The organism is Petralouisia sp., from assembly GCF_056822245.1.
The window spans coordinates 1-55,437 of record NZ_JBQIOP010000027.1; the positions used below are offsets into that span (position 1 = coordinate 1).

The 55,437-nt window shown below is 46.0% G+C and carries 45 protein-coding genes, 1 other RNA gene and 2 pseudogenes; 39 read left to right on the top strand and 9 right to left on the bottom strand.

Annotated elements, in window-relative coordinates; genetic code table 11:
• The 5 genes from ACTO17_RS11775 to ilvC form a co-directional block, all read left to right on the top strand.
• The coding region (locus ACTO17_RS11775; RefSeq protein ID WP_482558073.1) for a hypothetical protein at positions 1–218 on the top strand (218 nt) is incomplete at its 5' end.
• Between the two features lie 96 nt (positions 219–314).
• On the top strand, positions 315–692 hold the full coding sequence (locus tag ACTO17_RS11780) for a PadR family transcriptional regulator (protein ID WP_482558074.1): 378 nt from the start codon (positions 315–317) through the stop codon (positions 690–692).
• Positions 679–1,710 carry an HAAS signaling domain-containing protein gene (locus ACTO17_RS11785; RefSeq protein WP_482558075.1) on the top strand — a complete coding sequence of 344 codons (1,032 nt, stop codon included), beginning with the start codon at positions 679–681 and terminating at the stop codon, positions 1,708–1,710. The genes ACTO17_RS11780 and ACTO17_RS11785 overlap by 14 nt, the downstream gene beginning before the upstream one ends.
• A 274-nt stretch (positions 1,711–1,984) precedes the next feature.
• Positions 1,985–2,485, top strand: a complete 501-nt coding sequence (ilvN, locus tag ACTO17_RS11790) for an acetolactate synthase small subunit (RefSeq protein ID WP_135988903.1) — start codon at positions 1,985–1,987, stop codon at positions 2,483–2,485.
• Between the two features lie 97 nt (positions 2,486–2,582).
• Positions 2,583–3,602, top strand: coding sequence for a ketol-acid reductoisomerase (gene ilvC / locus ACTO17_RS11795; protein ID WP_172538297.1), 1,020 nt, complete (start codon positions 2,583–2,585; stop codon positions 3,600–3,602).
• Between the two features lie 143 nt (positions 3,603–3,745).
• Here ilvC and ACTO17_RS11800 read toward each other — a convergent pair whose 3' ends face one another.
• Positions 3,746–4,642, bottom strand: a complete 897-nt coding sequence (locus tag ACTO17_RS11800; protein WP_172538298.1) for a LysR family transcriptional regulator — start codon at positions 4,640–4,642, stop codon at positions 3,746–3,748.
• Between the two features lie 135 nt (positions 4,643–4,777).
• On the opposite strand from ACTO17_RS11800, the gene leuC reads away from it, so the two are divergent.
• A complete protein-coding gene (gene leuC / locus ACTO17_RS11805; protein ID WP_482558076.1) occupies positions 4,778–6,049 on the top strand; it encodes a 3-isopropylmalate dehydratase large subunit in 1,272 nt (423 codons plus the stop codon).
• Position 6,050: 1 nt separating this feature from the next.
• Positions 6,051–6,539, top strand: coding sequence for a 3-isopropylmalate dehydratase small subunit (gene leuD, locus ACTO17_RS11810; protein WP_172538300.1), 489 nt, complete (start codon positions 6,051–6,053; stop codon positions 6,537–6,539).
• A 3-nt stretch (positions 6,540–6,542) separates the two neighbouring features.
• Here the strand turns inward: leuD and ACTO17_RS11815 are convergent, their stop codons facing one another.
• Complete coding sequence (locus tag ACTO17_RS11815; protein WP_482558077.1) at positions 6,543–7,361, bottom strand: AP2/ERF family transcription factor; 819 nt, start codon at positions 7,359–7,361, stop codon at positions 6,543–6,545.
• A 149-nt stretch (positions 7,362–7,510) separates the two neighbouring features.
• Between ACTO17_RS11815 and ACTO17_RS11820 the strand changes: the two genes are divergently transcribed.
• Together ACTO17_RS11820 and thrC are read left to right on the top strand one after the other, a co-directional pair.
• A complete protein-coding gene (locus ACTO17_RS11820) occupies positions 7,511–8,311 on the top strand; it encodes a cell wall hydrolase (protein ID WP_172538302.1) in 801 nt (266 codons plus the stop codon).
• Positions 8,312–8,439: 128 nt separating this feature from the next.
• A complete protein-coding gene (gene thrC / locus ACTO17_RS11825; protein WP_482558078.1) occupies positions 8,440–9,921 on the top strand; it encodes a threonine synthase in 1,482 nt (493 codons plus the stop codon).
• A gap of 108 nt (positions 9,922–10,029) precedes the next feature.
• Here the strand turns inward: thrC and ACTO17_RS11830 are convergent, their stop codons facing one another.
• The 3 genes from ACTO17_RS11830 to ACTO17_RS11840 form a co-directional block, all read right to left on the bottom strand.
• The gene (locus ACTO17_RS11830; protein ID WP_172538304.1) at positions 10,030–10,920 is read right to left on the bottom strand and encodes a cyclic di-GMP-binding domain-containing protein, MshE-related; all 891 of its coding nucleotides are present in this window, start codon (positions 10,918–10,920) and stop codon (positions 10,030–10,032) included.
• A gap of 5 nt (positions 10,921–10,925) precedes the next feature.
• Positions 10,926–11,297 (bottom strand): response regulator, encoded by a 372-nt coding sequence (locus ACTO17_RS11835; protein ID WP_172538305.1) that lies wholly within the window; start codon positions 11,295–11,297, stop codon positions 10,926–10,928.
• Between the two features lie 165 nt (positions 11,298–11,462).
• Positions 11,463–12,827 carry a citrate/2-methylcitrate synthase gene (locus ACTO17_RS11840; protein WP_172538314.1) on the bottom strand — a complete coding sequence of 455 codons (1,365 nt, stop codon included), beginning with the start codon at positions 12,825–12,827 and terminating at the stop codon, positions 11,463–11,465.
• Positions 12,828–13,236: 409 nt separating this feature from the next.
• Between ACTO17_RS11840 and ACTO17_RS11845 the strand changes: the two genes are divergently transcribed.
• The 14 genes from ACTO17_RS11845 to ACTO17_RS11910 all read left to right on the top strand — a co-directional run bounded on the left by ACTO17_RS11845 (position 13,237) and on the right by ACTO17_RS11910 (position 34,914).
• Positions 13,237–14,916, top strand: coding sequence for a phosphoenolpyruvate carboxykinase (ATP) (locus ACTO17_RS11845; RefSeq protein ID WP_172538306.1), 1,680 nt, complete (start codon positions 13,237–13,239; stop codon positions 14,914–14,916).
• A 136-nt stretch (positions 14,917–15,052) separates the two neighbouring features.
• Positions 15,053–17,284, top strand: a complete 2,232-nt coding sequence (locus ACTO17_RS11850) for a L,D-transpeptidase family protein (RefSeq protein ID WP_482558079.1) — start codon at positions 15,053–15,055, stop codon at positions 17,282–17,284.
• A 94-nt stretch (positions 17,285–17,378) separates the two neighbouring features.
• Positions 17,379–17,559: non-coding RNA, 6S RNA (ssrS, locus tag ACTO17_RS11855), on the top strand.
• Between the two features lie 218 nt (positions 17,560–17,777).
• Positions 17,778–20,039, top strand: a complete 2,262-nt coding sequence (locus ACTO17_RS11860; RefSeq protein ID WP_482558080.1) for a SpoIID/LytB domain-containing protein — start codon at positions 17,778–17,780, stop codon at positions 20,037–20,039.
• A gap of 2 nt (positions 20,040–20,041) precedes the next feature.
• Positions 20,042–20,866: a YihY/virulence factor BrkB family protein gene (locus tag ACTO17_RS11865; protein ID WP_482558081.1), complete on the top strand. Its 825-nt coding sequence runs from the start codon at positions 20,042–20,044 to the stop codon at positions 20,864–20,866.
• A 149-nt stretch (positions 20,867–21,015) separates the two neighbouring features.
• Complete coding sequence (locus ACTO17_RS11870) at positions 21,016–24,033, top strand: FtsK/SpoIIIE family DNA translocase (RefSeq protein WP_482558082.1); 3,018 nt, start codon at positions 21,016–21,018, stop codon at positions 24,031–24,033.
• Between the two features lie 79 nt (positions 24,034–24,112).
• Entirely contained in the window at positions 24,113–25,783 is a 1,671-nt protein-coding gene (locus ACTO17_RS11875) for a formate--tetrahydrofolate ligase (RefSeq protein ID WP_482558083.1), read from the top strand.
• A gap of 63 nt (positions 25,784–25,846) precedes the next feature.
• Positions 25,847–26,692: a bifunctional methylenetetrahydrofolate dehydrogenase/methenyltetrahydrofolate cyclohydrolase FolD gene (folD, locus tag ACTO17_RS11880; protein ID WP_482558084.1), complete on the top strand. Its 846-nt coding sequence runs from the start codon at positions 25,847–25,849 to the stop codon at positions 26,690–26,692.
• A 2-nt stretch (positions 26,693–26,694) separates the two neighbouring features.
• Positions 26,695–27,852, top strand: a complete 1,158-nt coding sequence (locus ACTO17_RS11885) for a chitobiase/beta-hexosaminidase C-terminal domain-containing protein (RefSeq protein WP_172539479.1) — start codon at positions 26,695–26,697, stop codon at positions 27,850–27,852.
• 57 nt (positions 27,853–27,909) lie between these two features.
• Positions 27,910–29,040 carry a prephenate dehydratase gene (pheA, locus tag ACTO17_RS11890; RefSeq protein ID WP_172539480.1) on the top strand — a complete coding sequence of 377 codons (1,131 nt, stop codon included), beginning with the start codon at positions 27,910–27,912 and terminating at the stop codon, positions 29,038–29,040.
• 17 nt (positions 29,041–29,057) lie between these two features.
• Positions 29,058–30,356 (top strand): ATP-binding protein, encoded by a 1,299-nt coding sequence (locus tag ACTO17_RS11895; protein WP_482558085.1) that lies wholly within the window; start codon positions 29,058–29,060, stop codon positions 30,354–30,356.
• A gap of 40 nt (positions 30,357–30,396) precedes the next feature.
• Complete coding sequence (locus ACTO17_RS11900; protein ID WP_172535436.1) at positions 30,397–31,929, top strand: Ppx/GppA phosphatase family protein; 1,533 nt, start codon at positions 30,397–30,399, stop codon at positions 31,927–31,929.
• Positions 31,930–31,943: 14 nt separating this feature from the next.
• Positions 31,944–34,076, top strand: coding sequence for an RNA degradosome polyphosphate kinase (locus ACTO17_RS11905; protein WP_482558086.1), 2,133 nt, complete (start codon positions 31,944–31,946; stop codon positions 34,074–34,076).
• 16 nt (positions 34,077–34,092) lie between these two features.
• Positions 34,093–34,914 (top strand): HAD family hydrolase, encoded by an 822-nt coding sequence (locus ACTO17_RS11910; RefSeq protein WP_482558087.1) that lies wholly within the window; start codon positions 34,093–34,095, stop codon positions 34,912–34,914.
• Positions 34,915–35,322: 408 nt separating this feature from the next.
• Here ACTO17_RS11910 and ACTO17_RS11915 read toward each other — a convergent pair whose 3' ends face one another.
• Positions 35,323–36,189 carry a PHP domain-containing protein gene (locus ACTO17_RS11915; RefSeq protein ID WP_482558088.1) on the bottom strand — a complete coding sequence of 289 codons (867 nt, stop codon included), beginning with the start codon at positions 36,187–36,189 and terminating at the stop codon, positions 35,323–35,325.
• Positions 36,190–36,545: 356 nt separating this feature from the next.
• Between ACTO17_RS11915 and infC the strand changes: the two genes are divergently transcribed.
• The 11 genes from infC (at position 36,546) to ACTO17_RS11970 (ending at position 46,831) form a co-directional block, all read left to right on the top strand.
• Complete coding sequence (gene infC, locus ACTO17_RS11920) at positions 36,546–37,040, top strand: translation initiation factor IF-3 (protein WP_135988873.1); 495 nt, start codon at positions 36,546–36,548, stop codon at positions 37,038–37,040.
• 24 nt (positions 37,041–37,064) lie between these two features.
• Positions 37,065–37,262 carry a 50S ribosomal protein L35 gene (rpmI, locus tag ACTO17_RS11925; protein WP_135988872.1) on the top strand — a complete coding sequence of 66 codons (198 nt, stop codon included), beginning with the start codon at positions 37,065–37,067 and terminating at the stop codon, positions 37,260–37,262.
• 24 nt (positions 37,263–37,286) lie between these two features.
• On the top strand, positions 37,287–37,643 hold the full coding sequence (rplT, locus tag ACTO17_RS11930; RefSeq protein ID WP_172536183.1) for a 50S ribosomal protein L20: 357 nt from the start codon (positions 37,287–37,289) through the stop codon (positions 37,641–37,643).
• 161 nt (positions 37,644–37,804) lie between these two features.
• Positions 37,805–38,071 carry a 30S ribosomal protein S15 gene (gene rpsO / locus ACTO17_RS11935; RefSeq protein WP_482558089.1) on the top strand — a complete coding sequence of 89 codons (267 nt, stop codon included), beginning with the start codon at positions 37,805–37,807 and terminating at the stop codon, positions 38,069–38,071.
• A 263-nt stretch (positions 38,072–38,334) separates the two neighbouring features.
• Complete coding sequence (locus ACTO17_RS11940; protein WP_482558090.1) at positions 38,335–40,425, top strand: polyribonucleotide nucleotidyltransferase; 2,091 nt, start codon at positions 38,335–38,337, stop codon at positions 40,423–40,425.
• A 196-nt stretch (positions 40,426–40,621) separates the two neighbouring features.
• Complete coding sequence (locus ACTO17_RS11945; RefSeq protein WP_482558091.1) at positions 40,622–41,290, top strand: response regulator transcription factor; 669 nt, start codon at positions 40,622–40,624, stop codon at positions 41,288–41,290.
• Between the two features lie 104 nt (positions 41,291–41,394).
• Positions 41,395–42,309 carry an ABC transporter ATP-binding protein gene (locus tag ACTO17_RS11950; protein ID WP_482558092.1) on the top strand — a complete coding sequence of 305 codons (915 nt, stop codon included), beginning with the start codon at positions 41,395–41,397 and terminating at the stop codon, positions 42,307–42,309.
• Positions 42,302–43,159, top strand: a complete 858-nt coding sequence (locus ACTO17_RS11955; protein ID WP_482558093.1) for an ABC transporter permease — start codon at positions 42,302–42,304, stop codon at positions 43,157–43,159. The genes ACTO17_RS11950 and ACTO17_RS11955 overlap by 8 nt, the downstream gene beginning before the upstream one ends.
• Before the next feature lie 59 nt (positions 43,160–43,218).
• Positions 43,219–44,121, top strand: coding sequence for a sensor histidine kinase (locus ACTO17_RS11960; RefSeq protein ID WP_482558094.1), 903 nt, complete (start codon positions 43,219–43,221; stop codon positions 44,119–44,121).
• A gap of 158 nt (positions 44,122–44,279) precedes the next feature.
• Positions 44,280–46,196, top strand: a complete 1,917-nt coding sequence (locus ACTO17_RS11965; RefSeq protein WP_482558095.1) for a BMP family ABC transporter substrate-binding protein — start codon at positions 44,280–44,282, stop codon at positions 46,194–46,196.
• An 8-nt stretch (positions 46,197–46,204) separates the two neighbouring features.
• Positions 46,205–46,831, top strand: a complete 627-nt coding sequence (locus tag ACTO17_RS11970; RefSeq protein WP_172538594.1) for a metallophosphoesterase family protein — start codon at positions 46,205–46,207, stop codon at positions 46,829–46,831.
• Between the two features lie 211 nt (positions 46,832–47,042).
• Here the strand turns inward: ACTO17_RS11970 and ACTO17_RS11975 are convergent, their stop codons facing one another.
• Complete coding sequence (locus ACTO17_RS11975) at positions 47,043–47,636, bottom strand: hypothetical protein (protein ID WP_172538593.1); 594 nt, start codon at positions 47,634–47,636, stop codon at positions 47,043–47,045.
• Positions 47,637–47,661: 25 nt separating this feature from the next.
• Entirely contained in the window at positions 47,662–48,663 is a 1,002-nt protein-coding gene (locus ACTO17_RS11980) for a LacI family DNA-binding transcriptional regulator (protein WP_482558096.1), read from the bottom strand.
• Positions 48,664–49,020: 357 nt separating this feature from the next.
• Between ACTO17_RS11980 and ACTO17_RS11985 the strand changes: the two genes are divergently transcribed.
• From ACTO17_RS11985 to ACTO17_RS12005, 5 genes and pseudogenes are all read left to right on the top strand, one after another.
• The gene (locus ACTO17_RS11985; protein ID WP_482558097.1) at positions 49,021–49,965 is read left to right on the top strand and encodes an ABC transporter permease; all 945 of its coding nucleotides are present in this window, start codon (positions 49,021–49,023) and stop codon (positions 49,963–49,965) included.
• A 10-nt stretch (positions 49,966–49,975) separates the two neighbouring features.
• The gene (locus ACTO17_RS11990; RefSeq protein ID WP_482558098.1) at positions 49,976–50,884 is read left to right on the top strand and encodes a carbohydrate ABC transporter permease; all 909 of its coding nucleotides are present in this window, start codon (positions 49,976–49,978) and stop codon (positions 50,882–50,884) included.
• A gap of 117 nt (positions 50,885–51,001) precedes the next feature.
• Entirely contained in the window at positions 51,002–52,675 is a 1,674-nt protein-coding gene (locus ACTO17_RS11995) for a type 2 periplasmic-binding domain-containing protein (protein WP_482558099.1), read from the top strand.
• Between the two features lie 23 nt (positions 52,676–52,698).
• A complete protein-coding gene (locus ACTO17_RS12000) occupies positions 52,699–54,195 on the top strand; it encodes a glycoside hydrolase family 32 protein (RefSeq protein WP_482558100.1) in 1,497 nt (498 codons plus the stop codon).
• Positions 54,192–55,045: pseudogene (locus ACTO17_RS12005) on the top strand (carbohydrate kinase family protein). The gene ACTO17_RS12000 and the pseudogene ACTO17_RS12005 overlap by 4 nt, the downstream one beginning before the upstream one ends.
• A 212-nt stretch (positions 55,046–55,257) precedes the next feature.
• Here the strand turns inward: ACTO17_RS12005 and ACTO17_RS12010 are convergent.
• Positions 55,258–55,437, bottom strand: a pseudogene (locus tag ACTO17_RS12010) (hypothetical protein); the annotation flags it as partial.

The following is a 55,437-nucleotide window of genomic DNA, read 5'->3' on the forward strand; positions in this document are numbered from 1 at the left end:
ACTTAATATTCGCTGTACTAGAGCATTTTTCAAACACGTTCCAGGTAAAAATCCGTATAAATTTTATAAAGGGACTGTTGCAAAACAAGGAATGTCTACAACATGATACAAGTTTTGGTTTAGTTGTAGAATTACTGTATTTTGCGGCAGTCCCTTATCATATTACTCCTTCCGTTAAATATCACAGCATTCTGCCTGCCCAAACCTGCGGTATTTAACGGAAGGAGTAATAATATATTATTTTAAAATAAATTATAATTTTATGTTGACAATAGTGTGTGACATACACTATAATCATAGGAAGAGGTGATTATTTGAGTGAGAAAAAAGAAATTATGGAGAATCTTTTGTTGGAACTAAGGCGCGGGACACTGATTTTAAGCGTATTGAGTCAGCTTCATCTGCCCAAATACGGATATGCGCTGGTGCAGAGTCTGGAAGAAAAGGGGGTGGGGATTGAAACCAATACCCTGTATCCCCTGCTGCGGCGGCTGGAGAAGCAGGGACTTCTGGTCAGCGAATGGGAGACAGGAGGCTCTAAGCCCAGGAAGTATTACAGAAGGACAGAAGCAGGCGATGAAGTGTATGAGAAGCTGAAGGAGCAGTGGAAGGGCATTTCCCAAAACATGGAGAAGCTGTTGGAAGAAAATGAAAAATTGCAGAAGGGAGCAGATGACAATGGAAAAAAATGACATGATGGAACGTTATATTTATGAGGTAATCCGGCGGGTTCCCAAGAAGCAGAGGGAAGAAATCCGGTTGGAACTGGAGGAGCTGATTTCTGATATGATGGAGCAGGAAGAGGCAGGAATGGAAGCAGTTTTAACAAAATTAGGAAATCCCAGGGATTTTGCCCAGAAATACAGTGGAAGGCATAATTATCTGATTGGGCCGGAGTATTACGGGGATTATTGCTGGGTGATGAAAGTGTTCCTGCTGTCTACACTGGCATTTCATATGATTTCTGTCATATTTCAGGCAGTTTTTTCTCCCGGCCTGCTGCTGGAGATGTCCTTTTATGTGAAAACGGTGTTTACCGACGCCTTGATCAGCCTGATTGGGGGATTCGGAATGCTGACGCTGCTGTTTGCTGTTTTTGAGCATTATAATATCAGAGTGCAGATTACAAAGGAAAAAAACTGGTCGGTGGAGCAGCTGAAAACCTGGACGCCTTCAAAGCTGCCTCCGGTTCCCAATGAGAAGGCTCGGATCAGCAGAGGGGACTGTATTGTCGGGATTGTATTCAGCCTGATGTTTGGACTGCTTTTGATTTTTGCGCCAGAATGGTTCACCGGCGTAAATATAGGGGGCAAAGGGTGGAAACTTGTGTCGCCTTTTAACCATGAGGCATGGAATGTGATTCTTCCGATTCTGGTGATTGATTTGGCAGTAGAACTGGCAAACGAAATCATGAAGCTGCTGGCCGGCCGCTATTGCAGAAAGGTAATGATCAGCGAGATTCTGTCAGGCGTTACAGAAATCATTTTGTCTGTGATTCTGCTGAAAGTTCTGCCTTTCTGGAATCCGAATTTTGTCCGGGAACTGGAGGAAGCATTTGAAATACAGATTACCTCCCATCAGGATTTGCTCTTGTACTGGAACGATGGGCTGATTTCCAATATATTTCTGGCGGGAATTGTAATTATTACGGCGGCAGAAATCGCCGTAACTGTCTACAGAACCTGTCGGTATGGAAATGAAAAAGAATAGAAAATCCGGCCTTGAGACTGCGGCGGTATAAAAGAATAGATAATCCGGCTCTGGGATCGGGCCGATATAACTCCAAAGAATGGATATCAAAAATAATTTGTATGGGCCCGGGCAAAACAAAGCCCGGAACCTATTGACAAACCCATTGAATGTGCTAAACTTATTAGAGCGTGTTTGAAAATATATATTGCCCTGTGAACAGAGAGCAATTTTCAGACAGGCTCTAAAGAGCGGCAAAAGGCAGTTACAACAGGAAAAGGCAGGTTTACCATACATGGAAAGACAGGCATTATCAATTCTGGTTGAGAATACGCCCAATGTACTCAGCCATGTGTCCGGTTTATTCAGCCGGAGAGGGTATAATATTGACAGTATTTCCGCCGGTGTGACGGCAGACCCCAGATTTACCAGAATTACCATCGTTTCAAGCGGCGATGAGCTGATTTTGGAGCAGATTGAAAAGCAGCTTGCCAAGCTGGAGGACGTTGTAGATATCAAAAAACTGGAAAACGGCAGTTCTGTGTGCAGGGAGCTGATTTTAATTAAAATCCGTGTAAAGAACACAGAGCGTCAGGCAGTGATTTCCCTGGCGGAGATTTTCAAGACCAAGATTGTGGACGTAACCAACGATTCTATGATGATTGAACTGATTGGAAGCCAGAGCAAGCTGGACGCATTTTTGGAACTGCTGGAGGGCTACGAGATACTGGAACTGGCAAGAACAGGCATTACAGGGCTTACCAGAGGCTCTTCGGATGTGAAAATGTTCGACTGAACGCGGGCACTGGGACGGAAAAACAGGTAAGAACCGCATCTGCGCTGCAGTTTATAGTGCAGATGCGATATTATAAATATTTTAGGAGGATAAAAAAATGGCAAAAATATTTTACCAGGAAGACTGTAACCTTTCTTTATTAGATGGAAAGACAATTGCGATTATCGGCTATGGCAGTCAGGGACATGCTCATGCATTGAATTTAAAGGAATCCGGATGTCATGTGATTATCGGACTGTATCAGGGCAGCAAGTCCTGGGCGAAGGCTGAGGCTCAGGGATTTGAGGTATTTACAGCAGACGAAGCTGCAAAAAAGGCAGATATTATCATGATCCTTATCAACGATGAGCTGCAGGCAGATATGTACAGGAACGATATTGAGCCGAATCTGGAAGCAGGCAATATGCTGATGTTTGCCCATGGATTCAATATCCATTTCGGAGCAATTGTTCCGCCTAAGGATGTGGATGTTACCATGGTTGCGCCCAAGGGACCAGGCCATACCGTAAGAAGCGAATATCAGGAAGGCAAAGGAGTTCCCTGTCTGGTGGCAGTGGAGCAGGATGCCACCGGCAAGGCTCAGGACATTGCACTGGCTTATGCATTGGGAATCGGCGGCGCTAGAGCAGGGGTTCTGGAAACCACATTCCGCACAGAAACAGAGACAGACCTTTTCGGCGAGCAGGCAGTTCTTTGCGGCGGTGTGTGCGCATTGATGCAGGCAGGGTTTGAGACACTGACAGAAGCAGGATATGACGCAAGAAACGCATATTTTGAATGCATTCATGAGATGAAGCTGATTGTAGACCTGATTTATCAGTCCGGATTTGAGGGCATGAGATATTCCATCTCCAATACTGCAGAGTACGGTGATTATATTACCGGTCCGAAGATCATCACAGAGGACACCAAGAAAGCGATGAAGAAGATCCTTTCCGATATTCAGGACGGAACCTTCGCAAAAGACTTCTTACTGGATATGTCACCGGCAGGACGTCAGGTTCACTTCCGTGCAATGAGAAAACTTGCAGCAGAGCATCCGGCAGAAGAGGTGGGCAAAGAAGTGCGTAAACTCTATAGCTGGAACAATGAGGAAGATAAGCTGATTAATAATTAATAGAAAACAAGGGGCTGTCGGATAAGCCTTTCACACACAAACCGGGGCAGTGTTTTGGCGGTTGGTTCGCCAGGATGCTGCCCCGGTTTGCGTGTGAAAGAGAGTGTCTGCGCAGTTTTGTCTGTTTATAATATCTCCCCTGATTATCCCCCGCAGGACTCATAAAAATCAATAAAGTGCCTGAGAGAACTGGAAACCTTAACGTCCTTATTATAGGCAAAGCCTACCACCCGTGGGTCCATGGGAAACTCCAGGGGGATTTCCAGCAAAGCGCCTGTTTTCAGTTCATTCTGAACGAAATTTTTAATGACGCATCCTGTTCCCAGGCTGATTTTGGACATTTCAATCAGAAGATCCATATTGGAAACCTCTATAATGTCCTGGGCGATGATATGGCTGTTGTGAAGATATTCATCAATGTACTGGCGGGTCATATTTTCCCGGTCTAAAAGCAGAAGGGTGGAATGCTTTAGAATCTGCTGTTTTTCCACGCCCCGGATTTTCAGATTATGGAGATAATCCCTGGTGGCCACAAAAATATCTTCGATTTCCTGGATGGGATAAAAATCAATGTTTTTTAAAATTTCCGGCTGTCCAATCAGCCCGATATCCAGTTTGCCTTCCTCCAACAGCTTTAACGTCTGGTTGGTGGAATGACAGGCAATGGAAATGTTGATATGGGGAAATTTTTTAATAAAATTCCGCAGGTATGGGAGCAGAATATATTTGCACAGGGTAGCGCTGACTCCGATTGTCAGGTTTCCCATGCCGAGAGCGATGGAGCGGCGCAGCTTGTCCTCTCCTAGGGTCAGCGTCTCGAAGGCGGACTTGACATGGGTATAGAGCAATTGGCCTTCCGGGGTCAGGCTGACGCCCCTGGAACTGCGGTCAAAGAGCTTTACGCCGACATTTTCCTCCAGTTTTTGGATGGATTTGCTGATGGCCGGCTGGCTGATATACAGCTCTTTGGCAGCTTTGGAAATATTTCCGGTATTGGCGACTGCATAAAAAATCCGGTATGAAGAAAGCGTTTGTTCCATGACAGTGTTCTCCCTGTATACCCGTGAACTTTCGAGTATAACTCTAATTCATAATAATTATATTTAATATGTATTTCTATTATATCATGACATGTGCTAGAATAGCAAGCAGAAAGGAACAAGGAGGATTGAAATATGGGAATGACAATGACACAGAAGATTCTGGCGGCGGCAGCGGGACTTCCGGAAGTAAAAGCCGGACAGCTCATTGAAGCGGATTTGGATCTGGTGCTTGGAAATGATATTACGGCGCCGGTAGCCATCCATGAGATGGATAAGTTTACGGCAGAGGGAGTGTTCCACAAAGACAAAATTGCACTGGTTATGGATCACTTTGTGCCAAATAAAGACATCAAGTCTGCTCAGCACTGCAAATGTGTCCGGGAATTTGCCTGCAAACACGAAATCAGCAATTATTTTGACGTGGGGGAAATGGGAATTGAACATGCCCTTCTGCCAGAGAAAGGCCTTACCGTGGCAGGAGACGTGATTATCGGCGCGGACTCCCATACCTGTACGTACGGCGCCCTGGGGGCGTTTTCCACCGGTGTGGGAAGCACAGATATGGCGGCGGGAATGGCTACCGGAAAAGCATGGTTTAAGGTGCCTTCTGCCATTAAGTTCAACCTGACTGGCAAACTTTCCAAATGGGTCAGCGGAAAAGACGTGATTTTGCATATTATCGGCATGATCGGGGTAGACGGGGCTTTGTACAAATCTATGGAATTTACCGGAGACGGCATCAGCAGCCTGTCCATGGACGACCGGTTTACCATTGCGAATATGGCCATTGAAGCAGGCGGAAAAAATGGAATTTTTCCGGTGGATGAAGCGGCTGTTTCTTATATGAAGGAGCATTCCAAACGGGAATTTAAGGTATATGAAGCGGATGAGGACGCTGTGTATGATCAGGAATATACCATTGATTTAAGCGCCCTGAAGCCTACCGTGGCATTTCCTCATCTGCCTGAAAATACAAAGACCATTGACGAGGTGGGAGAGATTGAGATTCAGCAGGTGGTGATTGGCTCCTGTACCAACGGCCGTCTGGAGGATCTGCGCACGGCAGCAAAAGTGTTAGAGGGAAAGAAAGTGAAAAAGGGCGTCCGCTGCATTATTATTCCGGCCACCCAGAGGATTTATTTAGAGGCAATGGAAGAGGGGCTTCTGAGAACCTTTATAGAAGCGGGAGCCATTGTGAGCACGCCTACCTGCGGGCCCTGCCTGGGCGGATACATGGGAATCCTGGCAGAAGGAGAGAGGTGCGTGTCCACCACCAACCGCAACTTTGTAGGGCGCATGGGACATGTGGAATCTGAGATATACCTTGCAAGTCCGGCAGTGGCAGCGGCCAGCGCAGTTACCGGCAGAATCTCAGCGCCAAAAGAACAGGAGGGAACGAGATAAGATGAAAGCCAGCGGAACAGTTTTTAAATATGGAGACAATGTGGATACAGACGTAATTATACCGGCAAGATACCTGAATTCTTCCGATCCCAGGGAACTGGCGGGCCATTGTATGGAAGATATTGACAAAGAGTTTGTCCATAACGTGAAGCAGGGGGATTTGATTGTGGCGGATAAGAATTTTGGCTGCGGTTCTTCCAGGGAACACGCGCCCATCGCCATCAAAGCCTCCGGAGTAAGCTGCGTGATTGCAGAGACCTTTGCCCGGATTTTTTACCGGAACGCCATCAATATCGGCCTGCCGATTATTGAATGTCCGGAGGCGGCCCGGGGCATTGAAAACGGAGATGAAGTGGAAGTGGATTTTGACAGCGGAGTGATTACCAACAAGACGAAGGGAACCTCCTTCCAGGGACAGGCATTTCCGGAGTTCATGCAGAAAATCATCAGGGCGGAGGGCCTTGTGAACTATATTAATCAGAAAGAATAAGATTCAGTCAGAAGCGCCGGAGCTTCCGGAAAGTTTTTTTAAGTAACTGATATATTTTTCTGAAATTTTAATCTGGCTGTAGATTTCGGCATATTCCCGGGGAGAGTAAGGCTCCAGATAATTGGTCTGAAAATTTTTGGAGATCCCGTGTTTTTTTGCCAAATCTACAGCCTTATTGTAAGCAATTGCAGCTTTTTCTTCTGAATGGTAGGTTCCTACCGTATATTTTCCATTAATATGTATTTGTACCTTATACCGATTTTCATTGGATGAAGCGGTTCTGGTCACGCCGTAATAGGGGTTAATTATAACGATATTTGAATACCGGAAATCTGTGGGATCTTCATTGGCAAAATAGTAGTCCCGGCCGGCCACCGCGTAATTTTTTATGCCGTAACGAGAAAGAATATTAATCTGCATGCCGTAATCGCTGACAAAAAGATGGCCCTGGCGGCGCATAATTTTATGGCTGGAATAATAAAATAGATCGTCAATGTCGAATTTCAGCTCGTCTGATTTGGAAATATAGTAAATGAAATAATTATTCCTCAAATAGATGGGATTTTTAAAATAAATAAGATTATCCCGAAAATTCAACAAAGAAATCACTTTACTAAAACTTAAAATAGTTGGCAGAGAGAAGGCGTCATCGAAGGTATAAGTGAAGTCCTGCAGCAGCCGGGCAGCTTCCTGATAAGCGAGATGCGCGTTCTCTTCGGTATCGAAGCTGCCCAGAGAGATATGCTTACTGCGAAACGTAATACTGGCGCGATAATAGGCAGTTTTGTTTTTTTTGTAGGCAATGTAAACACCTGGCAGCATAGTACCCTCCATAAATTATATTTCCATGTATTTTTTTATGAAAAAAATACAAAATAAGTATATCACAAAACGAGAGAAACGCAAGTTTTTGATATGCTGAAAATGGAATGGTAAATTATGGGAAAGTCAAATGGAAAAGAGGAACGAATATGTTGACAATTCAAAACTTACTAAAGAGTGTATATTGCTTTATTAAAAATATATCCAAAAAATCCTATCGGAATTGCGCAGTTCTTGTTTCCGGTTTTTCGGTATTTGCGATGGTTTCCTTAAATGCCCATGGATTTGGCGGTGCAGGAAAAAACAGAAGCGTGGCTTGCAGCAGCATGAAAGGAACGGAAGGGGAAGCTCCGGCAGAGAATCAGGAGCAGGAGAGCGTGGCGGCTTTGGGAGATTTTGCATCCTCCTGCAAACAGGCAATTGAATCAGAACAGAGCAGAATCAAAGAGGCAAGAGAAGCTGAGATCAAGAAGCGGGAGGTCACAGCCGTCTGTGCCAGCGTGGAGCCGGTGCACAATGAGGTGCAAAAGCCTCCGGTAAATCCCTACGGAGATATTTCCATTTCTGAGGAGGATTACGAAGCGCTTCTTCGAATTGTACAGGCAGAGGCAGGCGGGGAAGACGAGCAGGGCAAAATCCTGGTGGCGGAGGTGATTTTAAACCGGGTGCTGGCAGAAGAATTTGCGTCCACGGTTTCAGATGTGATTTTTGAAAAAAGCGGAGGAAGCCCCCAGTTTGCGCCTACGGCAGACGGCAGGTATTACTCAGTGGAAGTCACCGGAAGTACGGTGGAAGCCGTGGAAAAGGCCATCAATGAGAAGGATATTTCCCAGGGAGCATTGTTTTTTTCTGCCAGAAGAAGAGCGAATCCCTATGATATGGCATGGTTTGACCGTAATTTAACCTGGCTTTTCCAGTATGGAGGGCATGAATTTTATACGCTTCCCTGATGGGATAAATTTGTATGGCATGGAGATTGACAGGAAAGAGGAAAACTTTTATAATGAGGGGTGTCCCAAAGACTGGGATGCCCCTTATTTTGCAGATACGAAGAAGAATAAAAGGATGGAATAGAATTATGCTGTATGTGAGTACAAGAAACGACAAAGAACAGGTAACGGCTTCCCAGGCAATTTTAAAAGGTCTGGCAGAGGACGGCGGATTGTTTGTGCCGGAGGAAATCCCCGCCCTTCAGGTTCCCATGGAGAAGCTGGCAGGCATGACTTATCAGGAGACGGCTTATGAGGTGATGAAGCTGTTTCTCACGGATTTTACAGAGGAAGAGTTAAAGCAGTGCATTGCAAAGGCTTACGACGGGAAATTTGACACAGAAGAAATTGCTCCGTTGAAGAAAGTCAAAGATACATATTTCCTGGAGCTGTTTCACGGCGCAACCATAGCTTTTAAGGATATGGCTCTTTCAATTCTGCCGCATCTGATGATTACCGCTGCAAAGAAGAATCAGGTGAAGAATGATATCGTGATTCTGACGGCTACTTCCGGAGACACCGGGAAAGCTGCCCTGGCGGGATTTGCAGGTGTGGAGGGTACGAAAATCATTGTTTTTTATCCTAAGGACGGCGTAAGCCCCATTCAGCAGAAGCAGATGGTGACGCAGCAGGAGGACAATACCTTTGTGGTGGGGATTTGCGGCAACTTTGACCAGGCCCAGACCGGCGTGAAGCAGATGTTTTCAGATAAAGAACTGGAAAAGGAAATGGAAGAGGCAGGGTATCAGTTTTCCTCCGCCAATTCCATTAATATCGGGCGGCTGGTTCCCCAGATTGTATATTATGTATACGCTTATGCCAGAATGGTGCAGTCCGGGGAGATTCAAGCGGGAGAGCGCATCAATGTAACGGTTCCCACAGGGAATTTCGGAAATATTCTGGCGGCGTTTTATGCCAAAAATATGGGTCTGCCCATTGGAAAGCTGATTTGCGCTTCCAACGAGAACAAAGTATTGTATGACTTTTTTGCCACAGGCGCCTATGACAGAAACCGTGAATTTGTGCTGACCTCTTCCCCTTCCATGGATATTCTGATTTCCAGCAACCTGGAGCGGCTGATTTACCGCATTGCCGGAAACGACCCGGAGAAAAACCGGGGACTGATGAAATCGCTGCAGGAAAAGGGCAGATATGAGATTACAGAAGAGATGCGCAGTCAGCTTTTGGAATTTTACGGAAATTATGCCAGTGAGAAGGAAACATCATCCATGATTCGGGAGACTTACCGGGAATCGGGATATATTCTGGATACCCATACAGCAGTTGCGGCTGCAGTGTATCAGAAGTACCGAGAAGAGACAAACGATAAGACCAAGACGGTTCTTGCGTCTACCGCAAGCCCCTATAAGTTTACCAGAAGCGTTATGACTGCCATTGACGGGAAATATGACAGCAAAGCTGATTTTGAACTGGTGGATGAACTGGCGGTTCTGTCCGGAGTAAAAGTGCCCGGGGCCATTGAAGAGATCCGCACTGCGCCGGTGCGCCATAAGACAGTTTGCGAAGTAGATGAAATGCAGAGGGTTGTGAGAGAATTTCTGCAGATGTAAGACAGAACTATGAGACAATTAAAAGAAGCAGGCTCCGGAATCATGGAACCTGCTTCTTTTGATTAATCCGGCGGTGAAATACCGCAGTATTTTGCATATAACAAATCTTTAGGAGGGGGTGACTGAGAAAATAAAATTCACCGTTCCGAAAGCATAAATTACCGGCAGCAGATAGCAGGGAGCTTCTGTCGCCAATACGGTATTTTCATGACATGCAGGCGGCTGCAGATGAAGCTCCAATGAGAAATCATTGGACATATTTACCGAATACAGGCCGTTGTGCAGATTCAGAAAATCCTCCATGGAAGCGCTGACGTATTCGTCGAATTCCTCAAATTCATCGTCCACATATCTGCCTGCGAAGGCAATTGCAGTCTCAGAATCCATATCCAGCGCGGACAGGAAAGGAAAAGAACCGTCAACCATCTGTGATACACAGTAATTTGTAGGAACTTCCGGTAAAGTCATAATGTTTAAAGGTGTAAAATCCTCTCCGATGAAACGTACCAGATTGTTAAAAAGGAGCGTAATATAGGCAAGTATGTTCTGTGTATCCTGCAGATCATCCGGAAGATACAGATCGGCAAGCAGTTTATCCACCATGGATTTCTGCTCTTCCATCATATCCAGTTCATAAATCTCATATTCAGACTTATATTCTGTAATTAAATTCTCCAATTCAATATGCGTGACTATTTTCTGATCCACAAGAATCTGTCCCAACAGCATATAGTTGGGAAGCTGCAGGGTCAGAAGTTTGTCCACCTGTTCAGGAGTGAGATATCCCAGCTCCACAGCCAGTTCGCCGAACCGCTTGTCATAGTGGGTCTGGGTGATGTAAACATCTGCAACTTCGCTTGCTGACATATAGCCGGAATGGATTGCCAGAGTACCGAATTTTTTGTGGGCAGAAGATTGAATCTTCAAAGCCTCAATCAGCTGTTCAGGGGTAATCACCCCTTTATTAAGCAAAAAATTACCAAAAAACTGCGTATGCATAACTCTTATCTCCCTTCAAAACGCCCTTTTAAAATTTCTGCAATTGCAGAAGAAGAGAAAGGCTTTTGTACAAAATCGCGGGCTCCTTCTAAAATCGCATTCTTTAATTGTGTCTGTGTGCCGACAGAAGACACAACAACGATATAGGCTTTCGGGTCAAAGCTGCGGATGTCACGGATTGCCTCTACGCCGTCCTTCACTGGCATAACAATATCCAGGAATGAGAGATCAGGCTGATGCTCTTTGTAGAGTTCAAAGGCTTCCTGTCCGTTGGATGCTTCTATGAAATTGTCATAGCCACATTTTTTGATGATGTCCTTCAACTGTTTTCGTGCCAGAACAGAATCATCGCAGATTAATATTTTTATGTTTTCCATTCGAATCGCTCCTTGCTGATTGATTTAGATATTCTAATTTTACACTATGTGGTTGGAAGTTTCAATCTTTTCTTTTATATAAATACCATTTGCAATGCTTTTCGACAATGTTTTGAGTAATTTTTGCATATAAAAACAAGTAAATGAAAGAAAGGAAACGGGCAATTATCGCTGATCCATGGGGATATATGCTTTGTGGGCCTGTACATTCTTGTAGGCAGGGCGCATAATCTTGCCGTTATAGCTTAATTCTTCCAGACGGTGGGCGCTCCAGCCGGAAATTCTTGCAATGGCAAAAATAGGAGTATACAGTTCTAAAGGAAGATTCAGCATACTGTAGGCAAACCCGGAGAAAAAGTCTACATTGGGACTTACGCCTTTATAAATCTTGCGCTCTTTTGCAATAATCTGCGGCGCAAGCCGTTCCACCGTGGAATAAAGGTCGAATTCTTCCTTCCGTCCCTTTTCTTTGGAAAGCCGTTCCACAAAGGAGCGGAATAGTTCTGCCCTGGGGTCGGAGAGAGAATATACTGCGTGGCCCATCCCGTAGATAAGGCCGGCTTTATCGAACGCTTCTTTATGAAGAAGGGCGGTCAGATAAGCGCTGATTTCTTCTTCGTCCTTCCAGTCGTGGAGATGCTGCTTCATATCTTCGAACATTTTTACCACTTTGATGTTGGCGCCGCCGTGCTTCGGCCCCTTCAAAGAACCCAGAGACGCGGCAATGGCAGAGTAGGTATCGGTTCCCGAGGAAGATACCAGGTGTGTGGTGAAGGTGGAGTTGTTTCCGCCGCCGTGCTCCATGTGCAGAATCAATGAAATATCCAGAAGCTTTGCTTCCAAAGGCGTGTAGCTGCTGTCCGGGCGCAGAATATGTAAAATGGTCTCAGCCGTGGATAGTTCATCCCCGGGCGTATGGATGAAAAGGCTTGCGCCGTCGTGATAATGACGGTATGCCTGGTATCCGTAAACAGAAAGAAGCGGAAACAGGCTGATTAAAGTCAGGCATTGGCGCAGCACATTGGGAATGGAAATGTCCTCTGCCCGGTTGTCGTAGGAATACAGGGTGAGGACGCTTCGCGCCAGTGTGTTCATCATATCCTGGCTGGGAGCCTTCATAATGAAATCTCTGACAAAACTTGTGGGCAGTGAACGGTATTTCGCAAGCTGCCCCCGGAAAAAGTCCAGTTCCTCCCGGTTCGGAAGTTTACCGAACAAAAGCAGATAAGTGCTTTCCTCAAAGCCGAAATGAGAACTTTCAGAAAGTCCGCTGATAATATCCTTGACATTGTAGCCCCGGTAATACAGTTCTCCGGGCGCCGGGACAGACGTTCCGTTTACCATTTTAGTGGAGCAGACATCGGAAATTTCCGTCAGCCCTACCAGGACGCCCTTTCCGTTTAAGTCCCTTAATCCTCTTTTTACATCGTATTCTTCGAACAAATCCGGATTAATCGTGGCAGCCCGCTGGTTTAATTCAGCCAGACGGGTAATTTCAGGCGTGATTTCGCAATAGTAGTTTGTATTCATGTTTGTGTTCATAAATTCCCCCTTTGAATTGATTTTTACTGGTAACTGCCATCTTGCGCGGCCAGCCGTCCGGCGGGCCGCATGGCTATCTGTGTTATGAAGGAATTCATAATAACATAAGAAAACCCACAATATTCAATTATCATACCATACTTTTTTATTTTGATACAAGAAAAATATCTTGTTTTTACGAAAATTTCATACTTTATTTAAAAAAATTATATAATTTTTGAGGATTTTTTCATAGCTTTTTTCTGGAAAATAGTTTAGAATAATAAAAGCGGCAGGGCCTTCAGACGTTTTTTTACATTTTTATACATAAGAAAGACAAAAAAAGATTGACAAAGAAATAACAAAAGGCTATGCTAGATAGTAGAGAACTTTAAAATTTTAAGGAGGAAGATAAACAATGGCAACAAAGGCATATTATCCAAGAACAGAGATTGGGCCGAACAAAGTTGGTTTTGCAAAGACCCGCTCTATAATTGAAGCTGCATTCTACGGCAACAATGTAGTGAAGGTGAACACCCTGAAGGAAGCTTATGAGCTTGCTAAGAATTCTCCGGGAACTGTTGTAACAGACATGCCTGTATACAGAGGAGAGGAATTTGGTCTGGAGCCGGACGCTAAAGTATTGCTGTTCAATGACGGTTCCATTACAGGTCGTTATGCGCCTGCAAGAAGAATTACCGGCAAACCGGGTGTGAATACCACAGAACTGGATAAGATTTTGATGGATGCAGTTTATGATACCAGATGGAAAACCATGTACCATGCAGAAGTATTTATCGGCCTTGATCCGGAATTTATGGTAAAAGCCCATCTGCTGATTCCGGAAGGAGAAGAGAACCTCCTTTATTCCTGGATGCTGAACTTCCAGTATATGTCTGACAATTATGTGAAGATGTATAAATCATCCAAGCTGTATGAGAATGAGCCGGATATTTATCTCTTCTCAGATCCTCAGTGGGTTGGAACAGATAAGACAGATATCTCTGACCCCAACTGCCTGTGCTATTTCAACACAGATACCAACTGCGCAGGAATCCTTGGTATGAGATACTTCGGAGAGCATAAGAAAGGCACGCTGACACTGGCATGGGCTCTGGCTAACAGAAACGGCTACGCTTCCTGCCACGGCGGACAGAAAGAGTATACCCTGGAGGACGGCTCTAAATATGTTGCAGCTGTATTCGGATTGTCCGGATCTGGTAAGTCCACACTTACTCATGCAAAGCACAACAACAAATATCCGTCTATCAAGGTGCTTCATGACGATGCGTTTATCATCAATGCAGAGACCTGCTCTTCGGTAGCGTTAGAGCCTACTTATTTTGACAAGACAGCAGATTATCCTACCGGATGTGAAGATAACAAGTTCCTGCTGACTGCTCAGAACTGTTCTGCAACTTTAGATGAGGACGGCAAAGTAGTTCTGGTAACAGAAGATGTGCGTAACGGAAACGGACGTGCGATTAAGTCCAAATTATGGTCACCGAACCGTGTGGACAAGATTGAAGCTCCGGTAAACGCTATTTTCTGGATTATGAAAGATCCTACCATTCCGCCGGTAGTAAAATTAAAAGGAGCTTCCCTTGCATCCGTTATGGGAGCAACTCTGGCAACTAAACGTTCTACTGCAGAGAGACTTGCAGCCGGGGTAGACCCCAATGCGCTGGTAGTAGAGCCTTATGCAAACCCGTTCAGAACTTATCCGCTGGTAAATGACTATGAGAAGTTCAAATCACTGGTAGAAACCAAGAATGTAGACTGCTACATTATCAATACCGGTGAATTTATGGGCAAGAAGGTTCAGCCGAAGGATACCCTTGGCGTACTGGAAGCTATTGTTGAGAAGAAAGCAGATTTCAAACCATGGGGACCGTTCTCCGATATTGAAATCTTTGAGTGGGAAGGATTTGTACCGAATCTGTCTGACAAAGAATATGTGGAACAGTTAAAAGCACGTATGCAGGACAGACTGAATTATGTAACAAATCTGGACGAGGCAGAAGGCGGATTCAATAAGCTGCCGGAAGACGCTGCTGCAGCTATCAAGAAAGTTGTGGATGAAGCGAATACGTTATAATCAAAAGGTTTTTATGGCTCCCACAGGATACAGTTCTGTATCCTGTGGGAGAATGTATATTAGATGAAATGTATTGAAATTGTAAAGGAATTTTTTACATAATGTATAGCAGAATTGATATAATTGGAGAATTAGCATGAAAAGAAATAAGATTTTAATTACTGTGATGTGCTGTTTTCTGTTTGCGGTTTCTTTATTTGCCATGAATCAGGCGGAAGCCCAGGCGGCAGGAAATTATACATTGCAGGTAAACAAAGCCACCAATGTAGTAACTGTATTCCGAAGCGACGGCACGCCGGAGCGGGCGTTTGTTTGTTCGGTGGGGAGCGCAACCCCAATCGGAACTTTTTATACGCCCAACAAATACAGATGGCATGAACTGGACGGTCCTTCTTACGGACAGTACTGCACCCGTATTGTTGCCGGGTATCTGTTCCATTCCGTCTGGTATTACCGGAATGGGGATTATGCATCCCAGTCCTATGTACAGTATAATAAGCTGGGGACAACCGCTTCCCACGGCTGTGTCCGTCTTACCGTGGCAGATGCAAAATGGATTTATGACAACTGTCCTCTGGGAACAAAAGTTACAGTGATGTACGGTTCTTCCGCCAATGATCCTCTGGGAAAACCGGCGGCCATTAAAGTCCCCAATGTAAGAGAAGGATGGGACCCTACTGATCCAAACCCGGCCAATCCATACAGTGCGGCAATGCCGTCAATTGATACAAGCGGGGCTTCCCAGACCGTTTCCTATGGAAGCGATTTTAACCCTCTTACCGGAATTACAGCCAAAGATTCCCTTGGAAATGATATCAGCGGGAAACTGGCTTATGCCGGAAGCGTCAATACAAAACAGCTTGGAGATCACAAAATTACATACCGCGTAACAGACGCATTGGGCAGAACTGCCTATGCAGATAAGACTTACACCGTGGCAGATACTGATAAAGCCAAGATTACCGGCGTCAAGAAAAGTCTCAAAAAGGAATATAATTCCACGCTTAAATTAAAGAAGAATGTAAAGGCTAAGACAGTGACAGGCAAAAGTCTTACCAAGAAGATAAAGATTAAGATTATTTCTCCGGGAAGCAAGAAGGAGAAAACTTACAAGAAGAGTACCCTGAAGCTGAAGAAGCTTGGAACTTACAAAATCAATTACTATGTGACCAATCCGGCCAACGGTCTGGTGACAAAAGTTACCTGCAAGGTGAAGGTAAGCGATACCAAGAAGCCTAAGTTCAGCGGCGTTGCTGCACAAAAGACCGTGGAGTATAACAGTACGCTGAATCTGAAATCAGGCATAAAAGCCAAACTGGTATCCGGCAAGAATATGACTTCCAAGATTACTGTGAAGGTTCAGACGCCGGGAGGAACTGCGTTAAAGAAAATAAGCAGCAGCAAGATCAAGAGTTATAAATTTACCAAAACAGGCGATTATAAAGTGGAATATTCTGTGGCAAATCCCTACAATAAGAAAGCGGTTGCCAAAGCAGTAATGAATGTTAAAGTAAGTGATACAAAAGCGCCTGTAATTTCAGGCGTAGTGGATCAGACGGTAGCCTTTGGCGCGAAACTGAACCTGAGAACCGGTATTACTGCAAAACAGGTATCCGGCAAGAATATAACTGCCAATGTGAAGATTACCGTGACAACTCCGGCCAAGAGCACCAGCGAATTTGCCGGAACAGAGTATATCTTTACCCAGGCAGGCGTTTACACCATCGGATATTCCGTGGCAAATCCGGATAATCCCCAGGCAGTGGCGCAGGCAAGCAGGAAGATTACTGTGAACGCAGACACCCGCAAACCGGTGATTACCATTGAAAGCAGTAAGGCAAATACGGCGCTGACCGGAACACCTTATGATGTTTACGCAGGAGTGAAAGCATCTTTGGATCAGACGGATCTTACCAGCGCAGTTACGGTAAAAGTTACAAATGCCAATAATCAGACCGTTGCCGTAACCAATAAGATGGTAACCTTCACAGAAGCCGGTGTTTATACCATCACTTACACGGTGCAGAATCCCAATAACCCGGCGGTTGTTGAGACAAAGACCTTTACTGTGACTGTAAGCGTTCAGAACACAACTCCGGACGATGCGCCGGCAGTTCAGTCTGCGCCGGAATTTATGAATCCGAACCATGAGGAGCCTGCAGAAGATGGGGCAGAGCCTGAGGTTTCTGCGGAAGATGAAGTACAGCCTAAAGAAGCTGCAGAAGATGAAGTACAGCCGGACGAACCTGCAGGAGATGAACCTCAGCCGGAAGCTGAAGTTCAGCCTGAGGTCCCTGCAGAAGATACAGTAGAGCCTGAAGTTCCTGCAGAAGCTGAAGTTCAGCCAGAACCGGAGGTTTTACCTTAACTTCATCCTGTTTTTGAAACTGTTACAAATTTACATTAATTTTTAGTTGATAATCAGGACATAATAAGGTATAATCATTTATAGGCTAGAAAGTATAATCCTGGGGTGTTCGATACCCTGCTATTTTGAACCTACATTTACTTTTATGGGATTCCTACATTGCCGATTGGATGTCAGGCCGTCATAACGCAGCGGAAGGCAGAAGAGAGGTTGCGGTTACCCACCTGGCTTAGGCTAGGAGTCAAAATTGCAGGAAACGGCATTTTGGGTGTACTTTCCAGAAAAATTCTAAGGTACAAAAGACTTTTACAAAAGCGGATTAGCGCATAAGTTTCGAAAGATTCTCAAAGAAATACGAAAGATTGGAAATACAAAAGACTCTTTAGGTACGAAAGATTAATTACAAAAGAGGAGAGGCTGCTTTGGAGAAAGGCAGCCTTTTCGCTTGAATGTAAAGTGATTTCTGAATTTAAAGAAGGAACAGGAATGTTGCATGGGAAGAGGATATTCATCGAAAAGGGAGAAATATTTGACCGTATTGCTGGCAGCGCTGCTGGTGGTTTTAGCCATACTTTTTATGCAGGCTGTGATGGACGAGAAGGTAATACTGGAATACAGTAACGAGTATGTGGCAATGGCAGAACTGCCGTCGCAGCTCAGTTTTACATATTATGAAGAAGAGGAATGGAAAGAAAAGCTAAAGGAAATCAATTCCGGAAAAAATCTCAACGGCAAACTTACTTTTGGAAAACTGGAGAAGCTGCTGGAACAATTGTCTGTCCTGGAATATGTGACGTATCCTGACAAATTTTCCTGGAAACATGTCTCCCGTACAGAGTGGAATGGGGTGTATGAGCAGATTCTGGACTTACTGGATACAGAAGGAGCGGTATCTGCCACAAACCTGGTGTTTCTTACCCAGGATACAGAAAAAGCCGGAGAGGGAGAAGCATTGCAGAGGCTGACCCAGAAGGGATATTATGAAGTGGCAGAAGGCGTGGATTATTTTCATTATTATGATATGTATCAGGTTTATGTAAAAGATCAGCGTATTATCGGCGTCAGCAGCGAATGTAAAGGGCCTCTGACCTTGAAAAATGTGTTTGTGCATTCCACAGAGAATGAGAAAGCGGAGATTCTGTATGAACGGCAGAAGATTTCTCTGGATATTGACGGACTGGCGGAAGAGATTCAGGATACCATCTGCGACATGGAATGGACAGAGGGGAAAGTGACGGCAATTTATAAGAAAGAAGATATGATTTCCGGAAAAGTCCTGAGCTTTAACGAGGAACAGATTGAGATTTCCGGCTATGGAACCTTAGGACACAGCGGAGCTTTAAAAATATATAAGACTTATGGAACAGTGGAAGAACTGGATGAATCAAAGCTGGTAATCGGTAATCTGCAGGCGGATTTTGTGGTGGCAGAGAAACAGGTCTGCGGAATTATTTTAAAGGAGCCGGCTTCCATTGAGAATATCCGTGTGCTTCTGCTGAACGGGGAAAGCGAGTATCATGAGAATCCGGTGTTTGTGACCGACGGGGAAGGGATTTTAACCGTAGGGGAACGGACAGAAAAAATTGAGCCTGGAAAACCGCTGATTGCATCGGAATTCTTTGGGGAAAACCCGGATTTTTTGAAAATTGCCCTGGAAGATGAAAATGGAAGAATCTATTTTTCAGACGGAGCCGGCGCTCATGCTTCTCTGGGATACCGGGGAACCATGGAGATTCGAAAATATCAGGAAGGGTACGGCGTGGTGAACGAGCTGTCCCTGGAACAATATCTGTACGGCGTGGTTCCCAGTGAAATGCCCTCCTCCTATGAACGGGAGGCGCTGTGCGTGCAGGCGGTCTGCGCCAGAAGCTATGCCTGCATTCAGCTGATGAAAGGGGATTATGCCGCTTTGGGAGCCCATGTGGATGACAGCACCAGTTATCAGGTGTATAATAAACAGGAGGAAACGCCTCAGACCAACCTGGCGGTGGACGATACCGTGGGAGAAGTGATCAAGTATCAGGGAGAGGTTGCGGAGGCATACTTTTTCTCCACCTCCTGCGGCTATACCGGAGATATGGGCTTATGGAACAGCGGCGGTGAAGAACGGTTCGGCTATCTGCAGGGAATCTCACTTCTGGCAGAGGGAGAAGAAGCGGATATTTCCAGTGAAGAAGCTTTTGCAGAATTTATTAAGAATAAAGAAATTACTTCTTATGACAGCGGCAGCTCCTATTTCCGATGGCAGGCAGAGGTTTTGGCCCTGAAAGAGATGGAAACAGTGAACCAGGCCGTCCTGGAACGGGCGGACGCCAATGCCGGCAACGTGCAGTTTCTCAAGGCGGACGGCTCGGAAGGAAAATCTTCTGATCTGGCAGGGTTCGGGGCGTTAAGGGAAATTTCTGTGGGAGAGCGGGGAAGCGGCGGAGGCATCCGAATTCTGCGCATTTCCTATGAAAAAGGAACGGTTCAGCTGCTGACGGAATATAATATACGTTATGTACTGGGAGCTGCGGCCGGTGAAGTTACAGACAGCCAGGGAGAGCATATAGATATGAAGCTTCTGCCCAGCGCTTATTTTGCTCTGACGCCTATAGAGCAGGGATATCTTCTGCAGGGCGGCGGGTACGGACATGGAATCGGAATGAGCCAGAATGGCTCCAACGGAATGGCTAAAGCCGGTATGAACTATATGGAAATCCTGATGAAATTTTATCAGGGCATCACAATAGAAAATATTTACAATGGGGAATAATTATGTTTTGGAAGTTTGTGGCAGGAACCAGGGCTTTTCTGGCGGAATGTAAAAGAGATAATATCAGCGCATATGCGGCTCAGGCGGCATTTTTTATCATTATGTCCCTGATCCCTTTTATCATGCTGTTTATTTCTCTGATCCAGTTCACACCGGTGACAAAGAGCATGGTAATGGACATTGTGAACCGGCTGATGCCGGAGTATATTTCTCCGTTTCTCATAGGAATTATCAATGAAGTTTACAATAATTCTGTGGGAACGGCGTCTATAGCGGCGATTATGGCAGTCTGGTCGGCGGCCAAAGGGATTCACTGCGTCACGGCCGGATTGAACAGCGTCTACGACATTGAAGAGACCCGGAACTGGATTTTTCTGCGGTTTCGGGCCATTCTCTATACGCTGATGCTGGTGGTTGCAATTGTAGTTTCCCTTACGCTGATGGTGTTTGGGAACAGTCTGCAGAAATTAATCTGGAAGTACGTTCCCTTTGCGGCAGATTTTACCTGGGGGATTTTACAGCTTCGTTCTCTGATTTTACTGGCGGTGCTGATGCTTTTTTTTCTGATGCTGTTTAAAATGCTTCCCAACCGGAAAGCCTCTGTCAAACACCAGATTCCCGGCAGTGCGCTGAGCGCGGTAGGATGGTCTCTGCTGTCTTTTGGGATATCTGTCTATGTGGATTACTTTAACGGATTTTCCATGTACGGCAGCCTGACTACGATGATTCTGGTGATGATGTGGCTGTATTTCGGCATTTACATTATGCTTGTATGCGCGGAAATCAATAAGATGTATGAGGACAGCCGATTAAGGAAAGAAGGATAAAAAAGTGGTAATGACATTTCGAACTGAATGTGATAAACTGTAAATAGTGTGCCGGGACGGGGAAGTCAGAGCACAGACTGGTTCAGATATCCTGCGGTTGCGGCAGAGGACTGAGCCTGACAGAAGAACAACAGTTTGGAGGAAGTCATATGGCATCAAAACCTAAAAATACGGCAAAAGGAAGAACGGCCGGAGGAAGCAGCGGCTCTGGCAGAAAAAGCGGAGCGTCCAGAGGCGGATCTGAGGTTTCCTTTGGAAGCGAAGTAACGCTTTTGGTGATACTGGCTGTTTGTATTATAATGTTTATCAGTAATTTTGGAATCGGCGGATTCGTCGGAGAGAAGGTAAGCGGTTTTTGTTTCGGCCTGTTCGGAATGATGGCTTATCTGTTTCCCATCTGCTTTTTTGTAGGCGCCGCCTTTTTTGTGTCAAACAAAGACAACGGAATTGCCATTGTGAAACTGACGGCAGGAGTTGTCTTTGTGGTATTTCTGTGCCTTTTTATGGAACTGATTGCAGGGGATTCCAAAGAATATCAGGTGCAGAAATCTTTCCAATATGCGGTGGAGCATAAAAGCGGCGGCGGAGCGGTAGGCGGATTGCTGGCGTCATTGCTTTGTCCGGCAATTGGAGTTGCAGGGGCATATGTGGCGGATATAATTGCGCTGATTATTTCCCTGGTGCTTTTGACGGAACGTTCTTTTTTGAGCAGCGTGACCAGAGGCAGCAGGAAAGTCTATGATACGGCCAGAGAGGACGCGGCCAGGCGCAGGGAAGTGAAAGAATCCAGAAGGGAAGAGCAGATCCGGCGGAGAACAGACCGGAAGGTGGAAGGAGTTGCGCTGGATACGAAGATTGTGCCGGTGTCCTCCCGCCGTTCTGATAATATCAGTGAATTGAAGCTGCCGAAGGAAACGGAAGCGTTTTCCAGGGAGTTGAGAGAAAAATTGTTTTCCGGCCAGGAGGATATGCCAAAGAGAGCAGTTGGCAATTCAGGATGGGGGGCAGGCGAGCTCCGTTCTGCGGCTTCCATTTTGGAAATGCCTGTGAAATCGGAGCCGAAAAGCTCCAGAGAGAAAATATCAGAACCGGAACAAAAACCGGAACCCAGAACAGAGCAGATGTTTTCCGGAGATATATTTTCAGAACCGGTGGTGGTGGAAAAAGTCCGCAGAAGCCCCAGAAAGAGAAAAACCGAGCTGGATGAGGTGCTGTCAGAAGGAACCGAGCAGCTGTGGCGGCCTAAAGCCGGCGATCCGCTTTTGACCGGTGACGAACCGGTGGTGATTCACTCAGAGCCTTCCGGTGGAGCAGGACAGGAATTGCCGGAATTCGGCAGTCATATGGCAAATGGCTTTTCAGAAGCGGATTTCTCTGAGGAGGCATTTGCCGGCTTAGAGTCAGCCATTATTGCGGAGACGGATCACAGCCTGCAAACAGAACCGGAACAGGAGGAAGAGCCAGTATTTGCCGAAACATCCGATTTTAGAAATGAAATGGAAGAAACGGAGGTATCAAAGGCTGTTTCTGCAGGAATCACACAGACGGAGGCTGCCCCAGAACCAGAAGTTGCCCCGGAGCCGGAAGAAACGAGCCGCCAGGCAGAGCAGGCGGTACAGCCGGGAATGAATCGCCCGGAAGCATCGTCAGCGGCAGCAGGAGCCTCTTCTGCTGTTTTGCCGGCGCCGAAACCGGAGCTGCCAAAGAAGAGAGAATATGTGTTCCCGCCGGTTTCTCTGTTGAAAAAAGGAACCAACGCCCAGGGAGATTCCCGGAAGCATTTGCAGGAAACGGCTTTGCTGCTGCAGCAGACCTTAAAGAATTTCGGCGTCAATGTCACCATTACAGATGTAAGCTGCGGGCCCAGTGTGACGCGTTATGAGATGCAGCCGGAAATGGGCGTGAAGGTCAGCAAAATCGTAAATCTGGCAGATGATATCAAGCTGAATCTGGCAGCGGCGGATATCCGTATTGAAGCGCCTATCCCGGGAAAGGCTGCAGTGGGAATTGAGGTGCCCAACAAAGAAAACGTGATGGTGCGGTTCCGCGACATGATAGAAACAGATGAATTTCAAAGCCATAAGTCCAGGATTTGTTTTACGGCAGGAAAGGATATCGGCGGGCAGGCAGTGGTGGCGGATATTGCCAAGATGCCCCATCTTCTGATCGCAGGGGCCACCGGCTCCGGCAAATCAGTATGTATCAATACGATTATCATGAGTATCCTCTATAAAGCAGATCCGGAGGATGTGAAGCTGATTCTCATAGATCCGAAAGTGGTGGAATTAAGCGTATACAATGGAATTCCTCATCTTCTGATTCCTGTGGTCACCGATCCGAAGAAAGCGGCGGGCGCGCTGCACTGGGCCGTGGCGGAGATGATGGACCGGTATCAGAAATTTGCTGAGTGCCAGGTACGTGATTTAAAAGGATATAATCAGAAAATAGCCGCCATAGAAGCGGTGGAGGATGAAACAAAGCCGGTGAAAATGCCCCAGATTATCGTAATCGTAGACGAGCTGGCAGACCTTATGATGGTGGCTCCGGGGGATGTGGAGGATGCCATCTGCCGTCTGGCCCAGCTTGCCCGGGCAGCTGGGATTCATCTGATTATTGCCACCCAGAGGCCTTCCGTGGATGTTATTACCGGTCTGATTAAGGCGAATATGCCCTCCAGAATTGCCTTTTCCGTGTCCTCCGGCGTGGACTCCAGAACGATTCTGGATATGAACGGGGCGGAAAAGCTTCTGGGAAACGGAGATATGCTGTTTTATCCCCAGGGCTATCAGAAGCCCTTGCGTGTTCAGGGGCCTTTTGTGTCAGATCCGGAAGTGGAGGCCGTGGTGGATTTCCTGAAAAAACAGAATACTGTGGTATATAATTCAGAGATTGAGCAGAAAATGAATACAGCCTCCTCCGGTTCCGGTGTGGGCGCCGGAGGCGAGAGAGACGCTTACTTTGTGGAAGCAGGAAAATTTGTCATAGAGAAAGAGAAAGGCTCCATCGGCATGCTGCAGCGGATGTTCAAAGTGGGATTCAACCGCGCGGCGAGAATTATGGATCAGCTGGAGGAAGCCGGCGTGGTAGGGCCGGAGGAAGGGACGAAACCGAGAAAAGTGCAGATGTCCCTGACGGAATTTGAAGAATATGTGGAGGAACACATATAATTGGAATTATATCTATCATAAAGCATCAGGTTGTGATAGTATAAAGGTACATAATAAAGCATTATCATGGAGGGAAAAGATGAAAACAGATATTCAGATTGCACAGGAAGCAGAAATGATTCACATCAAAGATGTGGCGGCACAGTTGGGAATCGGGGAAGATGATCTGGAGTTATATGGAAAATATAAAGCAAAGCTGTCCAATGAGCTGATGGAGCGGGTAAAAAGCAACCCGGACGGGAAGCTGATTCTTGTGACAGCCATCAATCCCACTCCGGCAGGAGAGGGCAAAACCACCACCAGCGTAGGACTGGGCCAGGCTTTCGGCAAGCTGGGGAAGAAAGCAGTACTGGCGCTGAGAGAGCCTTCTCTCGGGCCTTGCTTCGGCATCAAAGGGGGAGCGGCCGGCGGCGGATATGCCCAGGTGGTTCCCATGGAGGATCTGAACCTGCATTTTACCGGAGATTTTCATGCCATTACTTCTGCCAATAATCTGCTTGCAGCCCTTTTGGACAACCATATTCAGCAGGGCAATGTCCTTGGCATTGATCCAAGGCAGGTGGTTTGGAAACGCTGTCTGGATATGAATGACCGTGTGCTTCGGAATATTGTGGTGGGTCTGGGAAATAAAATGGACGGAATGGTCAGGGAGGACCATTTTGTCATTACTGTGGCTTCTGAGATTATGGCAGTATTGTGTCTGGCGGAGGATATGGCGGATCTGAAAAAACGTCTGGGCCGGATGATTGTGGCTTATAATTTTGAAGGAAAGCCGGTGACGGCAGATGATTTGCAGGCTACAGGAGCCATGGCGGCGCTTTTGAAGGATGCATTAAAGCCCAATCTGATTCAGACCTTAGAGCATACGCCGGCCATTGTCCATGGAGGCCCCTTTGCCAATATCGCTCATGGCTGCAATAGTGTCCGCGCCACAAAGACAGCCCTTAAGCTGGCGGACTATGTGGTGACAGAGGCAGGATTCGGAGCGGATCTGGGCGCAGAGAAATTTATGGATATCAAGTGCAGGATGGCCGGGCTGAAACCGGACGCAGTGGTTTTAGTGGCAACCATCCGGGCGTTGAAATACAACGGGGGAGTTCCGAAAGGAGAGCTTTCCGGCGAGAATCTGGAAGCTCTGAAGAAGGGAATTGTAAATCTGGAAAAGCATATCGAAAATCTGCAGAAATATCAGGTGCCGGTGGTAGTCACACTGAATTCCTTCCTTACGGATACCCAGGCGGAGACAGCGTTTGTGGAACAGTTCTGCAGGGAGCGGGGATGTGAATTTGCCTTGTCAGAAGTATGGGAAAAAGGCGGAGAAGGCGGACTTGCACTGGCCCAAAAGGTGTTGGAAACTCTGGAAACTAAAGAGAGCAGATTTTCCCCGCTCTATCAAGACGCCCTTTCCCTTACAGAAAAGATTGAGACAGTGGCAAAAGAAATCTACGGTGCAGAGGGCGTAACTTACGCGCCGGCAGCCTTGAAAGAATTAAAGAGAATCGAAGAATTGGGAATGGGAAGCTTTCCGGTCTGTATGGCCAAAACCCAGTATTCCCTGTCGGACGATCAGACGAAGCTGGGACGTCCCTTAGGGTTTACGGTAAATGTACGGGAAGTATATGTATCGGCAGGCGCCGGTTTTGTAGTGGCGGTTACCGGGGCGATTATGACCATGCCGGGACTTGGAAAATCCCCTGCAGCCTACCAGATTGACGTGGATGACGATGGGGTAATCACAGGATTATTTTAAAGGTTTAAGACAGTACCCGGCGCAGAAACAGAGATAAAACAGTTATTACAGAAAGGAACAGCCATGGCAGTAATCATAGACGGAAAAAAGATTTCTCAGCAGATCAAGGATGAATTGAAAGAAAAGGTATCAGCATTAAAGGCAGAAGGGAAAACAGGCGCTCTTGCAGTGATTCAGGTGGGCGCGGACCCGGCTTCCAGTGTATATGTCCGAAATAAGAAAAATGCCTGTGCCTATATTGGAATAGAGTCTCTGGCTTACGAACTGCCGGAAGAGACAACAGAGGAAGAATTGCTGCATTTAATTCAGGAATTAAATGAAAAAGAGAAGGTCAGGGGAATTCTGGTTCAGCTTCCCCTTCCCGGCCATATCTGCCAGGAGAAAGTGATTCAGGCCATCAGCCCTGAAAAAGATGTGGATGGGTTTCATCCTGAGAGCGTAGGAAATATGACCATTGGGGCGCCGGGCTTTCTGTCCTGTACGCCGGCCGGAATTATTCAGCTTTTGAAACGCTCGGACATTGAAATCGCAGGAAAGCACTGCGTAGTCGTCGGCAGAAGCAATATTGTGGGAAAACCAATGGCTCTTTTGATGCTTCGGGAGAACGCCACCGTTACGGTGACCCATTCCAGAACCAGAAATCTGCCGGAAATCTGCCGGCAGGCGGATATTTTAATTGTGGCTGTGGGAAAACCGCAGTTTATCGGCGCAGAGTATGTGAAGGAAGGCGCAGCCGTGATTGACGTGGGAATCCACCGGGATGAAAATAATAAATTATGCGGAGATGTGAAATTCGATGAGGTAATGCCCCGGGCTTCTGCCATTACGCCGGTTCCGGGGGGCGTAGGCCCTATGACCATTGCAATGCTGATGAATAACTGTGTGCAGAGCATAGAAGAGGGCAGATAAGAATGAAATGTGCAAATTGCGGCGCAGAGCTGAAAGTGGGATGTGTGTATTGCTCCGTCTGCGGAACAGAGGCCCAGATTGTATCAGATTATAATCTTCTGGAAGATGATTTCTTACGGGGGCTTCTGAAAGAAAAGAAGGAAAAGATCCATAAGAAGCATTTGTCAGAAAAGAAGAAAAAAACCCGGATGGAGCAGCAGTCAAAGGGGAAAGAAGAAGCCCCGGGAAAACAGAAAATCAGGAAAAAGAAAAAACCGATATGGATTCTGGCAGTGGCGGTTTTGTTGATTTTGGTTCTGGCAATTGTGATTTTACTGCAGTATACCTGGAATAATTCCTATGATCACCAGATGAAAAAGGCGGAAAGCTACCAGAGCAGGAAAGATTACCGGAATGCAGAGAAATGTTTGAAACGGGCGCTGGAATTAGACAGCAGCAGTGAGGACGCAAGGGCCCGTCTGGCAGAGCTTTACATTCAGCAGGAAGAATTTGAAAAAGCCAGGGAACTGCTGTTGGAATTACTGGCTCAGGACGAAGAAAATCAGGAGATCTATGAGAGATTAATTCAGGTTTATGCGGCTCTTGAGAATTATCAGGCCATTGAAGAGCTGGGCAGGAATATTACAGATGTGGAAATTCTGGAGCTCTTTGAGGGTTATCTGGCAAAGCCGCCGGTCTTTCAACCGGAGGGCGGCACCTATCAGGAAGAAATTGAAGTGGAACTTACCGGAGACAGCGACTGCAGGATTTATTATACGCTGGATGGCTCTGACCCAAAAGAGGGAACGGAATATACAGGCCCGATTTTACTGGAATCTGGGAAAAATCTATGGATTCGGGCAATTTCCTGCAATAAATTCGGCGTGTACGGAGAGGAAGAGCAGGAGCGTTTTACAATCAGATTAAAGAAACCGGATACGCCTCATGTGACGCCTTCAGGCGGAAGTTTTTATGCACCTCAGACCATTGCCGTAACGGCTCCGGAGGGGTGCAGGATTTACTATACCTGGGATGGAACAGCGCCGACGCGGGAATCAGAACAGTATACGGAGCCCATTGGCATGCCGGAGGGAAATAATGTGCTCTCACTGATTCTGGTGGATAAATACGGCATGGCTTCAGATGTGCTGAAGTGCAATTATGTGTATATCCCCCAGTAAGGAGCGGATTGGCAGATGGAGTGTATTTGGATTTCAGAGATAACAAGGATGTGACATATGAAAGAGTTAAGTAAAATCCGGGAGGAAATTGATGAAATAGACAGTCAGATTGCGGCTTTGTATGAAGCCAGAATGCGGCTGACAGGAGAAGTTGCAGAATATAAGCTGTCGGTGGGAAAGCCGGTGCTGGATAAGACCCGGGAAAAAGAGAAACTGGAAAAAGTCAAAGGCCTGGTGCAGTCTGAAGAGAACCGCTACGGCGTGGGAGAGCTTTTTGAGCAGATTATGGCGTTGAGCCGCAGGCGTCAGTATCAGATGATGATTCAGCACGGTCAGGGGCGGGATATGGGATTTACCCAGGTGGACCGCCTGCCCTTTGAAACAAACAAAGTGGTGTACCAGGGGACGGAAGGAGCTTACAGCCAGCTTGCCATGAAAGCTTATTTCGGGGAAGAGATTGACAGTTACCATGTGGAAACCTGGCGGGACGCCATGGAGGCCATCAGCAGCGGGCAGGCAGATTATGCAGTGCTGCCCATTGAGAATTCTTCCGCCGGAATCGTGGGGGAAAATTTTGACCTGCTGGTGGAATACGACAACTGCATTGCGGCGGAGCAGACCATTAAAGTGGAACATGCCCTTTTGGGGCTTCCCGGCAGCAGTCTTTCCGATATCACTCATGTATATTCTCATCCCCAGGCGTTGATGCAGAGCGTGGATTTTCTGGAGCAGCATAAGGACTGGAAGCAGAAGAAAATGAAAAATACGGCTGTGGCGGCTAAGAAAATTGTGGAGGACGGGCTGAACTGTCAGGCGGCCATAGCAAGCACAGTGACAGCAGAGATTTACGGCCTGGATATTTTACAGAACAATATCAATTACAGTGACGAAAACAGCACCAGATTCATTATAGTTTCCGGCAAAAAAATCTGCTTAAAGGAAGCAAAGAAGGTGAGTATCTGTTTTGAGATATCTCACGAAAGCGGCTCGTTGTACCACATGCTTTCCCATTTTATTTTTAATAACCTGAATATGGTAAAGATCGAGTCCAGGCCCATTAAGGATAAGAGCTTTGAATATCGGTTTTTTGTGGACATGGAAGGAAATCTGGGGGACGGAGCGGTACAGAATGCATTGAAGGGACTTAAGGAAGGCGCATTATATCTGAAGGTTCTTGGGAATTATTAGTGACAGAGGGTTTGGCGATGAAAAGTACGGAAAAATTAATTTTATACCGGGAGTTTGATAAGGACAGGATTTTTAAAGATTTTACCAGGGTGGCGGAGCAATCCAAAGAAAAGCTGTCGGGAGACAGGTTAGAGGAACTGCAAAATCTGTGCTATGAAGTTTTGCATGAACTGGTGGAGCTTTCTGCAAGCCATGGATTTGAAGGGAATCTCTGGCAGAATTACCTGACGTTTCTGTTGGTAAACCATGAAAACGCTTACAGTGTTTCCTGTGAAATCAAGGGAAAGATTCAGGGAAGCATCAATGGACTGGCCCTTCATGATTTTGCAGTGTTCAAGGAATTGTTTGATATAGATTTGGAAAAACTGGGGGAGGCCCTTGAGCTTCCTGAGCTTCAAATCATAAAGAACTACAGGCGGGCAGAGCAGGACGGAACTGTCTTTAACCGCAGAATCCGGGACAGGATTTGCCAGCTGAGTGTCCGGCTGGAGCGGACAGGTACTCCGGAGGAATTTAAGGATGAGGTAACGGAATTCTACCGGGAATTCGGCGTGGGAAAACTGGGCCTGCATAAAGCCTTCCGCATTGAACATGAGAAGGATGAGGTGAAGATTGCGCCCATTACCAATATTGCCCATGTCCATCTGGACGATTTGATTGGATATGAGTCAGCCAAGAAGAAGCTGACAGACAATACAGAAGCCTTTGTCAACGGAAAACAGGCCAATAACTGCCTGCTGTTCGGGGATGCGGGAACCGGGAAATCCACCAGTGTAAAAGCTGTGATTAATCAGTATTACAGCCAGGGGCTTCGGATGATTGAGATTTACAAGCATCAGTTTCAGGATTTAAACAGCGTGATTGCCCAGGTGAAAAACAGGAATTATAAATTTATTATTTATATGGATGATCTGTCTTTTGAGGAGTTTGAGACGGAGTATAAATATTTAAAAGCAGTGATTGAAGGCGGATTGGAGAAAAAACCGGACAATGTATTGATTTACGCCACCTCAAACCGCCGTCATCTGGTAAGGGAAAAATTCAGCGATAAGGCGGATCGGGATGATGAGCTTCATACCAGTGATACGGTACAGGAGAAATTATCCCTGGTGGCCAGATTCGGCGTTACAATTTACTTCGGCAAGCCAGACAAAAAAGAATTCCAGGATATAGTGAAAAATCTTGCAAAGCGGCATCAGATTCAGATGGGGGAAGAGGAGCTTTTGGCAGAAGCGAATAAATGGGAGTTAAGCCACGGAGGGCTTTCAGGCAGAACGGCTCAGCAGTTTATCAATTATCTGTTGGGAAAACAGTAGTTCAGGCTTTGCCGGCGTCATCCGGCAGAAAGGAACGGGTATGAAGATTACGACATTTGCAGCAATTTATATCGGCTCATATGAAGTGAGTCTGAAAGTATTTGAGATTTCCGCCAACCGGAAAATACGTTCCATTGATTATGTGCGGAGTCATGTGGAGCTTGGCCGGGATGCCTTTGGAAAAGGGGTGATCGGATATGAGCTGGTGGAGGAGCTCTGTCAGATTTTAAAAGAATTCCATACGATTATGGAGGGCTACAAAGTAGATGATTACGAGGCTTATGCAGGAAATGTGTTCCGGAATGTGAGCAACAAGCTGTTTATCCTGGATCAGATCCGGCTGCGCACAAAGATTGAAGTGACGGTTTTGAGCAATTCAGAACACCGGCTGATGGATTATAAGTCCCTGGCCGTGCTGCCAAAGTTCGAAAAGATGATACAAAAAGGGGCTGCCGTGGTGAATGTAGGCGGCGGAAGCATGCAGATTACACTGTTTCGGAAGGGCACAGCCATTACCACTCAGCACATTGAGCTTGGAATTATGCGTATCCGGGAAAAGCTGTCCAAGATTGAAAACCTGGTTTCCCATTACGAAACCCAGATTCAGGAGTTGATTGACAAGGAACTGGAGATTTTCAAGCGGATTTATATGCGTGATCTGGAAATGAAATATGTGATTATCATGGGGGACTATGTGGGGGAGATGACGAAAGGCTTCTCCAAAAAGGCGGAGGACGGCACCATTGAGACAGAGCGTTTCTTAAAGCTTCTGAATAAATGGTATAAAAAATCCGCCGAGGAGATTTCTCTGGAGTTAAATCTGGCCAATGAACACGATCCGCTGATTCTGCCCTCCGTGGTGCTGTATAAACGTCTGAGCGAAGAATTAAACGCCAAATCCATCTGGGTGCCGGGGGTAAATATCAGTGACGGAATTGCCTGCGCCTATGCGGAAAAGAACCGCATGATTTACTTTGAGCATGATTTTGAGGAAGACGTACTGGCGGCTGCCAGGAATCTGGCGGAACGTTACCAGGGTTATTCCAGTCATACAGAAGCAGTGTTGAATCTGACGGTCACCATTTTTGACGCGATGAAAAAGGTTCATGGGATGGGAAAACGGGAGCGGCTTCTTCTGCAGGTTGCGGCAATTCTTCATGACTGCGGCCGTTACATCAGCCTTGTAAATCAGTCAGAATGCTCGTATCAGATTATTATGGCTACAGAGATTATCGGAATGACCCATTTAGAGCGGGAAATTGTGGCCAGCGCCGTAAAATACAATTCTCAGCCGCTGCAGCCTTACGGCAGCGTCAGCGACAAAATGGATCAGGAGGATTATATGGTAGTGTCCAAACTGACAGCTATGCTTAAGATTGCCAATGCCATGGACAGAAGCCATAAGCAGAAATTCCGGAATATCAAAGCGTCTTTACAGGAGAGGGAACTGGTGATTACGGTGGAATCTTCCGAGAGTATCGTACTGGAAAAAGGTCTTTTTTCCGCATATGCCAATTCTTTTGAAGAGATTTTCAGCGTGAAGCCAAGAATAAGAGAAAAGAAAGTGTTTTAAGGGAGGTTACGGCTATGGACAGAGATAAGGATTTTCTGAATCCGGCATATTATGAAAACCGGGAACTGAGCTGGCTGAAATTTGACCAGAGGGTATTAAATGAAGCAAGGGATAAGAATATTCCGCTGCTGGAACGGCTGAAATTTGTCAGCATTACGTCATCAAATCTGGATGAATTTTTTATGGTCCGGGTGGCTTCTCTGAAAGACATGGTTCATGCAGGCTATAAGAAAAAAGACATTGCCGGAATGACTGCAAAAGAGCAGCTTGAGGCCATCAATAAAGACACCAGGGCATTGGTGGAGACTCAGTACAGCACTTATAACCGTTCTCTGGTGCCCCTGTTACATAATCACGGAATTGACATTTTATCAGCCTATGAGGAGTTAAACGAAGCCCAGGGAGATTATGTGGACCGCTATTTTGAAGAAACGGTATATCCGGTGTTAACCCCTATGGCAGTGGACGCCTCCCGGCCGTTTCCCCTGATTCGAAATAAGTCTTTGAATATTGCGGCATTGCTGATGAAAAAGGGGGACAAGAAAGAGGAACTGGAATTTGCCACGGTACAGGTGCCCTCCGTGCTTCCAAGAATTGTCCGGATTCCTGCTTCGGAAGAGGAAAACAAAACCTTTATTCTGCTGGAGCAGATTATTGAGCGCAATATCCACCGGCTGTTTCTGAATTATCATGTGGTATGCGCCTATCCTTACCGGATTATGAGAAATGCGGATTTGACCATTGATGAAGATGAAGCGGAGGATTTGCTGCAGGAAATTCAGAAACAGTTAAAGAAGCGCCAGTGGGGAGAAGTGATCCGCCTTGAGGTGGAAGAGAAGATTGACAAACGGCTGCTTGGAATTCTCAAAGAGGATCTGCACATTGCCCAGGAGGATATTTTCAAGATCAACGGGCCTCTGGATTTGACTTTTCTGATGAAAATGTACGGAATCGAAGGGGAGGATGAACTGCGTTATGATCCCTATAAGCCTCAGCGGGTGCCGCAGATTGTGCCTGGAGAAGATATTTTTGAAGCCATCCGCAAAGGAGATATCTTACTGCATCATCCGTACCAGACCTTTGATCCGGTGGTGGATTTCATTAAGCAGGCTTCGGCAGATCCGGATGTTCTTGCTATCAAACAGACCCTTTACCGCGTCAGCGGCAATTCGCCGATTATTGCTTCTCTGGCCCAGGCGGCAGAGAACGGCAAGCAGGTGTCGGTGCTGGTGGAGCTGAAAGCCCGTTTTGACGAGGAAAACAACATTGTCTGGGCGAAGAAGCTGGAAAAAGCAGGGTGCCATGTTATCTATGGACTGGTAGGGCTGAAAACCCACAGCAAGATTGCGCTGGTGGTGCGCCGGGAGGAGGACGGCATCCGCCGGTATGTGCATCTGGGAACCGGAAATTACAATGATTCCACGGCCAAATTATACACGGATCTGGGTATGTTTACCTGTTCAGAGGCAATCGGGGAGGATGCAACGGCAGTCTTTAACATGCTGTCCGGCTATTCTGAGCCGGCTTCCTGGAATAAACTTGTAGTGGCGCCCATCTGGCTGCGCAAACGGTTCTTAAAGCTGATCAAACGGGAAATGAAGCATGCCCAGGCGGGAAGAGAAGCTTTTATCAAAGCCAAAATGAATTCTCTCTGCGATCGGGATATTATTGCGGCTCTGTATGAGGCTTCTGCGGCAGGAGTGAGAATAGAACTGGTGGTGCGGGGCATCTGCTGCCTGAAGGTGGGAATTCCCGGCGTCAGCGAAAATATTACCGTGCATTCCATTGTGGGCAATTTCTTAGAGCACAGCCGTATTTTCTGGTTTCATAATGACGGCCAGGAGGAGATTTACATGGGAAGCGCAGACTGGATGCCGAGAAATCTGGACCGCAGGGTGGAGATTATGTTTCCGGTGGAAAATGAGAAGCTGATGGATCAGGTGCGCCATGTATTATCCACTCAGCTTGCGGATAATACAAAAGCCCATGTTTTGCAGCCGGACGGAAAGTATGATAAAATAGACAAAAGGGGAAAGAAACTGGTGAATTCACAGCAGCTGTTCTGTGAGGAAGCCCAAAGAGCCATTCCGAAAACAGTGAATGTATATCAGGAAAGGGTGTTTATCCCGGCAGAGCCGGTGGAATGAGAGTGGAGGAATTTTTATGAAGCATAAAATATTGTTTACGGATCTGGATGAAACATTGTTGAACCGCGACAAAACCATATCTAAGGAGAATCGGGACGCAATTGCCAGAATGCTGGAGCAGGGCCATGATTTTGTTCTGATGACCGGAAGGCCCATTGCAACTGCAAGGATTGCGGTAAAAGAGCTTGGGCTCACATTTCCGAGATGCTATATGGTGGCTTTTAACGGAGCAGTGGTGTACGACTGTGTGGCAGACAGGATTCTGGCAGAGCGCACCCTTCCCATGGAAGTGGCCAAGGATGTAATTCTCGAAGCCCACAAAGCGGGAATTTATGTACAGAGTTATCAGCAGGATACAATTCTCGCTGAAACGCACGGACGGGAACTGGATTTTTACCTGAAAAATGCAAGAATGAAGTATCGGTTGGTGGATGATATTTACGGAAGTCTGGAACAGGAGCCTTATAAAGTGCTGCTGCTGGATGTGGATGATCAGGAAAGGCTTCTGAAATTCCGGGAACAGCATCCGGAGCTTTTGGAGCGCAGCAATTGCTTTTTCTCCTGCAATGAATATCTGGAATACTGCCCCAAAGACACAGATAAGGGAAGCGGCGTGAAATATATCAGCAAATTCCTGAACGTTCCAATTGAACATACAGTCGCAGCAGGAGATGAACGCAACGATATCCCAATGATTCAGGCGGCCCATGTGGGCGTGGCGGTGAAAAACGGCCATAAAGAACTGCGGGAAGCGGCTGATTATGTGACGGAACATGACAATGAGCACGGGGCCATTGCGGAGATTATTGAGAAATTTATTTTAAATGATGATGTGTAAGGGGATGGAAGAGCAGTTTCTCAGGATGGAAGAGCAGTTGGAGGTTTTATAATAGAAAAATGCAAACAGGTTGTAGAGGGCGGTAGGAGTGGAGCTCAGCCTGAACATATGGAAAAAGTCAAGTTAAAGGATCATTATGGCTTAGTACTACAGTGAACGTTTTATATTTGAATACGGACAGAACTACCGGATTGCCCTTTGACACATAAACTGGGCAGCGTTCCGGCGAATTAACTGCTAACTGCGTCTAAGGGGCTATCGGGAAATAGATAGCCCCTTATGAATTACCCGACTGGATGTGTATGTGCTGTGCAAGTTGTGTATTTTGAAATATAAACTCGGCAATTTTGTCAAAACGCTGACTGGTTTGTATGCGACAGCCCCGTTTCCAAAATATTAAATCATTCCTTACAGCTTCAAATCCTGCTTCGCCTCTTTGATGCGTTCCAGAATTTCATAAGGAATCCTCAGATTCCCCTTCCCTGCGCCAAGCTGAATCTGCGGCTTATTGGAGCCGTGGAAATCAGAACCCCCGCTGATCAGCAAACCGAATTCTTCTGCGAGCTTTATCATGTTCTGTTCATCACCGGGAGCATTCAGAGAATAAATGGCTTCCAGTCCGGTTAAACCGGCTTCTTTCAGGCTCTTAATAAAAAACCGGAGATTGTCTTGGCTCATGCGGCACAGAACCGGGTGGGCAAAAAAGGCAAGTCCGCCTCCAAGCTGAATCAGCCGGACGGCTTCAAAGGGCGTGATTTTTTTCCGGGGAACATAACATTTGCAGCCGTAGCCCAGATATTCGGCAAATACTGTTTCCCGATCTTTGACAAAGCCATGCTCCACCAGATATCTGGCAAAATGAGCCCGGGTGATAACGCTGTCCGGATTTTCCGCCGTCAGAGCGTCTATGGTGATGTCAAATCCTTCCTGTTCCAGAAGCTCGGCCATTTTTTCATTCCGTTTGTCTCTGGTATCCACAAATTCTTTTAACTGCTTTAAAAATTCCGGCTGCGTTGTATCAATATAGTAGCCCAGAATATGGACCTCCTGGCCCTGATAGTCTGTGGACAGCTCTACGCCGGGAACAAATTCCAATCCAAGGGCTTCGGCAATGGGCCGGGCTTTTTCAATTCCGCTGATAGCGTCATGATCCGTAAGGGCAACCGCGGACAGCCCGCATTCTTGGGCGTGTTTCATCAGCTCTTCCGGCGTCAGAGTTCCGTCTGATTCAGTGGAGTGGGTATGGAGATCAATTAATTTTTCATGTTCAGTCATAATCATCCTCTTTTCATGTTGTAAAATGGTTCTGTTATGATGGTATCAGAAATCGGCAGATTTGAAAAGCAGAATATCAAAATTACCGAAAAAACCCTTGACACTCATGGAAAAACATGATAAACTCACAGAGTTGTAGGAAAAGAAAGTAGAGTATCCACTCTCACCGTAGCACAAGCGCGTGACTAATGGTTCATATTTGAAACAATCCGTCTGCATCATCCATCAGGAAATTTTTCCGGGAGTTGTGAGTTATGATACAGAATGCGGTTCAGTTCAATTATTTAGTGGATAGTCTGTCTATTCACTTTTTTTGTGAAATTAATTTTTGGAGGTGCAAGACCATTAGCGAGTTAATGATTAATGAACAAATCAAAGATAAGGAAGTTCGTCTAATCGGAGAAGACGGAGAACAGCTTGGCATTATGCCAGCCAGGGAAGCGATGAAAATTGCCAGAGAAGCAGAACTTGATTTGGTAAAGATCGCCCCTACTGCAAAGCCGCCGGTATGTAAGATTATCGATTACGGCAAGTATAAATATGAACTTGTGAGAAAAGAAAAAGAAGCCAGGAAAAAGCAAAAAACTGTTGAAATTAAAGAAATCCGTTTGTCACCCAATATTGAAACAAATGATTTGAACACAAAAATTAATGCAGCAAAGAAATTTATTTCAAAGGGCAATAAAGTAAAGATCACCCTGCGCTTCCGGGGAAGGGAAATGGCGCATATGCAGAGCAGCAGGCATATTCTGGATGATTTTGCAGAACATTTATCAGATATTGCTACAGTAGAAAAAGCTCCCAAGCTGGAAGGCAGGAGTATCAGCATTGTGCTGACAGAAAAGAAATAACTGGAGTTTAAGGAGGAACTAAAAATGCCAAAAATGAAAACAAGCAAATCAGCAGCAAAACGTTTTAAGAAAACAGGTACTGGAAAATTAAAAAGGAATAAAGCTTATAAAAGTCATATCTTAACCAAGAAATCTCCGAAGAGAAAGAGAAATCTGAGGAAATCCACAATTACAGACGCTACCAATGTTAAGAATATGAAAAAGATTTTACCATATTTGTAAGAATGAGTTAAGGAGGAAGAAATCATGGCAAGAATAAAAGGTGGATTAAACGCCAGAAAAAAACATAATAGAGTATTGAAACTGGCAAAGGGATACAGAGGAGCGCGTTCCAAACAGTACCGTGTGGCAAAACAGTCTGTCATGAGAGCATTGACAAGTTCTTATGCAGGCAGGAAACAGAGGAAAAGACAGTTCCGTCAGTTATGGATTGCCCGTATCAATGCAGCGGCGAGGATGAATGGAATCTCCTACAGTCAGTTTATGCATGGACTGAAGCTGGCAGGCGTGGAAGTAAACCGCAAGATGTTGGCAGAACTGGCAGTAAACGATGCAGAAGGCTTTGCAACACTGGCAGAACTGGCAAAGAGCAAAGTGGCTTAAGGTATTTACAAGGCCCGCAAGCTGTGCTATAATAGCAGACGGCAAGCTGGAGAGACTTGCATAGAAGATGAGAAGCCCATATTCGGTAACCGGACACTCCGACCGTTACTTAATATCTCATAAGATTTGGGCGATAATAATATTGAGGAGGTTATCAGAAGATGATAGCAAAAGAAAAGAAACAGGCAATTATTGCAGAATACGCAAGAACACCGGGCGATACAGGTTCACCGGAAGTTCAGGTAGCAATCCTGACAGCCAGAATTCAGGAATTAACAGAGCATCTGAAAGAGAATCCGAAGGATCATCATTCCAGACGCGGATTGCTGAAAATGGTAGGACAGAGACGCGGTATGCTTGATTACCTGAAGAGATCAGATATCCAAAGATATCGTAGCTTAATCGAACGTTTAGGAATCAGAAAGTAGTTCCTTTCATGAAATAGAGCGGTTTTCCGCTCTATTTCTAATGTTAAGGTCTCAAAACATGGAAATGTCTTTTGCAGGGCACAGGGCAGAAAGAAGTCCCGAGACCACTGAACTGTATATAATTCACTTGTATATAGTTCAGTAGTTTCGGTATCTTCTGCAGCATGTTTGATTCCGTATTTTCAGGACAGGTGAAAAAGTGCGCAGAGGAAAACTCCGTGCTTCTGCGCCTGTCTGATCGTAAAGTAAAGGAGAAAGAAAGAATGTATAAAAAGTTTACCATGGAATTGGCAGGTAGAACTTTAAGAGTGGATATCGGAAGAGTCGGAGCCCAGGCAAACGGCGCGGCGTTTATGCACTACGGCGATACCGTTGTGTTATGTACGGCAACTGCATCCGAGAAACCAAGGGAAGGAATTGATTTCTTTCCGTTAAGCGTAGAATATGAAGAAAAATTATACTCCGTTGGGAAAATCCCGGGCGGATTCAATAAAAGGGAAGGAAAGGCTTCTGAAAATGCCATTTTAACTTCCCGGGTAATTGACCGTCCCATGCGTCCGCTGTTTCCCAAGGACTATCGGAATGATGTGACACTGAATAATTTAGTAATGAGTGTAGATCCCCAGTGCCGGCCGGAGCTGGTGGCAATGCTTGGCTCAGCCATCGCAACCAGTATTTCCGATATTCCCTTTGCAGGCCCCTGCGCCACCACACAGGTGGGCATGATAGACGGGGAGCTGATCATCAATCCTTCCCAGGAGCAGTGGAAAAACGGCGATTTGAACCTGACCGTGGCTTCCACCAGTGAAAAGGTGATTATGATTGAGGCGGGAGCCAACGAAATACCGGAAGATAAAATGCTTGAGGCTATTTACAAAGCCCATGAAATCAACCAGACCATTATCGCCTTTATCAATGAAATAACGGCAGAGGTGGGAAAAGCAAAGCACGAATATACAAGCTGCGCAGTGCCCGAGGAATTATTTGCCGCCATCAGGGAAATTGTGCCTCCGGAGAAAATGGAGGAGGCTGTATTTACCGATGTGAAACAGGTAAGGGAAGAAAATATCCGCAATATTACAGAGCAGCTGGAAGAAGCTTTTGCAGAAAATGAAGAGTGGCTGGAAGTCTTAAGCGAGGCTATTTATCAGTATCAGAAAAAGACCGTGCGCAAGATGATTTTAAAAGATCACAAGAGACCGGACGGACGGGCCATCGATCAGATCCGTCCCCTGGCAGCAGAAGTGGATCTGATTCCCCGGGTTCATGGTTCCGCCATGTTTACCAGAGGACAAACCCAGATCTGCGACGTGGTAACCCTTGCGCCTTTATCTGAGGTTCAGAGAATCGACGGTTTAGACGAGAATGAAGTGAATAAACGATATATGCATCATTATAATTTCCCATCTTATTCTGTAGGTGAAACAAAGCCCAGCAGAGGACCGGGACGAAGGGAAATCGGTCATGGGGCATTGGCGGAGCGCGCACTGATTCCGGTGCTTCCAAGCGAAGAGGAATTCCCCTATGCCATCCGTGCCGTATCAGAGACTTTTGAGTCCAACGGCTCTACTTCCATGGCCTCCACCTGCGCTTCCTGTATGGCTTTAATGGCGGCAGGCGTGCCCATTAAAAAGATGGTGGCAGGAATTTCCTGCGGGCTTGTAACGGGAGACACCGATGATGATTATATTGTGCTGACAGATATTCAGGGATTGGAAGACTTTTTCGGGGATATGGACTTTAAGGTGACAGGAACCCATGAAGGGATCACGGCCATTCAGATGGATATCAAGATCCATGGACTGACCCGCCCCATTGTAGAAGAAGCCATCCGAAGGACAAGAGAAGCAAGGCTCTACATTATGGATGAGGTAATGTCCAAAGCAATTTCCGAACCCAGGAAAGAAGTTGGGGAATATGCTCCGAAGATTGTTCAGATTCAGATTGATCCGGCCAAAATCGGAGATGTTGTGGGACAGAGAGGAAAGACCATCAATGCTATTATTGAGCAGACCGGCGTGAAAATTGATATCAGTGATGAGGGTGCGGTATCCATCTGCGGGACAGAGAAGGAGATGATGGATAAAGCCGTGAAAATGATTGAGATTATCACTACAGATTTTGAGGCAGGCCAGATTTTTGTAGGAAAAGTCATCAGTATCAAAGAATTCGGCGCATTTTTAGAGTTTGCGCCTGGAAAAGAAGGCATGGTTCATATTTCCAAGATTTCCAAAGAGCGGATTAACCGGGTGGAGGATGTTCTGACACTGGGCGATATGGTGAAAGTGGTATGTCTTGGAAAAGATAAGATGGGAAGAATCAGTTTTTCCATGAAGGATGTTCCGAAAAAATAGAAACAGGAAAAAGTACAGTCATTTTTCACGGCAGCATGGAAAATGGCTGTATTTTTTGTTTTAGTACTACAGCGCACTGCGGCAGTAAGGAATTATGTTGCAAAAGCAGCCCGCCGCAGGCGAAGAATCCTGCTTTGCAGGATTCCTTTTTACAGAGACGGACAGTGAAAGGAAAAAGACAGGATGGTATCAGAAAATGAAGAAAATTCTTATTATTGATGATGATATACATATTGGAAATATGCTGGAAGAAGCGCTGAAGAAAGAGGGATACGGCGTGCTCCGGGCTTATTCCGGCACAGAGGCATTGTATGTGCTGTCTTTGGAAAAACCGGATCTTGCGCTGCTTGATTTAATGCTGCCGGGACTGGACGGAGAGGACGTGCTGCTGCAGATAAAGGGAATACCGGTGATTGTGGTAAGCGCCAGGGCGGATTTGGATGACAAAGTAAAACTGCTGCTGGGAGGAGCCGCCGATTATGTAACAAAGCCCTTTCATCTTCGGGAGCTGCTGGCAAGAATTGCGGTGCAGCTTCGTTCTGAGCACACAGCAAAGCCGGCTTCAGTTTTGGAATTTGACGATTTGACACTCCATACAGACACCGGCACCGTAATCCTTGAAACAAAGGAAATAAGGCTGACTCCTACGGAACATGCGATACTGAAGCTGCTTATGCAAAATCCTTCCCAGGTTATCACCAAATCGCTGCTGTTAGAACGGATCAGCGGAGATACGCCGGACGGAACAGAAAGCTCATTAAAAATGCATATCAGTAATCTGAGGAAAAAGCTGCGTCAGGTAAACGGCAGGGATTATATAGAAGCAGTCTGGGGAATCGGCTTTAAACTGAGGAGCGGGCAGTGATTGTAAGAGAGTGAAATCTTTACCGAATCTTTACGGTTCTCTTTACCATTCTCTTTACGGTTGTCTGGTAAAGTGGCAGTATCATGATAAGGAGGCTGATTGTTATGGATTATATTTTGGAAACATGCAATTTGCACAAACATTATAAAGGTTTCAAAGCCATAAACGGATTGTCCATGAAGATTCCCAGAGGAGCTATCTATGGTTTTGTCGGGAAAAACGGCGCAGGCAAGACTACGCTTATCCGGCTGATTTGCGGACTGCAGGAACCTACATCCGGGGAATATGCCCTGTATGGACGGAAAAATACGGAGAAAGAAATTGTAAAATCCCGCAGAAGAATGGGGGCTGTGGTGGAAACCCCTTCCGTTTACCTTGATATGACGGCAGAAGAGAACCTAGAGCAGCAATGCCGTATCCTGGGGCTTCCGTCTTTTGAAGGAATTTCTGATATTCTGAAATTGGTGGGGTTGGAAGATACGGGCAAAAAGAAGGTAAAGAATTTTTCCCTCGGCATGCGCCAGAGGCTTGGGATTGCCATAGCCCTTGTGGGAGATCCGGATTTCCTGGTTCTGGATGAGCCTGTGAACGGCCTTGACCCTCAGGGGATCATTGAGATCCGGGAATTGATTTTGGAGCTTAACCGCAGGCGGCAGATTACCGTTTTGGTTTCCAGCCATATTCTGGATGAACTGGCGAAGTTTGCCACCCATTACGGATTTATTGATCAGGGCAGGATTGTAAAGGAAATGAGTGCGGCCGAACTGGAAGCCGCCTGCCGAAAGTGCGTGCACATAGAAGTGAGCGATACAAAAATCCTTGCCCGCGTACTGGATGATATGGGGATTGAGTATAAGATTTTTTCAGATACCAAGGCAGACATATATGCCAGAATCAATGTTACAAAACTTGTGCTGGCCCTTGATAAATATCATTGTGAAGTGATTTCCATTCAGGAATCCGAGGAAAGCTTAGAAAGCTACTATGTCAATCTGATAGGAGGGATGAAACATGTATAAGCTGTTATCAGCAGAATTTATAAGGCTCCGGAAGAGTTTTGTGTTTCGTCTGGGACTGTGTTTTTCCGCAGGGCTGGGCAGTTTCATTGTTCTGATGCGCTTTATGGATGTGAAACAGAATGCAAAGATTTATGCAGAATTAGGCCCGGAGTACAAAAACGCAGACGGATTGATTTTTGTGGGAGGAATTTATCTTATCTTTGCAGCTGCTGTATTTATCGGAATATTTGTGGGGACGGAATATGGAGACGGAACCATCCGAAATAAACTGGCAGTGGGCCATAAGAGAAGAAGCATATATCTGTCAAAGCTGGCAGTCTGCGGAACCGCTTGCCTGCTGATGCATCTTCTGTACATTATTGTTTGCCTGATCATGGGAAAATTGCTGCTTGGCGGCACAACCATGCAGGCAGATGAAATGCTTTTATTTACAGCGGCAGGAATGACAGCGATGCTGGCTATGGCGGCAATCCTGCTTTTGATTTCCATGTCTGTTCAGAGCAAAGCCAGTTCTGTCATCTGCCTTCTGCTGACAATGATCATGCTGTTTGCGGCGCTTACCATCTGGCAAAGGCTGAGCGCGCCCAAATATCATGAGGAATACGCGTATCTGAATGAAGAGACGGGAGAGGTTATCAAAGGGGAAAAAGAAGAAAATCCAAAATATTTATCGGGAACCAAACGGAAAATTTATGAATTTTTAAATGATTTCCTTCCTGTTTCCCAGTTATACCAGATTGTGCTGAATGATGCAGGCCGCCTTGGCAGAATTATGGTTTATGACTGTTTGATTGTTTTGCTTACCGCAGGGGCAGGGATTGTTATTTTTGAGAAAAAAGATTTGAAGTAATGAGCGGCGGGAAATAAAATTGTAAAAATTATACCGTTACAAACTTCTGAGGAGAAATTATGGAAATTTGGTTTGGGATTTTTGCAGGGATTATGGCAGCCGTTTTTGCTGTTCTTTTCCTGAAAATCCGTATTTTGCAGAAGGCGGCCAGGGAAATTGAACATGGTTTTGCTGAAAAGCTTAAAGTCGATACGAATACGCTGATGGAGCTTTCCTGCAATGACAGGCATATGCGGAGCCTGGCAGAAGCCATTAATATCCAGCTTCGGGAACTTCAAAAACAGCGGCATCAGTTCCGGCAGGGCGATCTGGAACTGAAAAATGCCGTTTTGAATATTTCCCACGATTTGCGTACTCCGCTGACAGCCGTCTGCGGTTACTTGGATTTGCTGGAAGAGGAAGAAATGCCAAAGACGGCAAAACGGTATCTTGCGGTGATTAGAAGCCGGACAGAAGCGATGGCCCGGCTGACGGAGGAGCTTTTTCAGTATTCGGTGGTTCTTTCCAGTGAAGATAAGCTTAAGAAGGAGCCGGTGGTTATCAACAGTATATTGGAAGAAAGCATTGCGGCATATTATGTTTCCCTGAAAGAGCGGGGCATAGCGCCGAAGGTACAGATTCCGGAACAAAAGATTGTCCGTATGCTGGATCGTTCTGCGCTGTCCCGGATTTTTTCCAATCTATTGCAGAATGCCGTCAAATACAGCGGCGGCGATTTGGACATAACTTTAACGGAAGAGGGTGAAATTGTTTTTGCCAATACGGCTCCGGGGCTGACGAAGGTACAGGCCGGCAGGCTGTTTGACCGTTTCTACACCGTGGAAACAGCGGAAAAATCCACGGGACTTGGCCTGTCGATTTCGAAAGTACTGGTTTTGCAGATGGATGGGAATATATCGGCAGAATACGAGAAAAATCAACTGACCATTTATCTTTCATTTCCATCAATTATTAAGAATTAAAATGTAGATTATCCTTCCAATATGTGGTAAGATAGAGCCGAATATGAATAAAGAAGATTGAGAACCCTAAAAGTGACTGTAAATCGCAGAAAATTGCCGATGACGGCTGGATAAAAACTGCGGCGGATTTACAGTACAGCATATTTGTGGAGGACAGTATGGGAAGAGAAGATTACAACAAGGCATTTAGATTAGGAAAAAAAGATTATCAGACAAGGATGCTCCATGGAGAGCGGCCGATTCTGCAGGTGTTGGACGACATTCTGCCGGAGCGGGGCTCTTATTCAGAAGTGCCCATTGGACTGGTGCAGATTCCCATAGAACAGATTGTAGGAACTAAGACATTCGGAAGAAGCAGTTCCTTTGCAGGGAATTTTATGCCGATTCTGCGGGAGGACACAGAGTTTGCGGCCAAGTGGATCAAGCTTTTGGAGTCACATTTGCAGGAAGGTATAAGAGAGCCGGTGAAGGCTTACGAATATATGCATAAATTCTACATTGTAGAGGGAAATAAACGGGTCAGCGTGATGAAATATGTAGGGGCAGTTTCCATTGCAGGCAATGTGACCCGGATTGTGCCCAGGGAAAACGGGGAAAAGCAGAATAAGATCTACCATGAATTCCTGGATTTCTACCGGGCGGCTCCCATTAATTATATCTGGTTTACTCAGGAAGGCAGATACGCCAAGCTGCAGGAAGCAGTGGGAAAAGAGCCTGAGGAGACGTGGACGGAGGAAGAGCTGCTGAAGTTCAGCTCCATTTATACCAGATTCAGTGCGGAGTATAAGGAAAAAGGCGGGGATAAACTGAATATTTCCACCGGAGACGCATTCCTTTCGTTCATTACCCTGTATGGGTATGAAGCAGTTAATGAAAAAACCACCAGTGAGCTGCAGGCTTTGATTGCAAAAAGCTGGGAGGAGTTTGTTCTTTTGGGAGAGGAAACAGAAGTGGAGCTGAAGATGAAACCCAACCAGAAGAAGAAATCACTGTTGGATTTGCTGCATCTGCCCACACTGGCGCCTCAGAAGCTGAAGATTGCCTTTATTTATGAAAAAACGCCGGGAACCTCTGCCTGGACATATGCCCATGAACTGGGAAGGCTCCACCTGCAGCAGACATTTCCGGAAGAAGTGCAGACCGTCTGCTATGAAAACGGAACCCTGGAGAATATTGACGCACTGTTGGAGGACGCCATCAAGGTAGGCTGCGGCCTGATTTTCACCACAACGCCGCCCTTTGCGCCGGCCAGCGTGAAAGCGGCCATTGCCAATCCGAAAGTGCGGATTCTCAATTGTTCCCTGAATACTTCCCACCGCTACATACGGACGTATTATTCCAGGATGTATGAAGCGAAATTCCTGATGGGAGCCATTGCCGGAGCCATGGCGGAAAATAACCGGCTGACTTATATTGCAGATTATCCCATTTACGGCAACATAGCCAACATCAATGCCTTTGCGCTGGGAGCGAAGATGATCAATCCCCGGGCGAAAGTATTTCTGGAGTGGTCATCCAAGAAGGAAATGGATATTGAAGAAAGCATCAGAGAAAGCGGCTCTTCCATTGTGTCCGGAAAGGATATGATGATACCGGAGGAAGCTTCCCGGTTTTTCGGGCTTTACCATATGAACGACGGGCATCCCAGGAATTTCGCCATGCCTTTGTGGCACTGGGGGAATTTCTATGAGCAGCTGATCTGGGCGATTCTGGACGGAACCTGGAAATATGACGATGCTCCGTCCACCAAAAAGGCTATCAACTACTGGTGGGGAATGTCGGAGGGCGTAATTGACGTGGTGTTCTCCAAATATCTGCCCATCGGACTGAAACGGCTGGCAGGGCTTTTAAAGGCGTCCATCAGCGCTGATTTGTTCAATCCATTTTCCGGTATATTATATTCCCAGACAGGGGCAGTTTCGGAAAATCCGGACAAAATACTGTCTCCGGAGGAGATTATGACTATGGACTGGCTGGCGGAAAATGTAATCGGCTCATTTCCTAAGAAAGAAGAGCTGAAGGAACAGGCAGAACCCGTAATGAAGCAGCAGGGGATTAAGAAACAGGAAGGTTAAACGGCAAAATGAAGATACTGGCGATTGCAGATGAAGAGTCAAAAGGATTGTGGGAATATTTTGATAAAAAGAAACTGGAGGGGGTGGATTTAATTATTTCCTGCGGGGATTTGGACCCGGCTTACCTTTCCTTTCTGGTGACCCTTACCTCCATTCCCGTATTGTATGTTCATGGAAACCATGACGGGAAATATGAGAAATCCCCGCCGGACGGCTGCATCTGCATTGAAGACCGGATCTATGTCCACAAGGGAATACGGATTCTGGGACTGGGCGGTTCGATGCGCTACAGCGCCGGAACCCATCAGTACACGGAGCGACAGATGAAGCAGCGGGCAGCCAGGCTGCGGTTTCAGATTTTCAGGCGGCGGGGATTTGATATTCTGGTGACCCATGCGCCTGCATATCAGCTCAATGACGGGCGGGATCTGCCCCACCAGGGTTTTCAGGTGTTTCGGAGGCTTCTGGAAAAATACAGGCCGAAATTTTTTCTCCATGGGCATGTGCACCTGTCTTACGGAGTGAGCCATAAACGGTACGATAAATATGAGGACACCCATGTGATTAATGCCTATGAAAGATGCGTCTTTGAGTTTGAGGATGAGAATCCGGGGGAATCTCTGTCTGTTATGTAGCGGGAGGCGGTGAAGCAAAGTGAGGACTGTAAGTATTGGAAACGACGGGTTTGAATCAATTGTTCCGATATTCTTACATGTGCTCTTTTTCAGCCAATTGTTTGAGCTGGGTTTCATCGCTTTCATAGAAAGAGACTTGCTCCGGAAAGGACTGGGCATCAGCAGCCCGATGACAGCCCAGTACAAAAAAACAGCGCCATAACAATCTCTCCTATTCGTTGGAGATATATGAACAATGATTTAAAAAATTCTCAAGTATGGATTCTAAATCATCTTTAAAATCGTTCTGGCAGGTCAGTTCCGCACAGACAGCGCTGTTTCCAAAAGCTGCAAAAGCAGATATGCCCCGGGCGTAGGGATTATCTTCACTGCGGCACTGGTAAGCAACCACTGTGTAAGCCTGTTTTTGAAAAGTCATTTCTTTTTCTTCTAAAATGTCATAATTAGTTTTTGCAGCTTCTAGCCAGGTATTCATATAATCTTTGGCGGCTTCATTGGTTTTGGCTTCTCCCATCAGAAGATAAAGGCTGGCATCGTATAAATCTACAATGTTTCCATCTTTGTTTTTGTAGGGTTGGGCGTTGCCTATCCCCCAGGATGCATAGTACAGGCCGTCTGCAGCCAAAGCGCTGTTGTCGTCAATGAGAACAAGACGGTTATCAGTATTTTTTACTTCCAGACTGCTGCCCATCGTAAGATGTGTTTTATTTTCTACAGGTTCTTGTTCCGGCTTCGGGGAGAAGGGAGCGCAGCCTGTCAGCAAACAGATCAGGCAAAACAGCAGAACATAATTTTTTAATTTCATAACGAATCCTCCTGTGCGATTTGATTTATTCTTCGAAGTTTTCCCGTGTGGTTCCTCCCCAGGCATAAGTGACGGGCAGGCAGACCAAAGGCGGCTTGGGCATCATGTTTTCCTGGAGCAGCAGTTCCACGCACATTTCAGCAATGTCGGGCAGGGGCTGCACAATGGTAGAGCAGATATAATCCTGATCACCGAACATGCGGATGCCATCGAAGCCGATCACCTGCACGTCTTCAGGGACTTGCTGATGCAGTTTGTCCAATATCTTTAAAACAGACCAGGCAACATTGTCTGTAACGCAGAAGATGCCGTCGAAAATCAGTTTTCCGTTTTGGATATGGTCTTTTAAAAATTTCTCGAATTCCTCAAAAGAATCTCCGTCATTTAATATTTTCATTTCATAAGTAAGGCCTCGGGCCAGGCAGCCGTTTTCAAATCCGGATTTCCGTTTGTTGGGTTCGTTGCTCAAAGAAGAGCCAATTCGCAGAAAAGCCACATGCTTACAGCCTAAATCAGCCAGTTTTTCAGCGGCAAGCTGTCCTCCGGCAAAATTATCGCTGGCAACACAGGGGATGTTAGGCCCCATAGAACGGTCAATGGAGACAAATGGAATGTGTTCATCCACCAAAAGATTCGGATTATAAGTCAGCCCTATGATGCCGTCTACTTTATTCTGCTGCGCCATTGTGACATATTCCTGCTCCTGGCTTAAATCAAAGTCTGTAGAGCACAGCAGCATGCGGTAATTCCTTTTTAAAAGAGACAGATTAATATAGTAAGCCAGAGACGAAAAAAAGGGGGTTTTGGTATTGGGAATCAAAAGGGCGGCAGTGTAAGTTCTGCTTGATTTGAGTCCCTGGGCGTAACTGTTCACCTGGTAATTTAATTTTTCAATGGCGGCTTCCACCCGGAGGCGGTAAGTTTCTCCCACGGGCAGCCCGTTTACTACTTTGGAGACAGTGCCCAGAGCGACGCCGGCTTCTTTTGCCACGTCTTTCATAGTGGGGACAGTCGTTTCTTTTTTCATTGTATATTCCTTTCTCATGACAATTATTTCAGATTGTTTTTTCTATGCCGTTATTATAATGGATAAAAATGAAAATGTAAAGAGAAAATGTGAAAAATATAATGAAACGTTACATGAAACTTAGAAAATGGAAATATGTACAAAAATAGCAAAATATATTTGGTATAAATAACGAAAAGTATCAGTATTCACAATAAATAAACAATACATTGTTGACTTGGGAAAAAGATAATGGTATATTTTAGTTACAGATAAAATAACGTTTCATGAAAAAAAGTGCGCACGATGGAACGAATATCCAGAAAAATAGATTATATTTCATGAAATTCTGGTATCTGAAAGAAAGGAGAGTAAATCATGAAAAATCGAAAAACAGCCGCTTCCGGCTCGATCATTGCAATGAGCGGGAAGCCCCTGAAAAAACGTATCATGGACAACTGGCAGTTATATGCAATGCTTTTAATTCCTGTAATACTGACTATTATATATAAGTACATACCAATGTATGGAATACAGATTGCCTTTCGGGATTACAAAGCCAGCCAGGGAATGTTCGGGAGTGAATGGGTGGGGTTGAAATGGTTTCAGCGTTTTTTTTCAGCGCCCACCTGTGTGAGAATGCTGTCAAATACCCTGTTGCTGAGTCTGTACAGCCTGTTATGGAGCTTTCCGATTCCCATTTTTCTGGCATTGATGCTGAATCAGGTAAGGTTTCAAAGGTTTAAGCGGGTTACCCAGACGATACTTTATGCGCCCCATTTTATTTCCACCATGGTAATCTGCGGTATGATCCGGATTTTTTTAAGTCCCTCCGGCGGGCTTTTAAATCTGATTCTCGGAAGCAGCGTTGACTTTCTGACAGAATCTTCGGCCTTCCGAAGCATTTATATCGCTTCCGGCATCTGGCAGGATGCAGGATGGGGAATTATCGTTTATATGGCCGCCCTTTCCAACGTTGACATGTCTCTGTATGAAGCGGCGAAAGTGGATGGAGCTTCCCTGTTTCAGCGGATTATCCATATTGACATTCCGGAGCTTAAGTCCATTATGGTGCTGAATCTGATTATGAGCGCGGGAAATCTGATGAATGTGGGATTTGAGAAGGTATGGCTGCTGCAGACAGATTTGAACAAAGCCACCAGTGACGTGATTGCAGTGTATGTGTACCAACAGGGTATTGAAAACGCCAAATACAGTTATTCCACTGCGGTGGGGCTGTTTAATACGGTGGTTAATATTATTCTGCTGATTGCAGTCAATAAGATTGCAGGCAAACTGTCTGAAGATACGAGTTTTGTTTAGGAGGTGCGGTATGAAAGCGAAAGCAAAAACAGGAAAATTATCAGGTTTTTCAGAACGAACCAGCGATATCATTCTGGTGGTGATATGTGTCATTATTTTATTGATTGTTGCCTATCCCCTGTATTATGTGCTGGTGGCATCTGTGTCAGATCCTTATGACGTGTATGCGGGAAAAACATTTCTTTTGCCCAGTAAATTTTCATTGGAAGGGTACAAAGCGGTTTTTGCAGATCCCAATATTCTGACAGGGCTGCTGAATAGTTTTAAGTATACTGTTATCGGCACAGTTTTTTCCGTGGTGATGCTGTATCTGACAGCATATCCCCTCAGTGTGAAAAATCTGCCAGGCAGAAAGTTTTTCAGTATTTTCTTTATTATTACCATGTATTTCGGCGGGGGCCTGGTTCCTACTTATCTGATTGTAAAGGAAACAGGGCTGATTAACAACATGTGGTCGCTGTTTTTGCCGGGAGGCGTTGCAGTTGGAAATATGATTATCATGCGGAACTTTTTTGAGAACAGCATTCCCAAAGAAATGATCGAGGCCGCAGAGATTGACGGCGCTTCCAAATGGACTACCTTTATCCGTATTGTTGTGCCTTTGAGCCGTTCCATTATGGCGGTTATGGTGGTGTTTTCCATGGTTGCTTACTGGAATGACTGGTTTACGTCAATGATTTACCTGCCGTCTCCGGAGCAGGCGCCGCTGCCTTTGGTTCTTCGAAATATTCTGATTAAAAGTTCTGCAAGCGCAAGCCAGGCCAGCGCCATATCCGGCGGTTATGCTGAACTGAACAAGATGACGGAAATGATTAAATTTTCATCTATCATAATAGCGGCCGCTCCGATGCTGGTGATTTATCCCTTTGTGCAGAAATATTTTGAAAAAGGCTTTATGGCAGGTGCGGTAAAAGGCTGATTGCAGCCTGGAATTTATATGGCGGGTAATTCTGGAGTTTATAGACTGCGCATAAAATTAATGCAGTTTAGAGGTTTTAATTGCCCGGAGGGTATCAAGAAGAAAGGAAGTCATGTTATGAGAAAAAGAGGATTGCTGAAAAGGATTATATCCTGTATGCTGATGGCGGGAATTGGACTGTCTATGACAGCATGCGGCAATGATTACGGAAACCATGAAAAAGGGGTTGCCAATACAGACACCTCCCAGACTGATTTTTCAATTATGGGAGGAATGGGAGCCCTGAGCGTCAGTTATGATAAGAAGCCGATATTAAATCAGCTTCAGGAAGAAGCAGGGATTCGCATTGACTGGAATACCATGAGTGAATCTCTGGCAGAACAGGTCAATATCCGGATTGCAGGCGGGGATCTGCCGGATGCGTTTATTGCAGTGGGATTTAACAACTATGATATTTCCCGCTATGGGGATGACGGAACTTTTATCGACCTGTCTCCGTATCTGACCGAGGAATATATGCCGAATTTGTGTAAGATTCTGGAGGAAAATCCTGATATCCGCCGGGCAATCACCATGGATGACGGATACATTTACGGACTTCCTTCCGGAGAGCGCATGGGAACTGCCGGTATAGGAGCCGAGGAAGATTACAGTATCTATACCATTCCCCAGTTTTCCATGATAAATAAAGCGTGGCTGGACGAATTGGGACTTGAAGTGCCGACAACGCTGGACGAGCTTCATACAGCGCTGAAAGCGTTCAAAGATAATGATATGAGTGCAAAATATTATGGCAACGCTCCGGGAAGCACTATTCCTATGAGTACAGGGTTTGATCAGTGGTGCTGGGGGCAGAATATTTTTTATGCAGGCTTTGGGTTTACTAACTGGCCCAACGATGTGTGCAATGATCTTGTACTGAATGAGGATGGGAAAGTGGAATTTGTCTGCACTTCAGATGAATATCGGGCTGCGCTGACATATTTTCATGACTGGTATGCGGAGGGGCTGATGGATGTGGAAATGTTCAGTCAGGATGACACCCAGCTGATTTCCAAATGTTCTCAGGGGTATGTGGGTGTTTCCACCTGGTGGTATATTGAGGAGTTAATGGGAGATTATGCGAAGGATTATGTGTTTCTTCCGATTTTGGACGGCCCGGACGGCACGCACAATGTGACAGTGCGCACCGGAGGTCCAATCAGCAGCGGGAACCTGAATATTACCAAAGCCTGCAAGAGTCCGGCAAACCTGCTGAAATATTTTGACAAATGGTATGCGCCGGAAAATGTGATGCAGCTTCATTACGGGTCCATCGGCTCATACTTTACAAAACAGGATGAAAATGGCGTATGGCTGAGCATTACTGATGAAGAATCCCGGGAGAAATTCGGAAAAAGTGCAGGAGAATTGCGGGGAGAACAAGAAGTATACGGGCCTAAACTTATTCTCAGTGATTATTATCTTACCACTTTCAAAATGGAAGATCGGGCAATAGAAAGGCTGACAGATTTGAATGAATTCTGGATGCCCTTTGTGGACAGCTCTGTGACTTATCCGGTGGACTGCGTGTTTACCGGGGAAGAGCTGGATGATATAGACTGGTACAAGGCGGATTTTGAAAGCGCAGTATCCGAACAGGAGGGCCTATGGCTGAAAAACGGAGGGCCTGACGATGCAGAATGGGAAGCCTATGTGGAAAAATTGAAGAAAAAATGCGGTATGGATAAGCTTTTAAAAGTATATCAGGAGGCATATGACCGGTATGCCGGAATAGCAAGTGAAGAATAGCAAATAGGGAGGGTTTCGAAGGTATGAGCCAGACTTTACGTGATGCACGGAGATATGAAGAAATAACAGAAAAAAGGATTGAAGCAGAAGAGAAGCCGGGATTTCATTTGGCTGCGCGGGTGGGATGGATGAACGATCCCAACGGGTTTTCCTTTTATGGGGGTGAATATCATCTGTTTTACCAGTATCACCCCTACAATTCCCATTGGGGCCCCATGCATTGGGGACATGCAGTCAGCGATGACCTGCTGCATTGGACTTATCTTCCGGCAGCGTTGGCGCCGGATACCATATATGACGAAGCGGGGTGTTTTTCTGGAAGCGCTGTGGAGCTTTCGAATGGCAGACAGCTTCTGATGTATACAGGTGTACATAAGGAGATTCAGGCGGATGGCGGGCTGCGTGAAGTGCAGACTCAATGCATTGCCATTGGAGACGGAAGGGACTATGAAAAGTATCAGGGAAACCCGGTGTTGGATGAAAAAGATCTTCCGGATGGCGGCAGCAAATATGATTTCAGGGACCCGAAAATGTGGAAAGCGCCGGATGGAACCTTCCGGTGTGTGGTTGGAAACTGTGCGGCAGAAAGGGATGGGCAGATTCTCCTTTTCAGCAGCAGGGATGGACTGGACTGGAAGTACGAGAAGGTTCTGGCAGTCAATCACGGACGTTTTGGAAAAGCCTGGGAGTGTCCCGATTTTTTTGAACTGGACGGGAAGCAGGTGCTTCTGACAAGCCCCATGGATATGCTTCCCAAAGGACTGGAGTATCACAATGGCAACGGAACCCTCTGTCTGATTGGAACTTATGATGAAACGAAAGAAGTTTTTACGGAGGAGCAAAATCAGGCGGTAGATTACGGCATTGACTTCTATGCGCCTCAGACCCTTCTTGCGCCGGATGGCAGAAGGATCATGGTTGGCTGGATGCAGAACTGGGACACCTGTAATCTGCATTCTCCGGAACAGCCGTGGTTTGGACAGATGAGCCTGCCCCGGGAGCTTTCGGTGGTGGACGGAAGGCTGCTCCAGAAACCAATCCGGGAACTGGAAAACCTTCGCGGGAAAGAAGTAAAGCACGAAAATGTTACTTTTTCAGGGCTCACAAAATTAGACGGAATCCAGGGAAGGAAAATTGACATGGAACTGTCTGTCCGTCCCCTGGATGAAGAGAATATGTATCGGAAATTTGCAGTCCGGTTTGCCCAAAATAATACTTACCACACTGCGGTAAGCTTTCGTCCCCTGGAATCCATTGTAAAAATAGATCGGAAGTTTTCAGGGAGCAGAAGGGCAATCATCCATCAGCGACGCAGCCGGGTGAACAGCAGGAACGGAGAAATCAAATTGCGGATTATCCTGGATACGTTCAGTGCGGAAGTGTTTGTCAATGACGGGGAACATGTATTATCTGCAACTATTTATACTGATAAGGAAGCGGATGGCATTTCTTTTCTTGCGGACGGCGTAGCCACTATAGATGTGGTGAAGTATGATTTGCTGATGGAGGAACGGAAATGAAAGGAACGGATGTAACGGCATTGGGGGAACTGCTGATTGATTTTATTCAGAATGATGAGAGCAGACAGGGGAATCCTATCTTTGAGGCAAACCCAGGCGGAGCGCCCTGCAATGTGCTGGCGATGCTTGCCGGGCTTGGGCACAGGGTATCCTTCGTCGGGAAGGTCGGAAAGGATTCCTTTGGGAGCTGGCTGAAGGATGTTATTGGGGATGTAGGAATTTGCACGGATCATCTGTATATGGATGATAAAGTGCACACAACCCTGGCGATGGTACATACCTTTTCCGATGAGGACAGGGATTTTTCCTTCTACCGGAATCCCGGGGCTGACATGATGCTGACGGAGGAAGAAGTTCCGGAGGAAATCATCCGGGATTCTAAAATATTCCATTTCGGGACTCTGTCCATGACTCATGAAACTGTGCGGAAAGCAACTCAAAAAGCAATCCGTATTGCAAAAGAGGCGGGCGTCCTGATTTCCTTTGATCCGAACCTTCGGCCGCCCCTGTGGGAAACATTGGAGGATGCCAGGGCACAAGTGATATATGGCCTTGGGCAATGCGGCATCTTAAAGATTTCTGACAATGAAATCCAATGGCTGTCAGGCAAAGAGGATTTTGCAAAAAGGAGTGGAGTGGGTGAATGAAAGTTTTCAGATTCCGCTGATTCTGGTTTCTATGGGCCGGGCATATTACAGGGGGAAAATGGTGGAAGTAGAGCCGTTTTTGCAGGAAAATACCATAGAGGCAACAGGTGCTGGGAGCTTCCCTGATTACCACCAGAAAGGGAGCCTTGCGGGTAATGCCGTCTAAGGAAGAGGTTTTTCGTAATATGTGTTCACAAAAGTAGACGGCGCTGTTGTGCAAAAACAAAAGGATTCGCAGTGACATAAGCGCCGGAAGAATAAGAGCAGAGCGGTAGATTCGTAAAATGATTTGCCGCTTTGCTCTTTTTGTGTGCAATTATTTTCAGAGGCGCTTTAGTAGTGTGTTTTTTGATTGGTTCATGCGGTATAACTGTTTCAAATCTGTTAAATAATTTCTTTCACCAGTTTACAACTATTATAAATAGTGCTCCTTTTGCTGAACAAGGTATTTCAAGGCCCTCATAAGGGCAGATGATTTTATTATACTTTCGCTTTTTTTCACGAAAGTGGCAAAAAATACCTCCTGCCTGATCCTCTCGCTGAGCACAAACCTGAAATCCTGTATGCTTTTCCTACGGTACTTTGAAAATGCTTC

Bases quoted from the DNA above. Each gene is read 5' to 3' on its own strand.
- ACTO17_RS11785 (WP_482558075.1), top strand. From the start codon at position 679: ATGGAAAAAAATGACATGATGGAACGTTATATTTATGAGGTAATCCGG.
- ilvN (WP_135988903.1), top strand. From the start codon at position 1,985: ATGGAAAGACAGGCATTATCAATTCTGGTTGAGAATACGCCCAATGTA.
- ilvC (WP_172538297.1), top strand. From the start codon at position 2,583: ATGGCAAAAATATTTTACCAGGAAGACTGTAACCTTTCTTTATTAGAT.
- ACTO17_RS11800 (WP_172538298.1), bottom strand. From the start codon at position 4,642: ATGGAACAAACGCTTTCTTCATACCGGATTTTTTATGCAGTCGCCAAT.
- leuC (WP_482558076.1), top strand. From the start codon at position 4,778: ATGGGAATGACAATGACACAGAAGATTCTGGCGGCGGCAGCGGGACTT.
- leuD (WP_172538300.1), top strand. From the start codon at position 6,051: ATGAAAGCCAGCGGAACAGTTTTTAAATATGGAGACAATGTGGATACA.
- ACTO17_RS11815 (WP_482558077.1), bottom strand. From the start codon at position 7,361: ATGCTGCCAGGTGTTTACATTGCCTACAAAAAAAACAAAACTGCCTAT.
- ACTO17_RS11820 (WP_172538302.1), top strand. From the start codon at position 7,511: ATGTTGACAATTCAAAACTTACTAAAGAGTGTATATTGCTTTATTAAA.
- thrC (WP_482558078.1), top strand. From the start codon at position 8,440: ATGCTGTATGTGAGTACAAGAAACGACAAAGAACAGGTAACGGCTTCC.
- ACTO17_RS11830 (WP_172538304.1), bottom strand. From the start codon at position 10,920: ATGCATACGCAGTTTTTTGGTAATTTTTTGCTTAATAAAGGGGTGATT.
- ACTO17_RS11835 (WP_172538305.1), bottom strand. From the start codon at position 11,297: ATGGAAAACATAAAAATATTAATCTGCGATGATTCTGTTCTGGCACGA.
- ACTO17_RS11840 (WP_172538314.1), bottom strand. From the start codon at position 12,827: ATGAATACAAACTACTATTGCGAAATCACGCCTGAAATTACCCGTCTG.
- ACTO17_RS11845 (WP_172538306.1), top strand. From the start codon at position 13,237: ATGGCAACAAAGGCATATTATCCAAGAACAGAGATTGGGCCGAACAAA.
- ACTO17_RS11850 (WP_482558079.1), top strand. From the start codon at position 15,053: ATGAAAAGAAATAAGATTTTAATTACTGTGATGTGCTGTTTTCTGTTT.
- ACTO17_RS11860 (WP_482558080.1), top strand. From the start codon at position 17,778: ATGGGAAGAGGATATTCATCGAAAAGGGAGAAATATTTGACCGTATTG.
- ACTO17_RS11865 (WP_482558081.1), top strand. From the start codon at position 20,042: ATGTTTTGGAAGTTTGTGGCAGGAACCAGGGCTTTTCTGGCGGAATGT.
- ACTO17_RS11870 (WP_482558082.1), top strand. From the start codon at position 21,016: ATGGCATCAAAACCTAAAAATACGGCAAAAGGAAGAACGGCCGGAGGA.
- ACTO17_RS11875 (WP_482558083.1), top strand. From the start codon at position 24,113: ATGAAAACAGATATTCAGATTGCACAGGAAGCAGAAATGATTCACATC.
- folD (WP_482558084.1), top strand. From the start codon at position 25,847: ATGGCAGTAATCATAGACGGAAAAAAGATTTCTCAGCAGATCAAGGAT.
- ACTO17_RS11885 (WP_172539479.1), top strand. From the start codon at position 26,695: ATGAAATGTGCAAATTGCGGCGCAGAGCTGAAAGTGGGATGTGTGTAT.
- pheA (WP_172539480.1), top strand. From the start codon at position 27,910: ATGAAAGAGTTAAGTAAAATCCGGGAGGAAATTGATGAAATAGACAGT.
- ACTO17_RS11895 (WP_482558085.1), top strand. From the start codon at position 29,058: ATGAAAAGTACGGAAAAATTAATTTTATACCGGGAGTTTGATAAGGAC.
- ACTO17_RS11900 (WP_172535436.1), top strand. From the start codon at position 30,397: ATGAAGATTACGACATTTGCAGCAATTTATATCGGCTCATATGAAGTG.
- ACTO17_RS11905 (WP_482558086.1), top strand. From the start codon at position 31,944: ATGGACAGAGATAAGGATTTTCTGAATCCGGCATATTATGAAAACCGG.
- ACTO17_RS11910 (WP_482558087.1), top strand. From the start codon at position 34,093: ATGAAGCATAAAATATTGTTTACGGATCTGGATGAAACATTGTTGAAC.
- ACTO17_RS11915 (WP_482558088.1), bottom strand. From the start codon at position 36,189: ATGACTGAACATGAAAAATTAATTGATCTCCATACCCACTCCACTGAA.
- infC (WP_135988873.1), top strand. From the start codon at position 36,546: ATGATTAATGAACAAATCAAAGATAAGGAAGTTCGTCTAATCGGAGAA.
- rpmI (WP_135988872.1), top strand. From the start codon at position 37,065: ATGCCAAAAATGAAAACAAGCAAATCAGCAGCAAAACGTTTTAAGAAA.
- rplT (WP_172536183.1), top strand. From the start codon at position 37,287: ATGGCAAGAATAAAAGGTGGATTAAACGCCAGAAAAAAACATAATAGA.
- rpsO (WP_482558089.1), top strand. From the start codon at position 37,805: ATGATAGCAAAAGAAAAGAAACAGGCAATTATTGCAGAATACGCAAGA.
- ACTO17_RS11940 (WP_482558090.1), top strand. From the start codon at position 38,335: ATGTATAAAAAGTTTACCATGGAATTGGCAGGTAGAACTTTAAGAGTG.
- ACTO17_RS11945 (WP_482558091.1), top strand. From the start codon at position 40,622: ATGAAGAAAATTCTTATTATTGATGATGATATACATATTGGAAATATG.
- ACTO17_RS11950 (WP_482558092.1), top strand. From the start codon at position 41,395: ATGGATTATATTTTGGAAACATGCAATTTGCACAAACATTATAAAGGT.
- ACTO17_RS11955 (WP_482558093.1), top strand. From the start codon at position 42,302: ATGTATAAGCTGTTATCAGCAGAATTTATAAGGCTCCGGAAGAGTTTT.
- ACTO17_RS11960 (WP_482558094.1), top strand. From the start codon at position 43,219: ATGGAAATTTGGTTTGGGATTTTTGCAGGGATTATGGCAGCCGTTTTT.
- ACTO17_RS11965 (WP_482558095.1), top strand. From the start codon at position 44,280: ATGGGAAGAGAAGATTACAACAAGGCATTTAGATTAGGAAAAAAAGAT.
- ACTO17_RS11970 (WP_172538594.1), top strand. From the start codon at position 46,205: ATGAAGATACTGGCGATTGCAGATGAAGAGTCAAAAGGATTGTGGGAA.
- ACTO17_RS11975 (WP_172538593.1), bottom strand. From the start codon at position 47,636: ATGAAATTAAAAAATTATGTTCTGCTGTTTTGCCTGATCTGTTTGCTG.
- ACTO17_RS11980 (WP_482558096.1), bottom strand. From the start codon at position 48,663: ATGAAAAAAGAAACGACTGTCCCCACTATGAAAGACGTGGCAAAAGAA.
- ACTO17_RS11985 (WP_482558097.1), top strand. From the start codon at position 49,021: ATGAAAAATCGAAAAACAGCCGCTTCCGGCTCGATCATTGCAATGAGC.
- ACTO17_RS11990 (WP_482558098.1), top strand. From the start codon at position 49,976: ATGAAAGCGAAAGCAAAAACAGGAAAATTATCAGGTTTTTCAGAACGA.
- ACTO17_RS11995 (WP_482558099.1), top strand. From the start codon at position 51,002: ATGAGAAAAAGAGGATTGCTGAAAAGGATTATATCCTGTATGCTGATG.
- ACTO17_RS12000 (WP_482558100.1), top strand. From the start codon at position 52,699: ATGAGCCAGACTTTACGTGATGCACGGAGATATGAAGAAATAACAGAA.